59 protein-coding genes (2 of these 59 cut by a window edge) are annotated in these 55,303 nt (G+C 60.3%); 27 read left to right on the top strand and 32 right to left on the bottom strand.

The annotated features are described in order from the left end of the window. The 20 genes from tssC to ACJ8MK_RS14105 form a co-directional block, all read right to left on the bottom strand. A protein-coding gene (tssC, locus tag ACJ8MK_RS14010; RefSeq protein ID WP_016927259.1) for a type VI secretion system contractile sheath large subunit crosses the window boundary here: on the bottom strand, positions 1-88 show its 5' portion. The gene continues 1,418 nt to the left of window position 1, outside the view; the window shows 88 of its 1,506 coding nt (coding positions 1-88); it begins with the start codon at positions 86-88; its stop codon lies beyond the left edge, outside the window. A gap of 3 nt (positions 89-91) precedes the next feature. Then, positions 92-628, bottom strand: a complete 537-nt coding sequence (gene tssB / locus ACJ8MK_RS14015; RefSeq protein WP_033635026.1) for a type VI secretion system contractile sheath small subunit — start codon at positions 626-628, stop codon at positions 92-94. A 121-nt stretch (positions 629-749) separates the two neighbouring features. Then, complete coding sequence (tssA, locus tag ACJ8MK_RS14020) at positions 750-1,781, bottom strand: type VI secretion system protein TssA (protein WP_033653619.1); 1,032 nt, start codon at positions 1,779-1,781, stop codon at positions 750-752. A 23-nt stretch (positions 1,782-1,804) separates the two neighbouring features. After that, positions 1,805-2,524, bottom strand: coding sequence for a type VI secretion system-associated protein TagF (tagF, locus tag ACJ8MK_RS14025; protein WP_033647808.1), 720 nt, complete (start codon positions 2,522-2,524; stop codon positions 1,805-1,807). Between the two features lie 18 nt (positions 2,525-2,542). Next, on the bottom strand, positions 2,543-6,178 hold the full coding sequence (tssM, locus tag ACJ8MK_RS14030) for a type VI secretion system membrane subunit TssM (protein ID WP_442517837.1): 3,636 nt from the start codon (positions 6,176-6,178) through the stop codon (positions 2,543-2,545). Then, positions 6,178-7,380, bottom strand: coding sequence for a DotU family type VI secretion system protein (locus ACJ8MK_RS14035; protein ID WP_442517845.1), 1,203 nt, complete (start codon positions 7,378-7,380; stop codon positions 6,178-6,180). The genes tssM and ACJ8MK_RS14035 overlap by 1 nt, the downstream gene beginning before the upstream one ends. A gap of 21 nt (positions 7,381-7,401) precedes the next feature. Next, complete coding sequence (gene tssK / locus ACJ8MK_RS14040; protein WP_033638522.1) at positions 7,402-8,748, bottom strand: type VI secretion system baseplate subunit TssK; 1,347 nt, start codon at positions 8,746-8,748, stop codon at positions 7,402-7,404. A 40-nt stretch (positions 8,749-8,788) separates the two neighbouring features. Beyond that, on the bottom strand, positions 8,789-9,319 hold the full coding sequence (gene tssJ, locus ACJ8MK_RS14045; protein ID WP_048321733.1) for a type VI secretion system lipoprotein TssJ: 531 nt from the start codon (positions 9,317-9,319) through the stop codon (positions 8,789-8,791). A 29-nt stretch (positions 9,320-9,348) separates the two neighbouring features. Then, positions 9,349-9,849, bottom strand: a complete 501-nt coding sequence (tagV, locus tag ACJ8MK_RS14050) for a type VI secretion system accessory protein TagV (protein ID WP_033648134.1) — start codon at positions 9,847-9,849, stop codon at positions 9,349-9,351. 44 nt (positions 9,850-9,893) lie between these two features. Beyond that, positions 9,894-10,286, bottom strand: coding sequence for a DUF4150 domain-containing protein (locus tag ACJ8MK_RS14055; RefSeq protein ID WP_004934933.1), 393 nt, complete (start codon positions 10,284-10,286; stop codon positions 9,894-9,896). 16 nt (positions 10,287-10,302) lie between these two features. Further along, positions 10,303-10,938: a DUF3540 domain-containing protein gene (locus tag ACJ8MK_RS14060; protein WP_334282600.1), complete on the bottom strand. Its 636-nt coding sequence runs from the start codon at positions 10,936-10,938 to the stop codon at positions 10,303-10,305. A gap of 30 nt (positions 10,939-10,968) precedes the next feature. Continuing rightward, complete coding sequence (locus ACJ8MK_RS14065; RefSeq protein WP_033653622.1) at positions 10,969-12,036, bottom strand: pentapeptide repeat-containing protein; 1,068 nt, start codon at positions 12,034-12,036, stop codon at positions 10,969-10,971. Beyond that, positions 12,033-14,585 (bottom strand): DUF2169 domain-containing protein, encoded by a 2,553-nt coding sequence (locus ACJ8MK_RS14070; protein ID WP_442517838.1) that lies wholly within the window; start codon positions 14,583-14,585, stop codon positions 12,033-12,035. The genes ACJ8MK_RS14065 and ACJ8MK_RS14070 overlap by 4 nt, the downstream gene beginning before the upstream one ends. A 170-nt stretch (positions 14,586-14,755) precedes the next feature. Beyond that, a complete protein-coding gene (locus ACJ8MK_RS14075) occupies positions 14,756-15,256 on the bottom strand; it encodes a hypothetical protein (RefSeq protein ID WP_033635017.1) in 501 nt (166 codons plus the stop codon). 101 nt (positions 15,257-15,357) lie between these two features. After that, positions 15,358-15,747, bottom strand: a complete 390-nt coding sequence (locus ACJ8MK_RS14080) for a DUF3592 domain-containing protein (protein WP_033647801.1) — start codon at positions 15,745-15,747, stop codon at positions 15,358-15,360. Between the two features lie 10 nt (positions 15,748-15,757). Beyond that, on the bottom strand, positions 15,758-18,097 hold the full coding sequence (locus ACJ8MK_RS14085) for a type VI secretion system Vgr family protein (RefSeq protein WP_033647800.1): 2,340 nt from the start codon (positions 18,095-18,097) through the stop codon (positions 15,758-15,760). Positions 18,098-18,927: 830 nt separating this feature from the next. Then, a complete protein-coding gene (locus ACJ8MK_RS14090; protein WP_442517839.1) occupies positions 18,928-19,962 on the bottom strand; it encodes an NADP-dependent oxidoreductase in 1,035 nt (344 codons plus the stop codon). Between the two features lie 85 nt (positions 19,963-20,047). Beyond that, positions 20,048-20,467 (bottom strand): universal stress protein UspC, encoded by a 420-nt coding sequence (gene uspC / locus ACJ8MK_RS14095; protein WP_033635011.1) that lies wholly within the window; start codon positions 20,465-20,467, stop codon positions 20,048-20,050. A 197-nt stretch (positions 20,468-20,664) separates the two neighbouring features. Further along, a complete protein-coding gene (ydgT, locus tag ACJ8MK_RS14100) occupies positions 20,665-20,880 on the bottom strand; it encodes a transcription modulator YdgT (protein WP_033635010.1) in 216 nt (71 codons plus the stop codon). Between the two features lie 54 nt (positions 20,881-20,934). Next, positions 20,935-21,297 (bottom strand): hypothetical protein, encoded by a 363-nt coding sequence (locus tag ACJ8MK_RS14105; protein ID WP_074026797.1) that lies wholly within the window; start codon positions 21,295-21,297, stop codon positions 20,935-20,937. Between the two features lie 926 nt (positions 21,298-22,223). Between ACJ8MK_RS14105 and flhD the strand changes: the two genes are divergently transcribed. The 16 genes from flhD to ACJ8MK_RS14185 all read left to right on the top strand — a co-directional run bounded on the left by flhD (position 22,224) and on the right by ACJ8MK_RS14185 (position 39,411). After that, positions 22,224-22,574 (top strand): flagellar transcriptional regulator FlhD, encoded by a 351-nt coding sequence (flhD, locus tag ACJ8MK_RS14110; protein ID WP_033647796.1) that lies wholly within the window; start codon positions 22,224-22,226, stop codon positions 22,572-22,574. Beyond that, positions 22,574-23,158, top strand: coding sequence for a flagellar transcriptional regulator FlhC (flhC, locus tag ACJ8MK_RS14115; RefSeq protein ID WP_016927281.1), 585 nt, complete (start codon positions 22,574-22,576; stop codon positions 23,156-23,158). Before flhD ends, flhC begins: the two co-directional genes overlap by 1 nt. A gap of 144 nt (positions 23,159-23,302) precedes the next feature. Next, positions 23,303-24,193, top strand: a complete 891-nt coding sequence (gene motA / locus ACJ8MK_RS14120) for a flagellar motor stator protein MotA (protein ID WP_047025446.1) — start codon at positions 23,303-23,305, stop codon at positions 24,191-24,193. After that, positions 24,190-25,260: a flagellar motor protein MotB gene (gene motB, locus ACJ8MK_RS14125; RefSeq protein ID WP_103798432.1), complete on the top strand. Its 1,071-nt coding sequence runs from the start codon at positions 24,190-24,192 to the stop codon at positions 25,258-25,260. Before motA ends, motB begins: the two co-directional genes overlap by 4 nt. Then, positions 25,257-27,278, top strand: a complete 2,022-nt coding sequence (cheA, locus tag ACJ8MK_RS14130) for a chemotaxis protein CheA (RefSeq protein ID WP_101427053.1) — start codon at positions 25,257-25,259, stop codon at positions 27,276-27,278. Before motB ends, cheA begins: the two co-directional genes overlap by 4 nt. A 32-nt stretch (positions 27,279-27,310) precedes the next feature. Further along, on the top strand, positions 27,311-27,811 hold the full coding sequence (cheW, locus tag ACJ8MK_RS14135; protein ID WP_025303271.1) for a chemotaxis protein CheW: 501 nt from the start codon (positions 27,311-27,313) through the stop codon (positions 27,809-27,811). A 195-nt stretch (positions 27,812-28,006) separates the two neighbouring features. Further along, positions 28,007-29,677, top strand: a complete 1,671-nt coding sequence (tsr, locus tag ACJ8MK_RS14140) for a methyl-accepting chemotaxis protein (RefSeq protein ID WP_161764528.1) — start codon at positions 28,007-28,009, stop codon at positions 29,675-29,677. Between the two features lie 76 nt (positions 29,678-29,753). Further along, entirely contained in the window at positions 29,754-31,370 is a 1,617-nt protein-coding gene (locus ACJ8MK_RS14145; RefSeq protein WP_033653630.1) for a methyl-accepting chemotaxis protein, read from the top strand. 37 nt (positions 31,371-31,407) lie between these two features. After that, the gene (gene cheR / locus ACJ8MK_RS14150) at positions 31,408-32,280 is read left to right on the top strand and encodes a protein-glutamate O-methyltransferase CheR (RefSeq protein WP_025159837.1); all 873 of its coding nucleotides are present in this window, start codon (positions 31,408-31,410) and stop codon (positions 32,278-32,280) included. Next, positions 32,280-33,329 carry a protein-glutamate methylesterase/protein-glutamine glutaminase gene (locus ACJ8MK_RS14155; RefSeq protein WP_442517840.1) on the top strand — a complete coding sequence of 350 codons (1,050 nt, stop codon included), beginning with the start codon at positions 32,280-32,282 and terminating at the stop codon, positions 33,327-33,329. The genes cheR and ACJ8MK_RS14155 overlap by 1 nt, the downstream gene beginning before the upstream one ends. 102 nt (positions 33,330-33,431) lie before the next feature. Beyond that, positions 33,432-33,821 carry a chemotaxis response regulator CheY gene (cheY, locus tag ACJ8MK_RS14160; protein ID WP_004934862.1) on the top strand — a complete coding sequence of 130 codons (390 nt, stop codon included), beginning with the start codon at positions 33,432-33,434 and terminating at the stop codon, positions 33,819-33,821. 10 nt (positions 33,822-33,831) lie between these two features. Continuing rightward, entirely contained in the window at positions 33,832-34,476 is a 645-nt protein-coding gene (gene cheZ / locus ACJ8MK_RS14165; protein WP_004934858.1) for a protein phosphatase CheZ, read from the top strand. A gap of 165 nt (positions 34,477-34,641) precedes the next feature. Continuing rightward, complete coding sequence (gene flhB / locus ACJ8MK_RS14170) at positions 34,642-35,793, top strand: flagellar biosynthesis protein FlhB (protein ID WP_015378261.1); 1,152 nt, start codon at positions 34,642-34,644, stop codon at positions 35,791-35,793. Then, complete coding sequence (flhA, locus tag ACJ8MK_RS14175; protein ID WP_033635001.1) at positions 35,786-37,864, top strand: flagellar biosynthesis protein FlhA; 2,079 nt, start codon at positions 35,786-35,788, stop codon at positions 37,862-37,864. The genes flhB and flhA overlap by 8 nt, the downstream gene beginning before the upstream one ends. Continuing rightward, the gene (locus tag ACJ8MK_RS14180) at positions 37,864-38,268 is read left to right on the top strand and encodes a flagellar protein FlhE (protein WP_041035624.1); all 405 of its coding nucleotides are present in this window, start codon (positions 37,864-37,866) and stop codon (positions 38,266-38,268) included. Before flhA ends, ACJ8MK_RS14180 begins: the two co-directional genes overlap by 1 nt. A gap of 327 nt (positions 38,269-38,595) precedes the next feature. Next, complete coding sequence (locus ACJ8MK_RS14185) at positions 38,596-39,411, top strand: 5'-nucleotidase, lipoprotein e(P4) family (RefSeq protein ID WP_047571544.1); 816 nt, start codon at positions 38,596-38,598, stop codon at positions 39,409-39,411. Between the two features lie 244 nt (positions 39,412-39,655). Here ACJ8MK_RS14185 and ACJ8MK_RS14190 read toward each other — a convergent pair whose 3' ends face one another. From ACJ8MK_RS14190 to flgA, 5 genes are all read right to left on the bottom strand, one after another. Continuing rightward, positions 39,656-39,958, bottom strand: a complete 303-nt coding sequence (locus ACJ8MK_RS14190; protein ID WP_047571545.1) for a helix-turn-helix domain-containing protein — start codon at positions 39,956-39,958, stop codon at positions 39,656-39,658. Then, on the bottom strand, positions 39,951-40,325 hold the full coding sequence (locus tag ACJ8MK_RS14195; protein ID WP_047571546.1) for a type II toxin-antitoxin system RelE/ParE family toxin: 375 nt from the start codon (positions 40,323-40,325) through the stop codon (positions 39,951-39,953). Before ACJ8MK_RS14195 ends, ACJ8MK_RS14190 begins: the two co-directional genes overlap by 8 nt. A gap of 228 nt (positions 40,326-40,553) precedes the next feature. After that, positions 40,554-40,988: a flagella synthesis protein FlgN gene (locus tag ACJ8MK_RS14200; RefSeq protein WP_060438545.1), complete on the bottom strand. Its 435-nt coding sequence runs from the start codon at positions 40,986-40,988 to the stop codon at positions 40,554-40,556. A 40-nt stretch (positions 40,989-41,028) separates the two neighbouring features. Further along, a complete protein-coding gene (flgM, locus tag ACJ8MK_RS14205; protein ID WP_033653635.1) occupies positions 41,029-41,340 on the bottom strand; it encodes a flagellar biosynthesis anti-sigma factor FlgM in 312 nt (103 codons plus the stop codon). A gap of 129 nt (positions 41,341-41,469) precedes the next feature. Then, the gene (gene flgA, locus ACJ8MK_RS14210; protein WP_033634996.1) at positions 41,470-42,123 is read right to left on the bottom strand and encodes a flagellar basal body P-ring formation chaperone FlgA; all 654 of its coding nucleotides are present in this window, start codon (positions 42,121-42,123) and stop codon (positions 41,470-41,472) included. A 160-nt stretch (positions 42,124-42,283) separates the two neighbouring features. Between flgA and flgB the strand changes: the two genes are divergently transcribed. The 9 genes from flgB to flgJ all read left to right on the top strand — a co-directional run bounded on the left by flgB (position 42,284) and on the right by flgJ (position 49,484). Continuing rightward, positions 42,284-42,697 (top strand): flagellar basal body rod protein FlgB, encoded by a 414-nt coding sequence (flgB, locus tag ACJ8MK_RS14215; RefSeq protein ID WP_033634995.1) that lies wholly within the window; start codon positions 42,284-42,286, stop codon positions 42,695-42,697. Between the two features lie 5 nt (positions 42,698-42,702). Further along, positions 42,703-43,107 (top strand): flagellar basal body rod protein FlgC, encoded by a 405-nt coding sequence (gene flgC / locus ACJ8MK_RS14220; RefSeq protein ID WP_004934826.1) that lies wholly within the window; start codon positions 42,703-42,705, stop codon positions 43,105-43,107. Positions 43,108-43,119: 12 nt separating this feature from the next. After that, positions 43,120-43,797 carry a flagellar hook assembly protein FlgD gene (gene flgD / locus ACJ8MK_RS14225; RefSeq protein WP_033634994.1) on the top strand — a complete coding sequence of 226 codons (678 nt, stop codon included), beginning with the start codon at positions 43,120-43,122 and terminating at the stop codon, positions 43,795-43,797. 54 nt (positions 43,798-43,851) lie between these two features. Continuing rightward, on the top strand, positions 43,852-45,075 hold the full coding sequence (flgE, locus tag ACJ8MK_RS14230) for a flagellar hook protein FlgE (RefSeq protein WP_033634993.1): 1,224 nt from the start codon (positions 43,852-43,854) through the stop codon (positions 45,073-45,075). A gap of 12 nt (positions 45,076-45,087) precedes the next feature. Then, entirely contained in the window at positions 45,088-45,843 is a 756-nt protein-coding gene (locus ACJ8MK_RS14235; protein WP_033647783.1) for a flagellar basal body rod protein FlgF, read from the top strand. An 18-nt stretch (positions 45,844-45,861) separates the two neighbouring features. Then, positions 45,862-46,644 carry a flagellar basal-body rod protein FlgG gene (gene flgG / locus ACJ8MK_RS14240; RefSeq protein ID WP_004934819.1) on the top strand — a complete coding sequence of 261 codons (783 nt, stop codon included), beginning with the start codon at positions 45,862-45,864 and terminating at the stop codon, positions 46,642-46,644. Between the two features lie 83 nt (positions 46,645-46,727). Then, positions 46,728-47,429, top strand: coding sequence for a flagellar basal body L-ring protein FlgH (gene flgH, locus ACJ8MK_RS14245; protein WP_004934817.1), 702 nt, complete (start codon positions 46,728-46,730; stop codon positions 47,427-47,429). A 10-nt stretch (positions 47,430-47,439) separates the two neighbouring features. Beyond that, positions 47,440-48,540: a flagellar basal body P-ring protein FlgI gene (locus tag ACJ8MK_RS14250; RefSeq protein WP_442517841.1), complete on the top strand. Its 1,101-nt coding sequence runs from the start codon at positions 47,440-47,442 to the stop codon at positions 48,538-48,540. Beyond that, positions 48,540-49,484 (top strand): flagellar assembly peptidoglycan hydrolase FlgJ, encoded by a 945-nt coding sequence (gene flgJ, locus ACJ8MK_RS14255; RefSeq protein WP_033653638.1) that lies wholly within the window; start codon positions 48,540-48,542, stop codon positions 49,482-49,484. Before ACJ8MK_RS14250 ends, flgJ begins: the two co-directional genes overlap by 1 nt. On the opposite strand, the gene ACJ8MK_RS14260 is transcribed toward flgJ, so the two are convergent. Beyond that, positions 49,481-49,699, bottom strand: a complete 219-nt coding sequence (locus ACJ8MK_RS14260; RefSeq protein ID WP_033653639.1) for a hypothetical protein — start codon at positions 49,697-49,699, stop codon at positions 49,481-49,483. The genes flgJ and ACJ8MK_RS14260 overlap by 4 nt on opposite strands. On the opposite strand from ACJ8MK_RS14260, the gene flgK reads away from it, so the two are divergent. Next, positions 49,692-51,341: a flagellar hook-associated protein FlgK gene (flgK, locus tag ACJ8MK_RS14265; RefSeq protein ID WP_033634988.1), complete on the top strand. Its 1,650-nt coding sequence runs from the start codon at positions 49,692-49,694 to the stop codon at positions 51,339-51,341. The two genes, ACJ8MK_RS14260 and flgK, sit on opposite strands and share 8 nt — an antisense overlap. Positions 51,342-51,400: 59 nt before the next feature. Further along, a complete protein-coding gene (flgL, locus tag ACJ8MK_RS14270; RefSeq protein ID WP_041035613.1) occupies positions 51,401-52,360 on the top strand; it encodes a flagellar hook-associated protein FlgL in 960 nt (319 codons plus the stop codon). Positions 52,361-52,546: 186 nt separating this feature from the next. Here the strand turns inward: flgL and ACJ8MK_RS14275 are convergent, their stop codons facing one another. From ACJ8MK_RS14275 to fliP, 6 genes are all read right to left on the bottom strand, one after another. Next, positions 52,547-52,672, bottom strand: a complete 126-nt coding sequence (locus ACJ8MK_RS14275; RefSeq protein ID WP_265113229.1) for a hypothetical protein — start codon at positions 52,670-52,672, stop codon at positions 52,547-52,549. A 14-nt stretch (positions 52,673-52,686) separates the two neighbouring features. Then, a complete protein-coding gene (locus ACJ8MK_RS14280) occupies positions 52,687-52,953 on the bottom strand; it encodes a hypothetical protein (RefSeq protein ID WP_041038027.1) in 267 nt (88 codons plus the stop codon). 358 nt (positions 52,954-53,311) lie between these two features. Beyond that, positions 53,312-53,446, bottom strand: a complete 135-nt coding sequence (gene sra / locus ACJ8MK_RS14285; protein WP_086556932.1) for a stationary-phase-induced ribosome-associated protein — start codon at positions 53,444-53,446, stop codon at positions 53,312-53,314. A gap of 361 nt (positions 53,447-53,807) precedes the next feature. Further along, a complete protein-coding gene (fliR, locus tag ACJ8MK_RS14290) occupies positions 53,808-54,590 on the bottom strand; it encodes a flagellar biosynthetic protein FliR (RefSeq protein ID WP_033647774.1) in 783 nt (260 codons plus the stop codon). A 2-nt stretch (positions 54,591-54,592) separates the two neighbouring features. Then, positions 54,593-54,862, bottom strand: coding sequence for a flagellar biosynthesis protein FliQ (gene fliQ, locus ACJ8MK_RS14295; RefSeq protein ID WP_004934803.1), 270 nt, complete (start codon positions 54,860-54,862; stop codon positions 54,593-54,595). Between the two features lie 21 nt (positions 54,863-54,883). After that, positions 54,884-55,303, bottom strand: partial view of a flagellar type III secretion system pore protein FliP gene (gene fliP, locus ACJ8MK_RS14300; RefSeq protein ID WP_025303257.1) — the 3' portion only. It continues 342 nt past the right edge of the window; only the last 420 of its 762 coding nucleotides appear in the window; its start codon lies off the right edge, out of view; its stop codon occupies positions 54,884-54,886.

Raw genomic sequence — 55,303 nt, forward strand, 5'->3', positions numbered from 1 at the left:
ACTCTTTGTTCAGCAGCGCGCTGAATTCATCGCTGGAAAAAGTCTCGGTGGTCTGCAACGCATTTTGTTGCTGAGGCGAGTTGCTCATCGATTAATCCTCACGCTCGTTGTTTTCGTCGTTAACCGCCGGCTTCGGCGCGTCGGTCAGGGATTGCAGCAGCGCCGGGTTTTGCAGGATCTTGGAGATCAGCTCTTCGGCGCCGTTCTTGCCGTCCATGTAGGACAGCAGGTTGGAAAGCTGGGTGCGGGCGTCCAGCAGATTGTCCAGCGCGTCGACCTTGCGGGCGATGGCGGCGGGGGAGAAGTCTTCCATGCTTTCGAAGGTCAGATCGATGTTCAGCTTGCCTTCGCCGGTCAGGGTGTTGTCGACCTGATAAGCGACGCGCGGCTTCAGCGATTTCATGCGCTCGTCGAAGTTGTCGACGTCGATCTCCATGAACTTGCGCTCTTCCACGCTGGCTTGCGGATCGACCGCTTTCCCCACCAGATCCGCCATCACGCCCATCACGAACGGCAGCTGGATTTTGCGCTCTGCGCCATAAATTTCGACATCGTATTCAATCTGTACGCGCGGCGCGCGGTTGCGGGCGATGAATTTCTGCCCGCTGCGGGATTTCGAGTTTGACATGATTTACTCCATCTAATGGCGATTGGGAACGCGCCTCGTCCGGCTGGGAGAGTCAGGTTCTGATTCGGGTCTGCGCCGGGGCAGACGGTATCGGATGCGTCAAGAGAACAAAGGTCGGCGGCTAGCTGTTCTCCTCGTTGTCGGGGCGACCGAGAATGGTCTCCAGTTGGTTAAGCCCATCGGGCGCCAAATCGCGGACGATTTGCATAAAGTCCAGCGTAATCAACCGCTGGACCCGATCGATCATCAGCGGCGCCGGGTGGCTCGGCTCATGAAGACGAAAATAGTTTTTCACCTTGTCCAGCATCAGCTGGGCGTCGTCGCGCGACTGGATCTGCGCGCTGCGCCAGTTGAGCGGGGCGGTGGCGCTCTGCACGGCGGCGGGTGGCTGCACGGCGGCGGCTTCCGGCGGGGCGTCGGGTTCGGCGGCGGCCGGGGCCTCGCTCTGGCCGGCGAGCGCCACCAGGGAAAAGACCTTGGTGAGCGCGCTCATTTCCGGCAGCGCGCTTTCCCCCAGATGACGGGTCACTTCGCCGCGAATGGCGCTCAGGGTGTTGGCGATGCGCGCCACCAGGGCGCCTTCGGGGCGATCCTGTTGCGCCAGTTCATCCTGCAGCCGTGCGCGGCCGCCGGGAAAATTGGGGCACTCCTGCTTGCTGCCGTCGAGCAGGGCGCCGGCATCGCGCAGCGAGATTTCACCGGCGGCGCTTTTCAGCAGCGGCGCGGCGCGCACGCTGGCGGCCAGCGCGGCTTTGTCGCCAAGGTCGGCCAGCGCGTTGATGCGAAACAGCGGGTCGGCCTCGCCGTCGAACTCCAGCGGCGGCTGCAGGGCGTCCCAGTAACGGGCCATCGACTGGTGGATCAGCGTCAGCCCGTCGGCGTAGCCCGGCAACCCGCGCAGCTGGGTCCAGGCGCGGGTGAGATACAGCATGACGCGCAGGTCTTTGGTGCGCGTCAGCAGCGAGGTCGCGAGGCGTTCGACCTGCACCCAATCCGGCGCTTCTTCCGGGATGATGGTGCTGCCGAACTGTTGTTCGGCCTTGCCGGTGGCGGCTTGTTCCATCGCCAGAAAGTCGGCGTCGTATTCCAGGTTGTCGCCGCAGGGATTGTCCGCGTCGACCGGGGTCAGCAGGGTATCGGTGTCGATAGCCATAAAATTTCCTTCAACGAGCGATGTTAATCAAACATTTGCGGGTACTGGCCGCCGCGGCCGGGGCGCGCCCAGCCGTTGGGCTCGAACAGCAGTGAAAACAGCTGCACGGTGAGGTTGCCGCTGTGCACGTGGGTGTAGAGCGGGTGTCCGTCGGCCTGATTGGTCCACCAGAAACTGGTGTACTGCGCCGGGTCGAAACAGTCGGCGGCCTGTTGCCAGCCGAGGCCCGGTACGTCCGGATGCTGGAAACCGATAATCGACAATATCTCGGAATCCGCTTCCGCCGGCGGGCTGGGCAGCGCCGGGATCGCCTGCAACGTGCGGTCGATCTGCTCGGCGGAGAAACCGTTGCGCACGCCGTTCAGCAGGGTATAACCGAGCTGTTGGTACCAGCTCGCCGCCATGTTCAGCTGTTGCGGCCGCCAATCCTGTTGGCTGAACAGGCGCAGCGCGCAGATCGGGTAGCGTCGCCCGACGCGATCGCGCGCCGGCAACAGGCAACCCATCTGCACGTACGGGCTGCCGAGCGTGGCGGGGATCACGAAGTTCCACACCGGTGCGTTGCTGAACGGGTGGCCGTTCGGCCCCTGCGCATCGCGCTGCAAATTCACCAGCCCGTTATGGAACCAGTGGGCCCAGTTGTTGACCACCGGATCGGGCAGGCGGCGTTGCAGGAAGTCGCCGGCGGAAGGGAGTTTGCCGTACCAGCCGATGCTCGTCGGGGCGCTTGAATCAGTGCTCATGGTCATGTCCTTTCGGGGCTACGGGCACGAGAAGGCCGGCAGTTGGAACGGATTGCGAATGCTGTTGGGCGTGAACTCCAGCGTGACGCGGTGGCCGTCGAGATTGAAGGTCGCCTGGCGGCCGAGGCCGCCGGTGCCCGAAGATTGCGCCATGTCTACCAGGCGGTTCAGCGCCCACGGCCCGCTGGTCACCAGGCTGGCGGTGGTGCCGTTGGCCAGTGCCAGCTGCAGATGCACCTGGTTGGTATTGCGGGTGCCCGGCCAGCTGACCACCAGCGGCACCTGCGGGCCGTGGCTGTATTTGAACAGCTGCCCGTCGATATCCAGCGTCAGGTTGAGGATGTCGTTATCCATCCGCACCGGCCGCACGGTCACGCGGTAAGAGGGCGTCGCGGTGCCGTTGGCGAAAAAGGCGTCGCGGATGCGCTGCGCCTGCTGGAACGAACGCAGGATGCCTTCGCCGCCGGGCAGCGTTTTGCCGTCCACGCCGGGCGTGAAACGCCAGTTGGCGCGGGTGGTGTCGACCTTGCCCTGCAGGTTGTCGCGGAAGAAGCTGTCCATCAGTCCGCTGTTCGGCGCGAACATGCGCGCCAGATCGTCCGGCGTCACCTCCTGGCGCGCCCGTGCCACCAGCGGATAACGGCCGGCGATCGCCTGGCGGCAGAAACTGCCGACCTCGAAGCTGATGCGCTTTTTCACGTTCTCCATCTCTTTGCGCTGGGTGTCGCTGCTGGCGCCGATCGCCAGCGACAGCAGCATCTGTTTGAACGGCACCGGCAAGCGGCCGGATTCGGCCTGCAGACGCGGGATGATGTCGCTCGGTGGCGCCGACATGCCGCTGTTGGCCGCGCCCTGAACCGCCGTCAGATAGCTGTACAGCTCATCGACCTGCTTGAGCACGCTGTCGAAAGGGATCGCCTTATTGCCTTCGCCCTGGCTTTGCGCCAGCTCCAGCAGCGGCGCGAAGTGCGCCATCACCAGCTGTTCCGGCTGGGCGGATACGTCGCCGTCGGCGTTGGCCGGCCGGTTGGTGAACAGCGCTTCCAGCGTGCGGTTGGCGTTTTGATTCAGTCTGTCTTCGGTTTTGGCCAGCAGCGAGCGGGAGTCGGCGTCGCTTTTCTCGTCGCGCAGGGTGACGTTTTTGCTGACGTTGACCAGCAGGTTACGCATCGGCGATGGGTTGCCGGACAGCAGGCGCGCGCTGCTGATGCGCTGGGTCAGGTTGCCGATGTTGGCCAGCTGGATATCCCCCAGCAGCTCATCCCAGGCGCTGATGAAGTCCTGCATGTACAGCTGGCGGATGGTCTTGGTCAGGTCGGCGCTCTTCTGCTCCGGCGTCTGGCTGTTCAACACCCAGACGTCTTCCTTGCGCAGGGTGTCGGTCACCGGATCGATGTTGTCGTTGAACGCTTTCCAATACCCCTGCGAGGTAAACAGACCCGGCACGCCGTCGGTCACCGGTTTGCCGCTTTTGCGGCTGAATGCCAGCTCGGTCTGCGGGCCGGCCAAATCGACCAGGCTGACCGGCTTGATGTCGGTCTGCTTTAGCAGCAGGCGCTTGAGGCGGCCGTAGACGCGCTGCGACAGCGGCGCCCGGTTGATGGCAGCCTGCGCCTGCGCCACCAGTTGGTCGTCTTTGGCGTAAGGCGAGGCCTGGATCTGCGCATCCAGCAGCTGGCCCAAATGCCATTCGATCTGCTGCAGCTGTTTCTGGGTGCTGCCCTGCGGCAGGTTGCGCTGCAGGTTGAGCATCACCCAGGCGCGCAGGAATTTGCCGTCGTACTGCTTCGGCAGATACAGCATCTGGTAGGCCTTCAGCGCTTCGTAGCTGAAGTCCGCATCGCCGTGGTTGTCGTTGCGCAGCGTGGTGGCGATCTGTTGCGCCACCTGCGGCAGCAGCAGCTCTTTCAGCGCTTTTTGGTACAGCGCATTGCCGGCGTCGCTCACCTGATCGCCGCGGAACAGCCCCATGCGGTAGGTGAACGGCGGATCGTCCAGCGAAAAGTTCTGGCTGTCCGGCAGGTGCAGCAGGCTGTTGAGGAACGGCAGCAGCGAGAACATGTCGCCGTTGCCCAACTGCGTCAGGTTTTGCCCCTGGCGCTCGACGCCGGGCACCTTGGCGGCCACTTCCGCCAGATAGGCCTTGTTGTTGCCGTAGCTGGTGAACCAGAGCATCGCCAGCACCGCCAGGATCACCGCCAGCGCGATGTAACCCGCCCAGTGCAGGGCGCGGTTGCGGTATTCCCACCAGCGGTTGCGGCCCGCCAGCCCGGATTCCTGGAAGACCACCGATTCCAACGTCTCTTTCAGGAAGAAGCTTTGGCCCTTGGCCGCCGGGATTGGCGCTTCCTGGCCCACGCTGTCCCAGGCCGCGTTGGCCTGCGCCCCTGAGTTTGCCGTCGGCAGCTGCAGATAGCGGTTCAGCTCGCCCATCACCCGGTCGAACGGCAGGCCTTCCTGCGTGCCGCTGGTGAAATAGATGCCGCGCGGGGTAAAGCGGGTTTCAAAACTGGAGGTGGCGAACACCTGCTCCAGGTATTGGCCGAGCAGCGAGCGCAGCGCGGCGAACTCCTGCGGGAACAGGTAGCTTTCGGCGCGCTGGCGCGCGTCGTGCTCCATCAGCAGCGTATCAGGCAGCGCCGCGTCCAGCCGCTGTTGCAGCAGGGCGTATTGCTGTTCGAAAGCGGCGTTCAGGTTGAAGTCCGGCTGCCGCGAGCGCTCGTAAGGGAAGGTGAACCCCCAGATCTGGTCGCGCTGTGCTTTGTCGAAGCTGCCGAAGTAGGCCATAAAGCCGTTGAGCAGGTCGGTTTTGGTGACCAGCACATAGACCGGGAAGTGAATGCCCAGCTGTTCGTGCAGTTCGATCAGGCGTTTGCGCAGCGCGCTGGCCTGGGCGGCGCGCGCTTCGGCGCTGTCGCTCAGCAGATCGGCGACGCTGATGGTCACCATCACGCCGTTGATCGGCTGACGGGTGCGGTATTTTTTCAGCAGCGCGACGAAGCTTTGCCACTCGCCGGCGTCTTCTTCGCGCTGGCTTTCCTGCGTGGTGTAGCGGCCGGCGGTGTCGAGCAGCACGGCGTCGTTGGTAAACCACCAGTCGCAGTTGCGGGTGCCGCCCACGCCGCGCAGCGCGGATTTGCCGAAGCGATCCGCCAGCGGGAAGTGCAGGCCGGAGTTGACCAGCGCGGTGGTCTTGCCGGCGCCGGGCGCGCCGATGATCACATACCACGGCAGCTGGTACAGGTACTGGCGGCTAAAGCGGGTCATCCAGCGGTGTTTGCCGTCGCCCTGGCCCGGTGTGAAGCGCGCCTTTTTCAGCAGCTGCGCCGCTTCGTCGAAGCGCTGCGCCAACTGATCGTCTTGTTTGACCTCGGGCTTGCCGTCTTCCGCCGGCACCGCTTCGGCGGCGCGCAGGTTGCTCAGCAGGCGGCTGTTGAACCAGGCGCTGTAGAGGCGCGGGATCAGTCGGCACAGGAACCAGATCAGGTAGATAACGCCGATGGCGATCTGGCGGTTGAGTTCCGGCTCCAGCGGGCGATAGTCGCCGATGGCCACCAGCGGGCCGATCATCCAGATGATGAACGCCAGCGCGGTAATGCCGACAAAGCCCCACAGCAGGCGGCTGGTGATGATGGAGAATAACGTACTGAGCATTACTTTCCGGTTCCTTGCGGCAAGCCGTTGATTTCCGCCTGAGTATTTTCCGGGGCGACCAACAGCGTAATTTCTACCCGGCGGTTCAACGCGCGGTTCACTTTGTTATCGTTCGGCGCGACGGGATTGCTCTCGCCGCGGCCCTCGGCCTTGACACGCTGCGGGTTGGCGAGGTGCTTTTGCAACCGGGCGCTGACCGCTTCGGCGCGCGCCAGCGACAGCTCCCAGTTGGAGGCGAAACGGGCGCTGCGGATCGGCACGTTGTCGCTGTAGCCGGTGACCAGGATTTTGCCGCTGACGCCGTTCATGGCGGCGGCGATGCGGTCGATAACCGGAATATAGTTGGCGCGCACCGTGGTGGCGGCGGAGTCGAACAGCCCGTCGCCTTTGAGGATCACCACGCTTTGCTGCGCTTCGTCGCGCACCACCACCAGCCCTTCGGCGATCTCTTTGCGCAGGAAGCTTTTCAGGCTCAGCGTCGGCGGCGCGGCCGGCGCCGGGTTACCGATCGCCACCTGCGGCAGATTGGTTTGGTAAATCGCCGCCAGCACCGGGCTGGTGTTGTCGCCCAGCCGCCAGTTGAGGGCGATGAACAGCAGCGAAGCCAGGAAGCCGGTCAGCGCCACGCAGGCCCACAGCGGCACCAGCGGGCGCCACAGTTTCTGCTGTACCGGCAGATCCAGCGCATGGGGCGACAGCGGCGGGGCATAGCCGCCGCGCACCGACCGGATCAGCTGCAGCAGGCGCTGTTTCATGGTTTCCAGCTGCGAGCGGCCGTTTTCCATCACCCGGTAGCGGCCTTCAAAGCCCAGCAGCAGGCAATAATTGATCAGCTCCAGCAGGTTGATGTGCTCGCGCGGGCTTTGCGACAGCTTGGCCAGCAGCTGGAAGAATTTCTCGCCGCCCCAGGTTTCGTTATGGAAGGTCACCAGCAGCCCGCTGCCGGACCACACGCTGTTGCTGCCCCACGGGGTCAGCGCCGCCGCTTCATCCAGCGCGGTGCACAGGCAATAACGCGCGCCGATGATCACCTCGTACGGCAGGTTGGTGCGTTGGCCGCGGATCTCGAAGCGGCGCATTTCGTCGATCAGCTGTTGGCGCAGCTGCGCCGGGTTGGCGTGCGTGGCCGATTGGCGGATCTGCGAAATGGCGTTCAGCAGCGGGTTGGCGGCGTCCACCAGCGGGTTGGCCGCCGGCGCCATGCTATTTTCCTGAGTCATAGGTTACCGGTCCGTATGGCTGCGAATCGCCCAAAATTCCATGTCCAGCCCCGGGAATTCGCCCGCCAGGTGCAGGGCGAAGGCGCTGGATTTTTCCATCTGTTTCCACAGGTCGCCGCCTTTTTCCAGCTCGAAGTAGGTGTAGCCGGCGTGATAGGGGATCTGGCGCGGCGCGGCGGGCATGGTGCGCAAACCGATGCCCGGCAGCTGCAGCTGCACCAAATCGCGGATGCGCGTGACCGGGGCGATCTTCATCTGCGCCGGGAAATGGGTCAGCAACACCTCGGCGGCCACGTCGGCGCGCACCGCCAGCACGAAGCCGAAGTCGCGCATCATTTTGGCGTCCTGCACGGTGGCGACGTTCAGCCCGTGGGAGCGTTCGACCAGCGTCAGCTGAATGGCGTTGTCTTCCAGCACCACCGACAGCCCCTGGCGCAGCAACAGCATCAGCTTGCCGAAGCACAGCGCCAGGTTGTCGTGGTCATACACCGGCAGACGGCCTTCCGGGGTACGCTGCGCCGAGAAGCTGGCGAGCTCGGTGGCGAACTGCAGCCAATCGGCGAACAGGCGCTCCGGGTGCAGATGGTCGAGGTGGTAGGCGTGGCTCACCTGGCCGAGGTGGCGGTTGATCAGCTGCAGCAGCATGAAATCGACCATTTCGGAACTGCCGCCGCGGCCCGGCTGCAGCAGGCGCTGGCTCATCTGCTGGCTGCGCTGTTGCAGCAGGCCCTGCAGATCGTTGATGAAGGTTTTCAGTACCGGGTTGCCCTGGCAGTTCAGCATCGGCGGGATCTGCGCGGTATCGAGGCGCAGGCTGTTGTCGCCGCGTTTTTCCAGCACGCGGGTCACGCCGAGCGCCGTCCATTCGGCGTTGAGCTCGCTCTCCAGCATCAGCCGCAGGCGCAGGCGGCCAAACTGCAGCGCCGCGCTGCCCACCGAGACGGCGTTGAGATCGTCGACTTCGTTCTCGTAAGCCAGATAGCGCGCCAGCGCCTCCGGGCTTTCCTGAAAGATCACGTCTTCACGCCCCGCGCGGTAGGTCGGCAGGGCCAGCACCACGTTTTCGCCGGTCTTGTTTTCGGCGATGGTCAGCGGCGCGGGCGCCTGCTGGGCGCCGGCGAAGCGAAACGGCGTGCCGTCCGGCATGATGCCGCTGGCGGCGTTGAGGGCAATCTTGCCCTGGCGCAGCAGCGTTTGGTCCAGATCCAGGGTGAGGAAACCCCAGAAACAGCCGCTGTGGGCCTGGCCCCAGTTGCGCATATAGCCTTCGAGATAGTTTTCCGCCTGCTGGAAATGGTGGGGGCGCAAAAACATCCCCTCAGTCCAGACAACCTTATGAGCATCTTTCATCATCACACCTATAGTTACTTCGCTTCAGCGCAGCGGTAGGTCAGTCGACCTTTTTTACGGGGCGCAGGCCACTCACGCCCGCGACGATATGCGCTTCCAGCTCATCCGGCGAGAATTGCCATACCTTATAGAAATTGGTTTCGGTGGGTTCCGGCAGCGGCAGTGAAAGGCGCCAGGTTTTGCCGTCCAGATTTTGATATTCGGCGATCACGCCGATGTAGCGCGCATCCAACGCGCTTTGCCCACCGAGTTTTTTGCCGGTCTGGCCCGGCGTCAGGAAGAACTGATCGCTGTCCAGCAGGCTGTTGCCGAGCACGCTTTTGGCGTCGTTTTGCAGACTGAAGAAGTCGGCATCCATGAATTCCGCATCCGAACGCAGCAGCAGCACGCGAATTTTTATCGGCGCCGGTTGCGCGCCGGCGGCGGCGTTGACCTGGCGATCGGCATCGAACACCAGGCTGTAACGCGACGGCACGCTTTTGGCGGAAGACATGCAGCCGCCGAGCGCCAACGCGCCCAGCAGCAAAAACAGCATCCCGCACCAGCGGGAAGCGATAGGGGTCGTCATCATGGGAATCTCGTCGCCCGCAGGCGTGCTGACTACTGGAGGATCCAGGTGGCTGAGCCGGCGTTTTTACACGCCTTGCTGTCGCCGCCGACTTTGACGCAGTCCTGTTTGGCGGCGCGCGCGCGGCGCGGCAGATCTTTGCGCAGCGTCGATTTGTAGCGCGCTTCCGGTACGCCGGCGTTGGCCTGGATGTAACCCACCAGGTCGCCGCCCCGGATGGCGGAGATCGCCAGCCAGTTGTTTTCCACTTCGCCCAGCGCGTAGAACGCGGCGGCGTTGTCCAGGCTGCCGACGGCGGTGCCGGTATAATTCGGGCTGCTCATGATGCTGGCGGCGTACAGGCTGCGGTACTCCTCACCGATCGGCTTGAACTGTTTCGGCGCGCTCACCGCGGCGCGGTGCTTTAGCGTGACGCCGTTGACCTCACTGCTGACGATGGCGTCGTTATTGAGCGCCGGCGGCGGTGGCGGCGGCGTGGAACAACCGGCAAGCGTCAGGGCGGTCAGCAGCGTCAGGGTAATCCGTGTTTTCACAATGTCCTCTTCTTGTTTAATGGCTGTGTAATAGGGCGCCGTCATCAGGGCGCAAGCAGCAACACTTTTAATTGGCTCGGCACGATGCGCATGCCGAGCGCGTTGGTGGAATTCTGCAGGCTGAGGCTGGTCAGCCGGGTGGCCGGGGTGCCTTTGAGCAGCACGGTAAAGGCGCCGGTCAGGTGGCGGGACGGCCCCATCACCGTCCCGGAAGCGACGCCGGTGGCCACGCCGGGGTTGTCGCCGTTGGTCAGCGGCGTCACCGTCGCCATGTTGTGCGCCGGGGTGCCGACGAACAGAATGTTGAACGCGTTCGGGATGGCGGTCGGTGCCAGGGCGATATCCGGGTAGGGCACGGGTACCGGCGCCGGGCTTGGCGTCAGACAGACGTCGGGAAACGCCAGGTCCACGCCGATCATTTGGCTGTTGGCAAACATAAAAGGCCTCCGCAGGTTATCCGACGTGGATTTGTTCCGAATCCAGCTTGGTGATGTCTTTTGAAGTAATGAGCGTGTTGCGGGCATGAATGCGGGCGTAATCTTCCGCCTGGTAATCCAGTTGCCCGGCGCGCACGTGCTCGGTCTGGCGCACTTTGCGGAACAGCGAATGGCTGATCTGGCTGACCGAATGCCACAGCGACTCGCAGCGTTTGCCGACCAGGCGGCTGACGCTGACGAAGGCCGACAGCTCTTCGCCGCTGTATTTCATCTTGTCGACCTGGCAGTCGCCGCTGTTGGCCTGCAGCGTCATGGCGTCGCCGCTCAGTTTCAGCGCCTGCGCGCCGTGCAGCGACAGCGAGCCGCTCGGCGTTTCAATGTGCAGATCGCCTGCAACGCTCAGCCGCGCCGCGCTTTGCGGTTCCGCGCGCTCAAGGACGGCGATCGCCCACAGCTGGTGGCCGCAGCCGGCGACCAGCACGCTATCGCCGAGTGCCGGCGTCAGCAGGCAGCTCGCCGCCCGGCGGCAATGCCAGCCGCGGCCTTCGCACTCCACCACCAGACTGCCGTCCGGCAACAGGTTGACGACCTGGCCGGCGGCCTGCTGGGGCGGTGCGATGTTGACGGCGCGGGTTGTGTTGGCAACGCTCATGGTGATCCCCTCGTGAAGTGGTCAATGCATTCAGATTCGGCTCTGGCGCTGTGCGCTCCAGGTTTCGGCGGCGTACAGCTCTTCGTCGCGCTCGAGAATTCCGCTGCGATCGCCCCAGCGCGTTTGCTGCTGATGGGCGCGGTGCATGCGGGTGCGCATAAAGCGCGCGCGGCGGAAATCGGCGGCGCCGATGTCGGCATAACAGAAGTCGGCGTAGGTCAGGTCGCTGTCGCTGAAATCACAGCGCGCCGCGCGGCTGTGCTGGAATACGCATTGATACAGGCGCGCCTGGCTGAAGTTGGCGGCGTCCAACGTCGCTTCGCTGAAGATCGCCTGATCGAACTGCCCGCCGCGGCACTGCGCGTGGGTCAGATTGGCCTCCAGCCACAGTGACTGCTGCGCCTGCACGCTCGTCAGGTTGGCGCGCCGCAGCGAAGCGCCCTTAAAGTTGCTTTGACGCAGCGTCGCCTGGCTGAAATCGACGTCGTCCAGTTGGTTATCGGTAAACTGGCAGGCGATCAGGCGCTGCCCGGCGTAACTTTTGCCGCGGTGGTCACATTCGAAAAACGTGACGCGGTCGAAATCTGCCCCTTCAAACCGTGTGTCACGGAGGTTTAATCGGAAGAACGTGACAAGAGATAACCGCGCCTGATTCAACGCAGCGCCGTCGAGCGGGCTTTCGTAAAAGGTGGTGCGATCGTGCTGAGTGGCGGAAAAATTCGCGCCGGCCAATTGGCATGACATCCAGTGGCTTTGGTTGAGCGCCAGCCGGCTGAAGTCGCCCTGTTCAAGCCGGCAGTCGTTGAACATCGTCAGTTCGATATGGCTCTCGCTGAAGCGGCCGCCCGACATGGCGCACTGGTTGAAGGCCGTTTGCTTCAGGTTCGCCCGTGCAAATTGCGCCTGTTCGAGCCGGCAATTGCTGAAGACGCTGTCGCGCAGATCGCAATCGGAGAAGTTCACGCCGTTCAGGTTCAGTTCGTTGAACATGCCGCCGGCCAAATCCATACCGGCGAATGACAGGCCGTGCAAATCCTCACCGGCAATCAGCTCGCCGCGTTTCACGCGCTGGCGTATTTGCTCTGGCTTTGAGGTCATACTTCCTTCCCGTTGTGGCGAGGCAATGTTTTCACCCTGGCGGTATAGGCGCCCTCGAGCCGGGTCGCCTGATCCACTTGCGACTGCGACAGGTCGGCCCGGAACAGATTGGCGCCCTGCAGGTCGGCGCCCGACAGCACGCATTTTTGCAGGATCGCCGCAATGAAATTGGCGTCGCGCAGGTTGGCGCGAGACAGATCGCTGCGAATGAACAGGCTGCCGCTGCCGTTGGCCTGACGGAAATCAGCCTCGTTCAACCGGCTTTCCGACAGGTCGCAATTATTGAGACGCGCACGGCTGAAATTGGCCCGCTGCAACGGCATCTGGCGTAAATTGCACTGGTTTAGCGTCGCGTCGCTGAAATCCGCCTGCGGCAGCAGCGTCTTTGCCGCGAAGGCGCAGGCCGTGAGGCGTGCGGCGCGGAAACTGAGGCTTTGCGTCTCGGTATCAACCCAGGCGCAGCTTTCAAGCCGTGCCCGATCGAAGTTCACCGCCTGCAAGCGGCATTTGACGAAGCTGACTTTGTCGAGCCGGGCGTGGCTGAATGTCAGCTGCTCCAGTTGCAGCTCCATCAGCGTAATGTTGGCCAGCGTGGCGCGGCTGAAATCACACTGCCCGAGCAAGGTTTCGTATCCCAGCAAATCGCGTAATGAGGCCATCGTGAAATCGCAGCGTTGAAACAACGTTTGCTGAATGTTGGTTTCGTGCAGCTGTGCGCCGCCGAAATCCGTCGCTTCGCATTTCGCCAGGGCCAAAGAGGCGTGGCTCAGATCGGCCTGCTGCAAGACGGCGCCGCTGAGATCGGCGCGCGCCAGCATCGCCTCGCGAAGGTCGCAACCCACCAGTTGGGTTTGGCGCAGATTGGCGTTTTCCAGCAAAGCGCCGCGCAAGTTAGCCTGGCAGAGATCCATGCCGGACAGATCGGCGCCGGTGAGATCAAGACCGCTGAGATCCTTATCACGCAGCATGGCGGCGGTGACGCGTTGGCGAATGATTTGCGCCAGATCGCCGCTTAAACGCAGCGCAGGGCTTTGCGCCTGTGCCGACATTAAATACATTTGGTGCAGCGCGCGCTCGCTTTCCCCCAGCTGTTTTTCGCTGAACGCGTCGGGATGCCGGCGCGCCTCCTGGAACAGCAGATCGCGCTGCTGCTGGTAGCTTTCCGCACCGGATGGCGGCACGTGATCCCCACCGGGATTGCGCGGATCGATACCCTCGGCTTGCGCCAGCTTGAGCATGTCCTGATACTGCGCCTCGGCCTGGCTTTCGAGACGCTCGACAAATTCGGCGAGTTGGTCCAGCTTCGGCGGCGCGTCTTGCGACGGCAGCGGGAACAGTTCATCGATGTCCTGGCCTTCACGCAGCAGGCGCTGGCGGTGCTCTTCGCGCTGCCGGTGCTCGTAGGCGGCGATATTTTCCGCCATCGGGCTTTGCTGCGTCGGCGTTTCCGTATCCAGCCAGGCGCCGATGCACGCTTCCGGCAACAACTCTTGCTCACGAAATGCGTGCAGAGCACCCCGTTCCTTATCCAGCCGCTGGGTCAACACCTGCCGATAATGCGCGGTGGAGCGGGGCTCGCCTTCGATTTCCAAAGCCGGCATCAGCTGCATTACGTCGGCGGCATCGTCTTCATTGATGCGTGTGCTGCCCTGATAAATCAGCAGCATCTGTTCCCTATGCGGGAAGAACCAGACGGTGGTGTGGCGCATCGCGATTTCTTCGAAATGCGTTTCGTCGCCGCGCAGCCGGTTGATGAAACAGCGTGTGCGCCACGGCGGCAAATGACCTTGCTGCACCGGTTCTGAAGGGTGCATGTTCCAAATTCGATAGGCGGCGCGGGGCGGCAAGCTGTCGCGTTGAGGAAACTGCTGATCGCTTTCCGCCATGTTGAACAGGCGCCAGTCGATATCGTTGGCGAAGCCGGGAAAGCCGTTTTTCAACCAGTCGGCGTCGTAGTTTTTACCGATGCGGGAGAAGCGGCGCGGCCAGGTGATATCCAACGCGTCAAAGCTTGCCGGTTGCGCGCTTTGCCGAGGAGACGCGAGGCGCCCCTGCAGCGGTTCAATATTGGGTAGGCGATGGATGCGGCCCTGCGGAAATGTTTCTGGAGTGGCGCCGATGCCGTGCGGATTATCGGCGAACTGGGTGCCGCCGTAAGCCCGGCGCCAGTCCAGACGCATTTCTGCAAAAGGGAGGGGAGTGGAGGGACGATCGTTGATCCAATGGCGATCGCCGAAAACCACCAGCGTTTTTTCCAGCGAATCCAGCTGGATCTTTACGGCGCAAGCGGTTTTGTCTTGTTGATGGTGGGTGTAGGCGTTACCGGTGGCGAGAAACTCCGCGCAGGCTTTGGGGATAGCCAAATCGAGCACGCCGCCGCTCAGCGTGAGTTCTTCGGCGGCCAACTGCCACAGTTCCGGTTCGGGGCGCAGGCGCGGGGAAGCCCCCATATCGGCCAAGGCCAAAACGGAAACGCCCAGATGGTTTTGCCCTTGCCAAGAGAAGGGGCGATGAAGCGCGCTGAGGCGCAGAGGTTTTACGACTTTCATTGTGTGTGTAAAGCTTCCTGTGGATATCAGCTGGCAGCCAGGCTGCTGCTCAAAAACAATCCGTTTTTCGGTTTAATAGATATCAGGCTATGTCACAACAGATGAAGAAAACGATGCGGCGTTCAGCGCCGATCGTTAATGCGGGGAGGGCCCCGCTTCGAAAGGGATGATCAAGAGGACAGTGCGCCGTCCTTCCCGTTTATTCCGCGAGCCAACAGCACGGCGGCGACGGACAATGCCGCAGCGATCGCCTTGGCGATAAATTGGCCGGCGCTCTCCAGGTGATAGGGGGCAAAAAATTCGACGTCGGCGGTGCCCAGAATCAGCAGCGCGGCGAGCGCCGCAAAACAGGGCAGCTCTATCGCCAGCGCCAGTCTGCCGGTGGGCGCCGCACCCAGGTAACCCATCAAAAAGCCGGGCAAAATCAGGAACCCGATCAATTCTGCGGGGGCATTCACCGCAGACATCACCTGCTGGTTGTATTTCAGCAGCGCCAGCATCAGCGTGACAAAGATCAGCAACCGCGCAGGCAACGCGGCCGCTCGGCTGGCCGACAAAAAGGTTTTGCCGATCGCGGCGAGCAAGACGCAGCCAACCAGGATGCCAAAGAAGGTAAACAGGATTTGTCCCCAGAGGCTGTCCTGCGTCGAAAAGGCAATGAACGCGCCCATCGTGACACTTCCTTATGCAAGGTGAGTTAGCGAACCGATGAACGATAAGCCGTTGGCAGAGCGTTGCAATCGGATCGCGTGATTGAAAGGAGCCTTTTCGCTCAAAGCCGGGAAAGCTCTTCGATCACCGCTTTTTTGGGGTTCTTCGGGTCGTACTTGATCGCGGTGAAATGGCCCGGCTGATAACGCGGCAGATCCACGACGCTAATTGGGCCTTTCGCCACGGCCGTATGGTTTTTTCCGTCTTGGGCGATGTATTTGACTTCGACTTCGCAGACCGGCCGATTCCCGTCCCACAGGTTGGTCTGGCGAATGCTGACGATTTGCCCGGAGGCGGAAATACCGTTCTCCATCACGCTGAGGGAAGAACCGATATGTTTGAAATAACCCCAGATATCGACCGTGATGAATTTGAAAAAACCCACCAGGCTGAGGATAGGAGCCAATAAAATCAACCCGATAACGGTGAGAACATTTTTGGCCTTCGACATGGGAGTCCCTTTATAAAAAGATCGCCAGCGCCTTGGTGCTCAACCGTAAGGCGCCGTTGGTCACCAGCGCGCCAAGCTGAGTGAACGTCATGGGATCGTTACTGAGCTTGAAATTGGTTTTGCTGATCGCCAGCGGATTGTGCGAGATATCCAGCATCGTGTGTTTCAGGCTGGCTCCTGTCAACGCAAGATTGGAGCCGTAGAAGGCGAAGTTGGCCCCGGTCGCCACCCATTTCCAACCGTGGCAGTTATCTTTCCAGCTCGGTGTCTGCACCGACACGCCGTCCGCGCTGGTGATGTTGATCGTTTTCGCTTTGATGGTCAGCGTACCGGTGATCGTCGTGCTCTGATCGTTTTTGTAGGTCTCGGTGACATTCCCAGTGACGGTAGCGGTTTGGCCGCCGCCTTTAACCGTCAATTCCTGCCCGCCGGCGGTGATGGTGGTGTGCTGCCCGCCGGAGGTGATGTTGACCGTTTGCCCTTGCTTGATGGTGCTGGTTTGTTGCCCTTCGGTAATGTCGAGGGTCTGATTGCCCTTCACCGTGACGTGTTGGGTTTGCGTAATGTTTTGCGTCTGCGCGCCGTCAAGCTTGAAGGACTGATTGCCGGTGATGTCGATTTTATCGCCGCCGTCGATAATCGTCAGGTCGCGGCCGCCTTTGATGTTCACCGTCTGGTGGGCGTTCAGGTTGGCGGTTTCCAGCCCATCGACGGTGGTGGTGCGTTTCGCTTTGTACAGGAACGTGGCGTCGCCGGTGACGGTGTCGTCCTGCTTGCGGCCGATGGTGGTGGTGCGGCTGCCGTCAATATTGACGTTCTTGTCGTTTTCCACCGTCATGTTCATGTTGCGTTCGGCGTGCATGTCGAAAGATTCGTTGCCGGGCGAGTCTTCCAGGAACAGGAAGCTGGCGTTGTCGGCGCCGCCGCCTTTGCTGCGGCTCATAAAGCCCATTTTGGTGGCGTCGCCGGGCAGATCCCACGGCGGCATGCTGTCTTCGTTGTAAACGCGGCCGGTGATGATAGGGCGATCCGGATCGCCGTTGATAAAGTCGACCACCACTTCTTCGCCCACGCGCGGGATCTGGATCCCGCCGTATTTCCAGCCGGCCCAGGCGCTGGAGACGCGCACCCAGCAGGAACTGGTTTCATTGCCGCTGCCGTGGCGATCCCAGCGGAATTTGAGTTTCACCCGGCCATATTTATCGGTCCAGATGCTTTCGCCTTCCGGCCCCACCACTTCGGCAGTTTGCGGGCCGTGGGTTTTCGGCCAGGGCGTGATGCGCGCCGGGCGCCAATTGATGTCCGCCGGAACGACCTGAAATTCGGTACGCTGCTCGCCGACGTCGTTATCATTGCTGGCGTAGCTGTTTTCCTGCATGAAGTAATGCGCGCTGACCACCAGGTAGGCGCGGTTGTCCTCCATACGCGGCGCCTGGATCAGTTGAAAACGGTAGCCGGGCGCAATGCCCTGCGAACTGCCTTCGCCGCTCATCTGCTCGTGCTGCGCTTCGAACTCCTGCTGGCGAACCTTGACGTAAAACTGGCCGTGGGCGTGATCGGTATAACGCCCGGGCCAGTCGAACACCTCGGCTTTGTCCTGCGCGAACGAGGCGGGATTCTGCCGCGCCTCCAGCAACCGCGCGCGCGGCTTGCGAAAATCGTAGTCATCCAGGCTATACAGGCTGGGCGTGATGGCGTCCGAAACGCTCCAGCTGTTGATGCTGTCTTTGTTTTCCACCAGGCCGCCTTCCGCGAGCTGATAGGGAATGCTGGCGTAGCCGGCGAGTTCCTGATGCGCCGACGGCGCGTCAGCCAGCACCAGCGTATGGCCGTCTTGCTGGTGCGTGAAATAGTAATAGATGCCTTCGTGCTCCATCAGGCGACTGATGAAATCGAAATCGCTCTCCTGGTACTGCACGCAGTACCCCCAGATGCGGTAGTCGTAACTCAGGCGGTTATCGATTTTCACCTGATACTGCCCCAGCACCTGGGTCAGGATGTCGGGAACGGTCTTTTCCTGGTAGATGCGAAAATCGCGGTTTTGCGTCAGATACCACAGCGTGGGGCGCAGCACGGCGCGGTAGATATAGTAACGGTTGCCGCCGGCTTCCCTTCCGGAGAGGGTCATGCGCGTGATATTGCCGTTGAGATAGCGCGGCGCCAGCGGATTGCCCCGCAGCTCCAACGTGATTTTTTGTCCCAGCAGCGCTTTCAGATCGAGCCGATTGTCGGGGCTGAGCAGCTCGACGTCGAACTCGAACAATCCGGCCAGTTTTTCCTCACCGGAAAGGCTTCTGAACAACAGCTGATGGGAGGGCAAAGGCGTGTGCGCAATGATAAGGCGATCCATACTATTCCCCGCTTTAGGCATAGCTACCGCACGAGAATTGACGCGCGATCCCGATGGCGTATCTGTCACGAATGGAGACAGGAACTGACGAAAGATTTAACAAAGTTTACACAAAGGCACGATTTGTGCAGTCTACAATAGAGCTCTGCATTTGCAAAATAGCCTTGTGGATCAATGCTCAATTCGTTAACTTGCTCACGATCTTGGTTTTAATCATCTAAAACATATACATGCGAGCAGATCATTTTTTATCTCAAATTATTGGGTAATTGGTAATACCAAAGAATAAATCTGTAACACTTAAGTCAACGTGCTTATAAAACAACTCTTTTTTTACGTAAAAAAAGTCACTGACTGTTTTTTATCCTTACCATTTGCCACTTAAAGATGATCAAATATATAAATTTTCCGAATGTTAATTCGGATGATTCCTATTTGGTGGGCGTGGAAAGCCCCCTCTGCAGGCCGTTGGTCGAGGGGGTGAACGGTTGATAATGCAGCAATTATTAATGTGGACAGGGAGCGAAGGCGATTTGGCTTATCAGGCCGCAGAGCCAGATTAAGACCGGGTCGCGCTGCGCCTGCCGGCCGGCGATCGGCTCAATGGGGAAAGACGTGATGGCCAATTCGTCAGGCAGCGGGAGAATGCGTACGCGTTGCGCGTTTGCCGGCGGCGGCGCATCCGGGCAAGCCGAGCAGGGCGCTGGCGGCGAGGGTGGGAGCGGTGCGCACTATCGTGCAGGTGACGCTGACGGTCGAGGAGGATGTGCGATTCGGCGACGGTGCCGTGCATTAAAAGCAGGGCGTGGTGTACCACGCCCTGTTACCGGTTACTCGTCGGCGACGCGGATCACCAACTTGCCGAAGTTCTTGCCCTGCAGCAGGCCGATAAACGCCTGCGGCGCCTGCTCCAGCCCGTCGACGATGTCCTCGCGGAACTTGATTTTTCCCTGTTCGACCCAACTGCTCATTTGTTGCAGGAACTCGTCAAAGCGTGAGCCGTAGTCGTCGAAGATGATAAAGCCCTGCATACGGATGCGCTTGCGCAGGATCAGCCCCTCCAGCAGCGGCAAGCGGTCCGGCCCCGCAGGCAACCCGGTGGCATTGTAATGGGCGATGATGCCGCACACCGGAATGCGCGCTTTGGTGTTCAACAGCGGCAGTACGGCGTCGAACACCGCCCCGCCGACGTTTTCGTAATAGATGTCGATGCCTTTAGGGCAGGCGGCCGCCAGCTGTTCGGCAAAGTCAGGTGCGCGGAGATCGATGCAGGCGTCGAAACCCAACTCTTCCACCACATAGCGGCATTTTTCCGCCCCGCCGGCGATGCCGACGACGCGGCAGCCTTTCAGCTTACCGATTTGGCCGACCACCGAACCGACCGCACCGCTGGCGGCGGCCACCACCAGCGTTTCCCCCGCCTGCGGTTGGCCGATGTCGAGCAGCCCCATGTACGCGGTAAATCCCGGCATGCCCAGCACGCCCAGCAGGCGGGAAGGATGCGGCAGGTGCGGGCCGAGGTTGCGCAGGCCGCTGCCGTCAGACAGGGCGTAATCCTGCCAGCCGTCATAACCCAACACCCAATCGCCGACGTTGAAATCGGGATGCTGTGAAGCCGCTACGCGCGATACCGTGCCGCCCACCATCACCTGACCGATCTCCACCGGCGGCGCGTAGGAGGGGGCATCGCTCATGCGCCCGCGCATATAAGGATCCAGCGACAGATAAACGGTGCGCAGCACCAGCTGTCCGGCGCCGGGCTGCGGTGCGGGGACGGTATCGAGACGGAAGTTGGCCGCCGTCGGTTCACCGTGCGGACGCGAGGCCAGCAGGAAGCGGCGGTTCTGTTGAGAAGAAGGGGACATCGAAAGCTCCTTTGCGTTGCGACAAACAAGATGCGTTAAGCCTAGTCCAGGGGCAGCAAGGCAACGTTACCGAATGTGCTTAGCCTTAGAGCGGAACGATCAGCACGTCGATGTGGCTGATATTGATAAAGCGGGCGGCGGAACAGGAGACCTTATTCATCATGCCGTCGCGATGATTGCCGCAGATCAGCAGGTCGAACGGCTGACGGCGGCTGGCGTATTCCAGGCTGTCACCCAGCTCGCCGTGCACGATCAGCGCATCGGCGATCGGGTAACCGGCGCGTTGACGCAGTTCCTCCATAAACAGCCGGGTTTCCTCCTCCATCAACGAGCGCAAATCCCCCAGCATCGGCCCGGCGAAATTATTGTACATTTCCGGGTTGGCGAGGGTGCTTAACAAGGTGATGCTGCCGCCGTAAGGGCGGACGATGGAGACGGCTTTTTCCACCAGGCGGTGGCTGTCAGGGGCAACGGCGACGGTGACCAGAACGTTTTGATACCCCATATCCCACTCCTTGTTGTATCCATCGCATTTCAGGCTGCCGCATCGGCGGCCTTGGCGGAGGTACTGCGTCGGATAAAGGGTAGAGCCTGGCGGGGGGAATAAATGTGTTTCGCATCACGCGCGGCAATAAAAGCCGAATTTACCCCGGTTATATAGCAATAAAAGATAAAACCGTTGCCGCACGTAATTTCACTGAATTAAAGCACCTGCGCCCACAGCGTTTTCGGCACCTTGCCCAGATCGAACAATTTACCGGCAACCAGCTCGGCGCGACGGTGGTCGGCGGCGCGGTACATGTTGCTCATTTCTTTATCATTTTCAATGGAGTAGTTCAGTTTGTCGTACACCTTCTCCAGGCTGTCCAAAGAGGAGCATTTACGGAATGTCAGCAGATATTCGAGCGTATCGGTCATGATTAAAATATAGCCTGTTAATAGTTAAAGCCGGGTGAATAACACATCGGCGGCTCACGGCGACGCCGTCGAGGCAGCGATGTACGACCTGACAAAAATCATTTCAAGTAGATAAATTGCACCGGGTAATGATGTCACGCCGCACGTAGCGGCGCTTTGATAAATCATAATATGCCAGTGCGCCGTCAGCAATCTCATCCTGCTGATAAACGGATAAATAGGGAAAGTCTCAGGGCGGCTGACGGCCGACGCGTCGTCGTTCTTGCCGTGCACAAGCTCGCGGCACCGCGCCAGGCCATCTTTTGCGGTGATTTTTTCACCGTCCGTGGTGCCGCTGCGGCATTGGGCGGTGTTTGTCGTCGTCGCTTGCGCTGAAAAGCCGTTTTTCTCGATGGGGAAATATGAAGAGTAAAACAAAACTGCGTTTTATTTTATGACAATGAAGTGATGAAAACGTAAGCCATGTAAATAATCTCTGGGGGAGAGAATTATCACGGCGACAGAAAAAGAAATAAAAGGCATTAAAGTTTTATGGATTGCTGCCGATATGTCGTTTTGGGGAACTCTAATGTAGAAAAAGCATTCTTGCATCGCGCTAATACGGAAACATATCGTTACGTCTGTTAGCTTGTTCACTACGCCTGCGAATCATTGATAAGCCATAATCACCTGATGCGGAAAATTAGAACAGCTTCAGGCTGAGGGCTTAAGTCAAATCCGATAGCTAATAACCTTATAGTTTACACGGGTTATTTTTCAGCTTGGATATTTTTTAGTAACTCAAATGGTTATTTATACTGAGTTTGTTGCCTATATACAGATTTTTGTTCTGTTATTTTGGTTTGGTGATGCTTTTGTTCGAATTGATCTAAAAAAGATAATTTTTTGGCGGATAAACATTGTTTTTAAGACGTTTTTTTACCTATGGCTGTTTTGTGAACAAAATGGCGGTCAATAAGTGAGCGTATTTGGGTGTATTTGGCTTAATTATTTTTTATTTTTGTGATCTATGTCACATTGTATTTAAAATTGCCTCTCACTTACATTGTGTGTGCTAATGGTTCGGGGGTAGAGTTGCGCTGCTTTAGGAATAATCTTATTAAATTTGTAAAAATAGTTTCATGGTGACTAAACACTATCGAAGCAGAATGCTGTACATCCATACACGTTGGTTTACGCTCGTAGCAAATACTGAACAGTGGTCAAATTTAGCGATTGTTGAAAATTATAGCAGTCGTTTTTGAGAGATTAATTTGCCAGCTTTGGGAAACAACCCAGGTCACGGGCGATAAAATTTATCACCCAGCGTATGTTTTTAAACATAGTCTGTCGGGATGGGGAATATGGGTACGTCTGAATTACTTAAGCATATTTATGACATCAATCTGTCATATTTACTTTTAGCACAGCGTTTGATCAACGATGAAAAAGCCTCCGCGATGTTCCGTCTTGGTATTGATGAAGCCATGGCCGATGCGCTGGCGCAGCTGACTTTGCCGCAAATGGTGAAACTGGCCGAGACCAACCAGCTGGTTTGCCACTTCCGCTTTAACGAAAGCCAGACCATCGAACGCCTGACCAAAGAGTCGCGCGTCGACGATCTGCAACAAATCCATACCGGCATTTTGCTATCAAGCCATTTACTGCAAGAGCTATCGAGTAAAGACGCTAGCCCGACGAAGAAAAGAGCCTGATGATGGTTGAGAAAAGTATCGTTCAAGAAGCCAAGGACATTCAGCTCGCCATGGAGCTGATTTCGCTGGGAGCCCGATTGCAGATGCTGGAGAGCGAAACCCAGCTTAGCCGCGGGCGCTTGATTAAACTTTACAAGGAGTTACGCGGCAGCCCGCCGCCAAAAGGAATGTTACCGTTCTCAACCGACTGGTTTATGACCTGGGAACAAAATATTCACTCGTCGATGTTTTACAACGCCTACCTGTTTCTGATGAAAAGCGGGCAGTGCAGCGGAGTGGAGGCGGTGATCAAAGCCTATCGCCTCTACCTGGAGCAGTGTCCTCAGCAGGCCGGTGAGGCGCCGTTGCTGGCGCTGACCCGTGCCTGGACGCTGGTGCGTTTCGTCGACAGCGGCATGCTGCAGCTCTCTGCCTGCAGCTGCTGCGGCGGCGCATTTATCACCCACGCGCACCAGCCGCTGAACGGTTTCATCTGCAGTTTATGCCAACCCCCATCCCGCGCCGTAAAAAGACGTAAACTTTCGCCGCAACTGGCCGATATTATTCCTCAACTGCTGGACGAGCAGGTCAAACGCGCCATTTGAGCCGCCACATTGCCGGCTCTCGGCAATGAATACCGACGTGTGATACGCAGGGGCGGCATGCCGCCCCCAGACACGCAGCCTGGTCTGTGCGCCAGGGCGCGTTTGCCCCACCTTCCATCCACATTGTTAATTTAAGGAATGCGTGTGCTAGTTATTTTGGGTTATCTGGTGGTATTGGGTGCGGTGTTTGGCGGCTACCTGATCGTGGGCGGCCATCTCGGTGCGTTGTATCAGCCGGCGGAGTTTCTGATTATCGGCGGGGCGGGGGTCGGCGCTTTCATCGTCGGCAACAACGGCAAGGCAATCAAAGCCACGCTGCGCGCGCTGCCGCGGCTGATGCGCCGTTCCAAATACAACAAAGATCTGTACATGGATCTGATGGCGCTGCTGTTCCGCCTGCTGGCCAAATCGCGCCAGCAGGGCATGCTGTCGCTCGAGTTCGATATCGATAATCCGCAAGAAAGTGAAATTTTTTCTAATTATCCGCGCATCCTTGCCGATAACACCCTGGTGGAGTTCATTACCGACTATTTACGGCTGATGGTGAGCGGCAATATGAATGCGTTCGAGATCGAAGCGCTGATGGACGAAGAGATCGAAACCTACGAGCAGGAAAGCGAAGTGCCCGCCGGCAGCCTGGCGATGGTGGGCGACTCCTTGCCGGCGTTCGGTATCGTCGCGGCGGTGATGGGGGTGGTGCACGCCCTGGCTTCGGCCGATCGGCCGGCCGCGGAACTGGGCGCGCTGATCGCCAACGCCATGGTCGGTACTTTCCTCGGCATTCTGCTGGCCTACGGCTTCATCTCGCCGCTGGCCACGTTGCTGCGCCAGAAGAGCGCCGAAAACGTCAAGATGATGCAGTGCATCAAGGTTACGCTGCTGTCGAGCCTGAACGGCTACGCGCCGCAGATCGCCGTCGAGTTTGGCCGCAAAACGCTGTATACCACCGAACGTCCTTCTTTCGTTGAGCTGGAAGAACACGTGCGCCGCGTGAAAGCGCCGGCGCAGCAGGTGACGGAAGAAGAAGAAGCATGAAACAGAATCATCCGGTCGTTCTGGTCAGAAAGCGCAAGTCGCATCATGCCGCCCATCACGGCGGCTCCTGGAAGATCGCCTATGCCGACTTTATGACGGCGATGATGGCGTTCTTCCTGGTGATGTGGCTGCTGGCGATCGCCAGCCCGCAGGAGCTGACGCAAATCGCCGAATATTTCCGCACGCCGCTCAAGGTGGCCCTGACCAGCGGTGACAAGAGCAGCTCCGAAAGCAGCCCGATCCCGGGCGGCGGCGACGATCCTACGCAGCAGCACGGCCTGGTGAGAAAGCAGGTCGATTCGCCGGACAAGCGCGCCGAAGAGCTGCGCCTGAACAAGCTGCGCGAAAAGCTGGATGAGTTGATTGAGTCCGATCCGCGCCTGAAGGCGCTGCGCCCGCATCTGCTGATCAACATGATGGACGAAGGGCTGCGCATCCAGATTATCGATAGCCAAAACCGGCCGATGTTCAAAACCGGCAGCGCGCAGGTCGAGAGCTACATGCGCGATATTCTGCGGGCGATAGCGCCGATCCTCAACGATTTGCCGAATAAGATCAGCCTGTCCGGCCACACCGATGATATCCCTTACGCCAGCGGCGAGCGCGGCTACAGCAACTGGGAACTGTCGGCCGATCGCGCCAACGCCTCCCGACGCGAGCTGATCGCCGGCGGCCTGGCGGAAGGTAAGGTGCTGCGGGTGGTGGGCATGGCGGCCACCATGAGCCTGAAACAGCACGGCGCCGATGACGCGATTAACCGTCGCATCACCGTGCTGGTGCTGAATAAGCAAACGCAAGAAGGCATCGAACATGAAAATGCCGAAAGCAACGCGATGGATATCGCCCAGCCGGGCAGCCTGAAACAGCTGGCGCCGTCGGCAACTGCGCCGGCCAGCCAAACGCCGGAGCACTCGGCGGCAGCCCCGGAGCCGGCGGCGTCAACGCCAGCGCCGAGCGTCCCAGCGCAGGCATCCCCGGCGATAGCCCCGGCCGATCAGGCGCCGGAACAACCGGCGGCCGCACCCGCACCGACTAACCGCGACTCACAGCCAGAGGTGACCCCGTGAGCATGGACATTAGCGATTTTTATCAGACCTTCTTTGATGAGGCGGACGAGTTGCTGGCCGACATGGAGCAACATCTGCTGGAGCTGGATCCGCTGGCCCCCGATATCGAGCCGTTGAACGCCATCTTCCGCGCGGCGCACTCGATCAAGGGCGGCGCGGCGACCTTTGGCTTTTCGGTGCTGCAGGAAACCACCCACCTGCTGGAGAACCTGCTGGACGGTGCAAGACGCCAGGAAATGAGCCTGAGCACCGAGATTATCAACCTGTTTCTGGAAACCAAAGACATTATGCAGGAGCAACTGGACGCCTATAAAACCTCGCAACAGCCTGACGCCGAAAGCTTTGAATACATTTGCCAGGCGCTGCGCCAGCTGGCGTTGGAAGCGCAACAGCAGCAGGCGGCGCCCGCGGCTCAACCGGCCGTTCAGCAGCCTGTCGTGAAGCCGACGGCCGCGCCGGCGGCGATCGAAGGCGGCATGCGCATCAGCCTGAACGGGCTGAAAGCCAGTGAAATCCCCTTGATGTTGGAAGAGCTGGGCAACCTCGGTGAGGTTAAAGACCCTCATCAGACGGAACACAGTCTGGACGTGACGTTGCTCACCTCCGCCAGCGAAGACGACATCAGCGCCGTGCTGTGCTTCGTGCTGGAACCGGAACAAATCAGCTTCTCGACGCCGACGCCGAGCGAACCGGCCGTCGCAGAAGCGAACTTGCCGGCAGCGGTCGCCGTGCCGGAACCTGCGCCGGCGCCGGTCGCCAGCGCCGCGCCGCCTGCCGCTAAACCGGCCGCCGCAACGGCGGAAGCGCCGAAAGCGCGCGCCAAGGCGAGCGAATCCACCAGCATTCGCGTGGCGGTGGAAAAGGTGGATCAGCTGATCAACCTGGTGGGCGAGCTGGTGATCACCCAGTCGATGCTGGCGCAGCGCTCCGGCACGCTCGATCCGGTCAACCACGGCGATCTGCTGAACAGCATGAGCCAGTTGGAGCGTAACGCGCGCGATCTGCAGGAGTCGGTGATGTCGATCCGCATGATGCCGATGGAATACGTCTTCAGCCGCTACCCGCGCCTGGTGCGCGATCTGGCCGGCAAGCTGAACAAGCAGGTGGAGCTGACGCTGCAGGGCAGCTCGACCGAACTGGACAAGAGCCTGATCGAACGCATCATCGATCCGTTGACGCACCTGGTGCGCAACAGCCTCGATCACGGTATCGAAGAGCCGGCCACCCGCATCGCCGCCGGCAAATCGGCGGTGGGCAATCTGGTGCTGTCGGCCGAACATCAGGGCGGCAACATCTGTATTGAGGTTATCGACGATGGCGCCGGCCTGAACCGCGAAAAAATTCTCGCCAAGGCCGCGTCGCAAGGGCTGGCGGTGAGCGACAGCATGAGCGACGAAGAGGTCGGCATGCTGATCTTCGCGCCGGGCTTCTCCACCGCCGAGCAGGTGACCGACGTTTCCGGCCGCGGTGTCGGCATGGACGTGGTGAAACGGAACATTCAGGAAATGGGCGGCCACGTCGAGATCCGTTCGCAGGCCGGCAAAGGCACCACCATCCGCATCCTGCTGCCGTTGACGCTGGCGATCCTCGACGGCATGTCGGTCAAGGTGAACGACGAAGTCTTTATCCTGCCGCTGAACGCGGTGATGGAGTCGCTGCAGCCGCAGGCGGAAGACTTGCACCCGCTGGCCGGGGGCGAACGGGTGCTGCAGGTGCGCGGCGAATATCTGCCGCTGGTGGAACTGTATCGGGTATTTGAAGTGGACGGCGCCAAAACCGACGCCACGCAGGGCATCGTCGTTATCCTGCAAAGCGCCGGCCGCCGCTATGCGTTGCTGGTGGATCAGCTGATCGGCCAGCACCAGGTGGTGGTGAAGAATCTGGAAAGCAACTACCGCAAAGTGCCGGGCATCTCCGCCGCGACCATTTTGGGCGACGGCAGCGTGGCCTTGATCGTCGATGTCTCGGCGTTGCAAACCTTGAACCGTGAAAAGCGTCTGACGGACGCCGCCGCATAATAATGAGTTTATTGATTTAAAAGGTGAATGATATGGCAGGATTGGCAGCCGTCAGCAAATTGGCTGGCGAAACGGTAGGGCAAGAGTTTCTGATTTTCACCCTGGGCAATGAGGAGTACGGCATCGATATCCTCAAGGTGCAGGAAATTCGCGGCTACGATCAGGTGACCCGCATCGCCAACACGCCGGCGTTCATCAAGGGCGTCACCAACCTGCGCGGCGTGATTGTCCCGATCATCGATCTGCGGGTGAAATTCTCGCAGCAAAGCGTGTCTTACGATGAAAACACCGTGGTGATCGTGCTGAACTTTGGTCAGCGCGTGGTGGGCATCGTGGTCGACGGCGTTTCCGACGTGCTGTCGCTGACCGCCGAGCAGATCCGCCCGGCGCCGGAGTTCGCGGTGACGCTGGCGACCGAATACCTCACCGGTCTCGGTTCGCTGGGCGAGCGCATGCTGATCCTGGTGGATATCGAAAAGCTGCTGAGCAGCGAAGAGATGTCGCTGGTCGACAGCGTGGCGAAAAGCGTCTGATTCATGACGCCAGGGGGCAGGGCGCTGCCCCCTTCATCCATCACTCTTCCTGACCTGTCGCGGCGCCGCAGACCGCGCCCGGTACCCCCACTAAAAATAGTTACTTTCCCGCATAAAGTTTTGCCGCACGGCGCCGATAACTCTCACATTCAACGTCATCAGAGCCTGTCTGCGCGGGCTTCAACAAGGGAAATCATGTTAAATCGTATGAAGGTGGTCACCAGCCTGTTGCTGGTGTTGGTGCTGTTTGGCGCCTTGCAGTTGATTTCGGGCGGACTCTTTTTCTCCTCGCTCAAGAATGATAAAGAGAACTTTGCCGTACTGCAGACGATTCGTCAGCAGCAGTCTGAATTGAACGAAAGCTGGGTCAACCTGCTGCAGACTCGTAATACCCTGAACCGAGCGGGTATTCGTTACATGATGGATACCAACAAAATCGGCAGCGGTGCCACCGTCACCGATCTGTTGACTTCGGCGAAGAGCATGCTGACGGTCGCGGAACAGCATTACGCCGCCTATGAAAAAATCCCTCTCGATCCGCGTCAGGACGTGCAGTCCGCGGAAAAACTCAAGCAACAGTATGACATCTTGCACGGTGCTTTGACCGAACTGATTCAGCTGTTGGGCGAAGGCAAAATCAATGCCTTCTTCGATCAACCGACACAAAGCTATCAGGATGGCTTCGAGCAGATCTACAACACCTACCTGGCACAAAACGACAAGCTGTACCAAGGCGCGGTAGAAGACAGCAACAAGTCGTTCTCCTCGGCCATTTGGACGCTGGTGATCGTGTTGCTGGTCGTGTTGGCCGTGATCGTGCTCGTTTGGACCGGCATCCATCATATCCTGGTGCGCCCGCTGAACCGCATGATTGACCACATCAAACAGATCGCCGCCGGCGACCTGACTCAGCAGATCGTCGTCACCAGCCGCAACGAAATGGGCGTGCTGGCGGCCAGCCTGAAACACATGCAAAGCGAACTGATCGAAACCGTCAGCGGCGTGCGTCAGGGCGCAGATGCCATCTACAGCGGCGCGTCTGAAATCGCCGCGGGCAACAACGATCTCTCCTCCCGCACCGAGCAGCAGGCCGCTTCGCTGGAAGAGACCGCCGCCAGCATGGAACAGCTGACCGCGACGGTGAAACAGAACGCCGAAAACGCCCGTCAGGCTTCACAGCTGGCGCTGAGCGCCTCCGAAACCGCGCAGAAGGGCGGCAAGGTGGTGGCCAACGTGGTGCAGACCATGCACGACATCGCCGGCAGCTCGCAGAAAATCGCCGATATCACCGGCGTGATCGACGGCATCGCCTTCCAGACCAACATCCTGGCGTTGAACGCCGCGGTGGAAGCGGCGCGCGCCGGTGAGCAGGGCCGCGGCTTCGCGGTGGTGGCCGGTGAAGTGCGCAACCTGGCGCAGCGCAGCGCACAGGCGGCCAAAGAGATCAAAGGCCTGATCGAAGACTCGGTCAGCCGCGTCGATATGGGTTCCGTATTGGTCGAGAGCGCCGGCGAAACCATGGGCGACATCGTCAACGCCGTTACCCGCGTGACCGACATCATGGGCGAAATCGCCTCGGCGTCGGACGAACAGAGCCGCGGTATCGATCAGGTTGGCCAGGCGGTAGCGGAAATGGACCGCGTGACCCAGCAGAACGCCTCGTTGGTGGAAGAATCCGCCTCGGCGGCGGCGGCGCTGGAAGAACAGGCCAGCATGCTGACCCAGTCGGTGGCGGTATTCCGCCTGAGGGCGGAGGGCCAGGAAGAGTTTAAAGCGCCTGTCACCAGCAAGGCGACGGTAACACCGGTAATCAATCATAAGAAAATGAACACCAGCGATCTGCAGGATAACTGGGAAACGTTCTGACCGGTATCGGGCCTCTCTCGCAGCGGCCCTTTCCCCTACGTAGGCCGGTCGCCGGCCGGCTGCAAGGAGGTTCACAGTGTTTAACCGAATCCGTATCTCTACCAGCTTGTTCCTGTTGTTGATGACCTTCTGCGTTCTGCAGTTGGCCAGCAGCGGCCTGTCGTATTCCGCGTTTCGTTCCGATAACCACAACCTCGACATCATCACCCTCGGCAGCCAGCAGCGCGATTCGCTCAGCCTGAGCTGGGTGTCGCTGTTGCAGGCGCGCAATACGCTTAACCGCGCCGGCACCCGTGCGGCGCTGAAACTGCCGCAGGAGCAGGTGAACGAATTGATGAGCAGCGCCCGCAGTTCGCTGCAGAAGGCCGATCTCTATTTCAATCAGTTCATGGCGGTTGAGCGCAGCAGTGAGCAACAGAGTCAGCAGACGGCAACCACCAAGGCCAGCTACGAGCGGCTGCGCGGCGCGCTGCGCGAGCTGATCGGCTTCCTGGAGAAAGGGGAGCTGCAGGCGTTTATGGATCAGCCGACGCAGAAAACCCAGGACCTGTTCGAAGCCGACTTCGTGCAGTACCTGCAGTTGGTCAACGGCGACATCAGCGAAGCCAGAGACGCCAACCAGTTCTCCTTCACGCTGGCGGGCCTGATGCTGGCGGGGGCGGTCTTGATGCTGATCGTGGTGACCGGCAGCGCCATGTGGTGGTTACGCACCATGCTGGTACAGCCGCTGAACCAGATCCGCAGCCACTTTGAACGCATCGCCGCCGGCGATTTGGCGACGCCGATTCAGGTGTATGGCCGCAATGAAATCAGCATGCTGTTCGCCAGCCTGCAACGCACGCAGCAGTCGCTGATCGGCACCGTCGGCGCGGTGCGCGACGGGGCGGAGTCGATTCTGATCGGCCTGCAGGAGATCGCCGAAGGCAACAACGATCTCTCTTCCCGCACCGAGCAGCAGGCCGCGTCGCTGGAAGAAACCGCCGCCAGCATGGAACAGCTGACCGCCACGGTGAAACAGAACGCCGATAATGCGCGGCAGGCTTCTCAGCTGGCGCGCGATGCCTCGGCCACCGCGGCCAAGGGCGGCGAACTGGCCGGCGACGTGGTGACCACCATGCACGATATCGCCAACAGTTCGCAGAAAATCGGCGCCATCACCAGCGTGATTGACGGCATCGCCTTCCAGACCAACATTCTGGCGCTCAATGCGGCGGTGGAAGCGGCGCGCGCCGGTGAACAGGGGCGCGGTTTCGCCGTGGTCGCCGGCGAAGTGCGCAACCTGGCGAGCCGCAGCGCGCAGGCGGCGAAAGAGATCAAGGTGCTGATCGATGAATCGGTCAGCCGCGTCAAACACGGCTCGGTGCTGGTGGAAAACTCCGGCGCCACCATGCAGGACATCGTGCGTTCGGTGACCCGCGTGACCGACATCATGGGCGAGATCGCGTCGGCTTCGGATGAACAGAGCCGCGGCATCGAGCAGGTGACGCAGGCGGTGACCCAGATGGATCAGGTCACCCAGCAGAACGCCGCGCTGGTGGAAGAGTCCGCTTCTGCCGCCACCGCGCTGGAAGAGCAGGCCATTACCCTGGCTGACGCGGTCGCGGTATTCCGTCTGGCGGACGATAACTTCGTCGCGCCAGGTAACAGCAACAACGCAGTTTCACCCGTGGTAAAGGAAGCCCAAGATTGTTAAACCGCATAAGCAGCACGTGTTTCCCCGGTGAGGTGGCATGAAACAGGCGCCGTCAACTTCTAACCGGGATACTGCGTCGATGTTGACGCAAATGGTGCAGCGCCTGCCGCTGTCGGACGTGCATTTTCGCCGTATCAGCCAGTTGATTTATCAACGCGCCGGCATCGTGCTGGCGGAGCATAAGCGCGAGATGGTTTACAACCGTCTGGTGCGCCGGCTGCGGCTGTTGGGATTGCACGATTTCGGCGACTACCTGGCGCTGCTGGAAAGCGATCCGAACAGCGCGGAGTGGCAGGCGTTTATCAACGCGCTGACCACCAACCTGACGGCCTTTTTCCGCGAGGCGCATCACTTCCCGATCCTGGCGGAACACGCGCGCTCGCGGCCGAACGGCTACAGCGTGTGGAGCACCGCGGCCTCGACCGGCGAAGAGCCGTATTCGATCGCCATCACGCTGAGCGATGCATTGGGCCAGCGGGCCGGCAGTTGCCAGGTCTGGGCCAGCGACATCGATACGCAGGTGCTGGAAAAAGCGGAAGCGGGCGTTTACCGCCAGGAAGATCTGCGCACCCTGACGCCGACCCAAATGCAGCGCTATTTCCTGCGCGGCACCGGGCCGCATCAGGGGCTGGTGCGCGTGCGGCCGGAGCTGGCGGCGCGGGTGAACTTTCAGCCGCTGAATCTGCTGGCGCCGGAGTGGGCGCTGCCGGGGCAGTTCGACGCCATTTTTTGCCGCAACGTCATGATCTATTTCGATAAGGCGACGCAGGAGCGCATCCTGCGCCGCTTCGTTCCCTTGCTTAAGCCGGGGGGGCTGATGTTCGCCGGCCACTCCGAGAATTTCAGCCAAATCAGCCGGGATTTCTACTTGCGTGGGCAGACCGTGTATGGGCTGACCAAGGAGAGGTAATGAGTAAAATCAGAGTGTTATGCGTAGACGATTCGGCACTGATGCGTCAGCTGATGACGGAAATCGTGAACGGCCACGCCGACATGGAAATGGTGGCGACCGCGCCGGATCCACTGGTGGCGCGCGATATGATCAAAAAATTTAATCCCCAGGTGCTGACGCTGGACGTCGAGATGCCGCGCATGGACGGGCTGGATTTCCTCGAGAAGCTGATGCGCCTGCGGCCGATGCCGGTGGTGATGGTCTCTTCGCTGACCGGCAAAGGCTCGGAAATCACGCTGCGCGCGCTGGAGCTGGGCGCGGTGGACTTCGTGACCAAACCGCAGCTCGGCATTCGCGAAGGCATGTTGGCTTACAGCGAGCTGATTGCCGAGAAGATCCGCACCGCCGCCAGGGCGCGCCTGCCGCAGCGTTCCAACAGCCCGGCGCCGGCGATCCTCAGCCACGCGCCGCTGCTGAGCAGTGAAAAACTGATCGCCATCGGCGCTTCCACCGGCGGCACCGAAGCGATCCGCCAGGTGCTGCAGCCGCTGCCTGCCACCAGTCCGGCGCTGCTGATCACCCAGCACATGCCGCCCGGTTTCACCCGTTCGTTCGCCGAGCGGCTGAACAAGCTGTGCCAGATCACGGTGAAAGAAGCGGAGGACGGCGAGCGCGTGCTGCCGGGCCATGCCTACATCGCGCCAGGGGATCGCCACCTGGAGCTGGCGCGCAGCGGCGCCAACTATCAGGTGAAGCTGCATGACGGCCCGGCGGTTAACCGCCATCGTCCGTCTGTCGACGTGCTGTTCCGCTCGGTGGCGCAATATGCCGGCCGCAATGCGGTGGGCGTGATCCTCACCGGCATGGGCAACGACGGGGCGGCGGGGATGCTGGAGATGCACCGCGCCGGGGCCTATACCCTGGCGCAAAACGAGGCGAGCTGTGTGGTGTTCGGCATGCCGCGCGAGGCGATCGCCGGCGGCGGCGTCAGCGAAGTGGTCGAGCTGGACAGGATGAGCCAGCGCATGTTGGCGCAGATCGCCGGCGGCCAGGCATTGCGCATTTGATTTTAGTCCGCAGGGTCTACTCGGCGGCGATATGACCCAGGTTCGCCGCGCGGCTGCCTGCGGTTTTGCATCATTAAACGGTTAACTATTTCAGGAGTAACAATGGCAGACAAGAACCTCAGATTTCTGGTTGTGGACGATTTTTCCACCATGCGTCGCATCGTCAGAAATCTGCTCAAAGAGCTGGGCTTCAACAACGTCGAAGAAGCTGAAGACGGCGCGGATGCGCTGAACAAGCTGCGCGCCGGCGGTTTCGACTTCGTGGTGTCCGACTGGAACATGCCGAACATGGACGGGCTGGAGCTGCTGCAAACCATCCGCGCCGATAGCGCGCTGGCCGCGATGCCGGTATTGATGGTGACGGCGGAAGCCAAGAAAGAAAATATCATCGCGGCGGCGCAGGCCGGCGCCAGCGGTTATGTAGTGAAACCATTTACGGCGGCGACGCTGGAAGAAAAGCTCAACAAGATTTTTGAAAAATTGGGCATGTAAGGAGAGGGCGATGAGAGACATTCCAATGCCTGCCAGCGATGCAGCGACCGCGGGAGAGATCATCTCCCGCATCGGCCAACTGACCCGAATGCTGCGCGACAGCATGCGCGAACTGGGGCTCGATCAGGCGATCGCCCAGGCGGCAGAGGCGATCCCGGATGCGCGCGACCGTCTTGACTATGTCGTAACCATGACGGCGCAGGCGGCGGAACGGGCGTTGAACTGCGTGGAGGCGGCGCAACCGCGCCAGGCGGAGCTGGAATCCGGCGCGAACGCGTTGAAGGGGCGCTGGGACGAGTGGTTCGCCAATCCTATCGAACTGGACGACGCGCGTTCTCTGGTCAACGACACGCGCCAGTATCTGGATCAGGTGCCGGGCCATACGGCCTTCACCAACGCCCAACTGCTGGAGATCATGATGGCGCAGGACTTCCAGGATCTGACCGGTCAGGTGATCAAGCGCATGATGGACGTGGTGCAGGAGATCGAAAAGCAGCTGCTGATGGTGCTGATGGAAAACATGCCGGAGCAGCCGGTGAAGGAAAAACGGCCGAACGACAGCCTGCTGAACGGCCCGCAGCTCGACCAGAACGGCGTCGGCGTGATCGCCAACCAGGCGCAGGTCGACGATCTGCTCGACAGCCTCGGTTTCTGAGGCTTATCGGGGCGCGCAGCGGCGCGCCCCGACAACATTCCGCGCAGTTTTCGTCTCATCCCTTAAATAACCCGCCTTTTCCCCCGTTGTTCCTTCAATGACATCGCCAATTTTTTGGCATGCTGACCGCCATTCTTTACCCTCCCGACACAGGAACGGCGTTTCGTGGCTGAAGACAGCGATCTGGAAAAAAGCGAGGCCCCCACGCCCCACAGGCTGGAGAAGGCGCGTGAAGACGGCCAGATCCCGCGTTCCCGCGAACTGACCTCGGTACTGATGCTGCTCTCGGGCCTGGCGATCATCCTGATGTCCGGCAGCAACATGGCGCAACAGTTGGCGGCGATGCTCACGCAGGGCTTGAACTTCGACCACGGCATGGTCAGCAATGATAAACAAATGCTGCGCCAGCTGGGCATGTTGCTGCGCCAGGCGGTGCTGGCGCTGTTGCCAATCATGGCGGGGCTGGTGCTGGTGGCGCTCGCCGCGCCGATGCTGTTGGGGGGCATCCTGTTCAGCGGCAAGTCGATCAAATTCGACTTGAAACGGCTGAACCCGTTGTCCGGGTTGAAGCGCATCTTTTCCAGCCAGGTGCTGGCCGAGCTGCTGAAAGGGATCCTGAAAGCGACGCTGGTCGGCTGGGTGACCGGCCTCTATCTGTGGCACAACTGGGCGGCGATGCTGCATCTGATGACCCAGCAGCCGCTCGATGCGCTGGGCAATGCGCTGCAGATGATTCTGTTCTGCGGTTTTCTGGTGGTGCTGGGGCTGACGCCGATGGTGGCGTTCGACGTGTTCTATCAGCTGTGGAGCCACTTCAAAAAGCTGAAGATGACCAAGCAGGATATTCGCGACGAATTCAAGGATCAGGAAGGGGACCCGCACGTCAAGGGGCGCATTCGTCAGCAGCAGCGGGCGATCGCCCGGCGCCGCATGATGGCCGATGTGCCCAAGGCGGACGTGATCGTCACCAACCCGACGCACTACGCCGTCGCGTTGCAGTACAACGATAAAAAAATGAGTGCGCCGAAAGTGCTGGCCAAGGGTGCCGGTGAAATCGCCTTGCGCATCCGCGAGCTCGGCGCGGAACACCGCATCCCGATGCTGGAAGCGCCGCCGCTGGCGCGTGCGCTGTATCGACACAGCGAGATTGGGCAACATATTCCGGCCACCCTGTATGCCGCGGTCGCCGAAGTGCTGGCCTGGGTGTACCAGCTACGCCGCTGGCGGCGCGAGGGCGGCCTGATCCCGAAAAAACCTGAACGTTTACCGGTGCCGGAAGCACTGGATTTTGCAAAAGAGAGTGACTCTGATGGCTAATTTGGCCTCCCTGCTTCGTTTGCCGGGCAATTTTAAAGATACGCAGTGGCAGGTGTTGGCCGGCCCGGTGTTGATCCTGCTGATCCTGTCGATGATGGTGCTGCCGTTGCCGGCGTTTATCCTCGACCTGCTGTTTACCTTCAACATCGCGCTGTCGATTATGGTGCTGCTGGTGGCGATGTTCACCCAGCGCACGCTCGAATTCGCCGCCTTCCCGACCATTCTGCTGTTCTCAACGTTGCTGCGTTTGTCGCTCAACGTCGCGTCGACGCGCATCATCTTGCTGGAAGGGCACACCGGTTCCGCCGCCGCCGGCCGCGTGGTGGAGGCCTTCGGCCATTTCCTGGTGGGCGGCAACTTCGCCATCGGTATCGTGGTGTTCATCATCCTGGTGTTGATCAACTTTATGGTGATCACCAAGGGGGCGGGGCGTATCGCCGAAGTGGGCGCGCGCTTTGTGCTGGACGGCATGCCGGGTAAGCAGATGGCGATCGACGCAGACCTGAACGCCGGGTTGATCGGCGAGGACGAAGCGAAGAAACGCCGCGCCGAAGTCACCCAGGAGGCCGATTTCTACGGCTCGATGGACGGCGCCAGTAAATTCGTGCGCGGCGACGCCATCGCCGGCCTGATGATCATGGTGCTGAACGTGGTCGGCGGCCTGTTGGTCGGCGTGGTGCAACACGGCATGGAGCTGGGGGCGGCGGCGGAAAGCTATACGCTGCTGACCATCGGCGACGGCCTGGTGGCGCAGATCCCGGCACTGGTGATCTCCACCGCCGCTGGCGTTATTGTCACCCGCGTCGCGACCGATCAGGACGTCGGCGAGCAGATGGTGGGCCAGCTGTTCAACAATCCGCGCGTGATGCTGTTGAGCGCCGGGGTTCTCGGGCTGTTGGGCCTGGTGCCGGGCATGCCGAACCTGGTGTTCCTGCTGTTTACCGCGGCTTTGCTGGGCCTGGCCTGGTGGCTGCGCGGCCGTGAACAACAGGCGCCGAGAGCGGTTGAAGAGCCAGTGATGCCGGACAACCCGCAGGCCGCCGAGGCCAGCTGGGCCGACGTGCAGTTGGAAGATCCGCTGGGGATGGAGGTGGGCTACCGGTTGATTCCGATGGTCGATTTTCAACAAAACGGCGAGCTGCTGGGCCGTATTCGCGGTATCCGCAAGAAATTCGCGCAGGACATGGGTTATCTGCCGCCGGTGGTACACATTCGCGACAACCTGGAACTGCCGCCTGCCAGCTACCGCATCCTGATGAAAGGCGTCGAAATCGGCAGCGGTGAAGCGCAGCCGGGCCGCTGGCTGGCGATCAACCCCGGCAATGCCGTGGGCGAGTTGGCGGGAGACAAAACCGTCGATCCGGCCTTTGGGCTCGAGGCGGTGTGGATCGACAGCGCATTGCGCGAGCAGGCGCAGATCCAGGGCTTTACCGTGGTGGAAGCCAGCACCGTGGTGGCGACACACCTCAACCACCTGATCGGCCAGTTCGCCAGCGAGCTGTTTGGCCGCCAGGAAACCCAACAGTTGCTGGATCGCGTGTCGCAGGAGATGCCGAAGCTGACCGAAGACTTCGTGCCGGGCGTGGTATCACTGACCACGCTGCACAAGGTGCTGCAAAACCTGCTGGCCGAGCGCGTCTCCATCCGCGATATGCGCACCATCGTCGAAACGTTGGCGGAGCACGCTCCGGCGCAGAGCGATCCTTATGAACTGACCACCGTGGTGCGGGTGGCGCTGGGCCGGGCGATCACGCAGCAGTGGTTCCCGGGCAACGGCGAGATTCAGGTCATCGGTCTGGATACCCAACTGGAGCGTCTGTTGCTGCAGGCGTTGCAGGGAGGCGGTGGTCTGGAGCCGGGGCTGGCCGATCGCCTGCTGGAACAGGCGCGCCAGGCGCTGCAGCGGCAAGAGATGCTCAGCGCGCCGCCGGTGCTGTTGGTTAACCATGCGCTGCGGCCTTTACTGGCGCGCTTCCTGCGTCGCAGCCTGCCGCAGCTCGTGGTGCTATCCAACCTCGAGATCAACGACGATCGCCAGATTCGCATGACCTCGACCATCGGAGCCGCCTGATGAAACGCTGTCTGTTCGTGCTGTGTTTGCTGGCCCCGTTGACTGCCGGCGCGGTGTCCGGCTCTTGGGTGGCCGAAGGGGCGGGCGTGACGTTGGAACAGGGCGGCATGCGCGATGAGTCCGCCGGTTTGCGGCCGCCGAACGCGCTGCCGGACGCCAATGCGCGCATCACCCGCGTCAGCTGGCGCTACCGTTTGCTGGGGCCGGAGCCGGCCGGGCTGCAGGCCCAGCTCTGCACGGTAAACCGCTGCATTCCGCTCGGCGGCGGCAGTGGCAGCAGCAACGGTCTGCAGGGCGAACCGGCCAATGCGGAATTGCGCTTTGTCTATTACGTGCAGTCGCAAGGCGGGTTGAATCCGCCGCTGCGGGTGATTGGCAATCAGGTGATCGTCAATTACGAATAGATCGCCGCCCGGTTCGGTGGGGTAGTTTGGCGCCGACCGGCGTTATGCTTAAGCGATAAAATGAGCCTGGAATTCAAGACTCACGGCCGCCTTTGTCGCGCGGCACAATCTGGAGCCTGTTTGTGTGACAACAGTCATAATCCTATTTTTATACGTTGTTTCTCTCTTTGTTTTATTGTAATTTCCGCTTAATCTTCAAATTTATGAAGATTAAATGTGCGTGAAGGGCGTTAATTTACCCGTCCCTCAGTAAATTATGCGCAATGTATTAACTATATAAATAATCCTCGCCGTACTCTCATAAAATTAAACTTATATGGAGTATCTATGAAAATTTTAAAATCATACATGCCATTATTACTTTTATGCGTGGCTTTCACCGCTTCGTCAAATAATCACTGCGATCCTTCCCGGACTGAACTGCCCGCCAGTTGCCTCACGGAACAATTCGCCATGTCGGTATTGTGGTATCAGAATGCGGCAGAGGCACGGGCGGCTTTTTATCAAGGGTATCAGTTGGGCAAGCTCCGACTTGAGCAGGAATTAAAGAATAAATCGGAGAAGCCGCGTGCCGTCGTGCTGGATCTTGATGAGACCGTGCTGGATGACAGCCCGCACCAGGCCTGGTTGATAAAGAACCAGTCGTTTTTGCTTGACGGTTGGGATGAATGGGTCGACATGGCTGCGGCGGAAGCCGTGCCCGGCGCTATCGATTTCCTGAGGTTTGCCGATGAAAACGGCGTTACCATTTTCTACTTGAGTGACAGAAAGCAGTCGCAGATTGACGTGACGCTAAAAAATTTACGCCGCATTAATTTGCCTCAGGCGAAAAAAGAAAATCTGTTGTTAAAAACACCGGAGATGCAGGGTAAACAGAGTCGTCGCGACGCGTTGGAAAGCCAGTATGACGTCGTGCTGTATTTTGGCGACAATCTGGCTGACTTTATTGATTCAAAAGGTAAAAGCCAGGCTGAAAGGAATAAAATGATGGAGGATGTGCAGCAAGAATTTGGCCAGCGTTTTATTATCTTCCCGAATCCGATGTATGGCGATTGGTATGGCGGTATTATCGATGGGCAGTTTAAAGCGAAAAACAATGAGCTTTATAAGCTGCGAGCGTCTAAATTGACGCCGTTTAAGTAACAAAAACAGGTAAGGTAAATGTAAGCTACGGGCATTTATGGTATGAATATAAATACCCTGAAGCGTTTTATTCAATAGGCCGATTCGCTGGCTCTCGATATGAAGCAATTAATAGAATCGATAATATACATCGGATAGTTCCTTGTTGTATCGAGGGCTGTTGAATGTGTTCTGATTTCAACATCGATTGTCTGTCCGACGGCTGCCGACCTCATCCGATGAGCGAAGTGGCGGGAGGGGCGCCTCAGGCCAGGATCGCCAGGCCGTTGCGTTCCACCAGCGTCAACAGCTTCATCGCGGCGGAGTTCGGTTGCGCTTCGCCGCGCTCCCATTTCTGCACCGCCTTTTTGCTGACGTTGAGATACAGTGCAAACACCGGCTGACTGACGTTTTCGCGTTCGCGCAATGCGCGGATCTCGGCCGGCCCGAACTGTTTTACCGGCCGCAGGCACAGCATGTCGAAGGTGCGCATGGTCACGTCGTCGACGAAACCGGCGCGGTGCAGGCCCTGAACTTCCTGGTGGATCTCGGCAAGAATTTTACTCATCGCTTAGCCTCCGTAATTCCTTGTTGTTGACCAGCTGGTAAAGTCTGAATGGCGAATAATCCAGATACAGCGCAGCCAGATGTTTCAATCCTTGTAACTCGTCCGTACTGATGTTTTCTCTCTCGCTTTTGGCAAAGCCGCGCATAAAAAACAGGCGTTCTTCATCGCGAAAAACGATCAGTACCCGATAGCCGCCGCGTTTGCCCGCACCCGTCCGAGCGATGCGCTTTTTGTATACGCAACCGCCAAGATTGGCGTCGTACAGCTGACGTTGCATCTCTCGCGCCGCTTTCACTATCGTGGCGTCGCTGATGCGCTCGCGCGCGGCAAAACCCAGAAAGGTTTTGGTGAGATAAATATCGGCCATTCGCTCTCCCTGCGAATCTATACCCGTTAAGGGTATATTTCAAGTGGTTTAAAAACAACCACAGGGTGACAAGCGGCCAAAGGGAAAGAAACAGCTAATTTCACCGCATGCGCAGCCTGGCGCATAACGTTAAGGTAATTCAGAAAGCGGTAAGAAGAAAATGCGAGAGGGCGCGCATAGCCGGGTAAACCCGCGCCCGGCGGTGCGCACACCGGGCGAAATCAGGGCTTAGACGCCGATTTTTCTGCCGAGCAGGCTGCCAGCGTGCGACTGGCCGTCCGGGCCATACAGCGATTTGTTGTTCTTGCTGAGGATCGCCAGCGCCTGCGCGTTATGGTCGATCTGCTGATTGAGCAGCAGGCCATTGTGCTGATTCTTTTCGCGCAGCGTTTGGCTCAGCAGTTGAATGCGCTGCCAGCGATCGGCCAGAGACGCATGGCTGGAATAGGGCGCGCGTTGCCCGCAGGCTTTTTCCTGCCCCAGGCGCTGTTGCTCGAGGTAGGCGACCGTCGCCAGCAGCTGGCTTTTGGCATCGGTGACGCGCTGCAGCGCCACGCCGGGCAACTGGCCGGAACACAGCAAGTCGTGCTCTTCTTCCAGCACCCCATTGAGCGCCTGCAGCGTTTCCAACAGTTTATCCAGCAATTGTGCCAGGTTTTCCATAGTGATGACTTATCCTTTACCGCTACTCGCCGCCGCGCCGTCAGTCGCGCCCGGCGATCCATTGAATGTCGCTCTGCGCGTCTTGCAGCAGCGCGTCGGCGATTTTGCCGGCGTCCATCTTCAGTTCGCCGCTGCGGATCGCCTGCTTGATGGCCTCGACCCGGCCCATATCAATATCCTGGGTGCCCGGCTGCATCAGGCGCGCCTGCGCCTCGCTCAGCTTGACCTGCGTGCCGCTGACGGCCGTTTCGGCCACGGCGGCCTTACGCGGTTGGAGCGGGTTGTCGGCCGGGGTTTCACGCGGTTGCACAGTGGAAACCGGCTGTAATCGCTGGGTGCGATCGATACTCATGGTCCATCTCCGTTTACGCCGTGACCGCTCTCGGGCGACGACGCTGCAATGAAAGTGTTGCGGCCCTGGTGGCCGATAAAATGCTGCTTGATTTGTCTTATCGGCAAGGTTTGCGGAACCTTTACTTTTTTATAACGTAATGCGGATCGCGCCGTCGTCCCCGACCACGCCGCTGACGATCTGCCCGGACGCCATGCGCACCCGCACGCTGTCTTCGGCGGCGGCGTTGTTCATCGCCTTACCCGAACCGCTGATGTTGAATCCTTCGCCCTGCGCGTTGACCTGTACCGATTGCCCGGCCTTGATAATCCAGGCTCGGCGCAGCATGGCGAGGGTCAGCGGTTGGCCGGGGCTGATGTTGCGCAGGCTGACGGCGCCCAACGCCTTGCCCGCTTCGGTCAGCGCGCGCGGCGGCAGGGTATCGAGCCGGCCTTCTTTCAACGTCAGATCCGCCGCGGTCAACCGGCTGCCGGCGCTGATGCCGCGCGCCGAAACCAGATAGCGGCCGAACACTTGCACCTGCGTCTGGATAAAACGCCGCTCCTGGCCACAGCGCGCCGAAATGCTGACGTTGCCGCCGATCCGCGCGTTGGGCGGCAGCGATAGCTGCGGCAGTTCGCAGGCGGGCCACTGGGCCGGCGGCGTGCGCACCCGCACTTTCACCTGCACCGGCTCGCCGCTGAACTTGCCTTGGATGAAGCTTTCGATTTGCGTCGCCAGATCGTCGGCGCGCGCGTTCAGACTGCACAGCAGGCCGATAAGCAGCAGCATTTTACCTTTCATCGTCATCTTCTCAAGCCTCATCGGGATACGCGTAAGTGTACCCGCAGCGCGCGCAGGCTAAGCAGATAAATAGCGCCCCATTTTGCGTTTATTCCCGCGATAGGGTGGCGCAGGGGGCGTTTATGCTGTCGACTCCAAATTCTAACCTCGCGGAGGGAGCATGCTCGACAAACTGGACGCGGCTCTGCGCTTTGGCCAAGAGGCGCTGAACTTGCGCGCCCAGCGGCAGGAAATTCTGGCCGCCAATATCGCCAACGCAGATACGCCGGGTTATCAGGCGCGGGATATCGATTTCGCCAGCCAATTGAACAAAGTGCTGGAACAAGGGCGCGTCAACGGCAACGGCATGTCGCTGAACCTGACGGCGGCGCGCCACATCCCGGCGCAGACCCTGCAGCCGCCGCAGCTCGATCTGTTGTACCGGGTGCCGGACCAGCCATCGATGGACGGCAACACGGTGGACATGGATCGCGAACGCACCAACTTTGCCGATAACAGCCTGAAATATCAGACCGACCTGACGCTGCTCAACGGGCAGATCAAAGGGATGATGTCCGTGCTGCAACAAGGATAAGGCGCATGTCTTTACTGAACATTTTTGATATCTCCGGCTCGGCGCTATCGGCGCAATCCCAGCGCATGAACGTTAGCGCCAGCAACATGGCCAACGCCGACAGCGTGACCGGCCCGGACGGCGAGCCTTACCGCGCCAAGCAGGTGGTGTTCCAGGTCGCGGCGGCGCCCGGGCAGCCGACCGGCGGCGTGCGCGTCGCCCAGGTGGTGGACGATCCGGCGCCCGAACGTCTGGTGTATCAGCCGGGCAACCCGCTGGCGGACGCCAAGGGCTACGTGCGCATGCCGAACGTCGACGTGGTGGGGGAAATGGTCAACACCATCTCCGCTTCTCGCAGCTACCAGGCCAACGTCGAGGTGCTCAACACCACCAAGTCGATGATGATGAAAACCCTGACGCTGGGTCAGTAACCGGAGGTTCCCATGGCTATCGCCGCAACCACCAACGAGTCGTTGGACAACACCGTCATCGGTAACAACAGCAAAAATACCAACAGCCAGGATCTGCACAACAGCTTCCTGACGCTGCTGGTGGCGCAGTTGAAAAACCAGGATCCGACCAATCCGATGCAGAACAACGAACTGACTTCGCAGCTGGCGCAGATCAACACCGTTCAGGGCATCGAAAAGCTCAACACCACGCTGGGGTCGATCTCCGGCCAGATCAACAGCAATCAGTCACTGCAGGCGACTGCGCTGATCGGTCACGGCGTAATGGTGCCGGGCAACAACATTCTGGTCGGCAGCAAGGACGGCAAGGTCAGCACCACGCCGTTCGGCGTGGAACTGGAGCGCGCCGCCGATCAGGTGACCGCCACCATCACCAACGCCAGCGGGCAGGTGGTGCGCACCATCGAAATCGGCGGCCTGACCGCCGGCGTACACGCCTTCACCTGGGACGGTTCGCTGGATGACGGCACCACCGCGCCTGACGGCGCCTACAAAGTGGCGGTTAACGCCAAAGGCAACGGCGAGCAGCTGGTGGCGCGCAGCCTGCACTTCGGGCTGGTCAACGGCGTGATCCGCGACGGCAACGGCGCCAAATTGGATCTCGGCCTGGCGGGCAACGCCACCCTGGAAGACGTGCGACAGATCTTATAACCCTAAGCATCAGGCTCAATCGGACGATAGCCTGACCACTATTCGGAGAGTAACATGGCCTTTTCTCAGGCAGTCAGCGGCTTGAACGCGGCAGCAACCAATCTGGACGTGATCGGTAACAACATCGCCAACTCCGCGACCGCGGGCTTCAAATCCGGCAGCGTCTCCTTCGCCGACATGTTCGCCGGTTCGCAGGTTGGGCTGGGCGTCAAGGTGTCCGGCATCACCCAGAACTTCAAGGGCGGCACCACCACCGGCACCAGCCGTGCGCTGGATATCGCCATCAACGGCAACGGCTTCTTCCGCATGCAGGATAAAGACGGCGGTATCTTCTATACCCGCAACGGCCAGTTCAAGCTGGACGAGAACCGTAACCTGACCAACATGCAGGGCCTGCAGTTGACCGGTTATCCGGCGGCCGGTTCCCCGCCGACCATCCAGCAGGGCGCCAACCCGGTGCCGCTGAGCATTCCTGAAGGCATGATGAACGCCAAGGCGTCCACTTCCGGCGAGATGGTGACCAACCTGAAGTCCACCCATAAGGTGCCGGAGAACAAGACCTTCGATCCGACCAAACAGGACAGCTACAACTACGTCAACACCATCACCGCTTACGACTCGCTGGGCAACGCGCACAACATCAACGCCTACTTCGTCAAGACCGACGACAACAAGTGGCAGGTCTATACCCAGGATGGCAGCGCCGCGCCAGTGAACGCCGGCACCATGGAGTTCAGCACCAGCGGCAACCTGGTGAAAACCACCAGCACCAACGGCGCGCCGGGCGAGTTCAGCATGGTGATCCCGATGACTGCCAAAGACGGCGCACCGGCGCAAAACTTCACCCTGAGCTTCGCCGGCAGCATGCAGCAGAACGTGGGCAGCGACTCGGTGAGCAAAGTGGCGCAGGACGGCTATGCCGCCGGTGAATACACCAACTTCCAAATCAACAACGACGGTACCGTCGTGGGCATCTACTCCAACCAGCAGACCCAGGTGCTGGGCCAGATAGTCATGGCCAACTTCTCCAACCCGGAAGGGCTGGCGTCGCAGGGCGATAACGTTTGGCAGGAAACCGGCGCGTCCGGTCAGCCGCGCGTCGGTCTGTCGGGCGGTGGCGGCTTCGGTAAGCTGACCAGCGGCGCGCTGGAATCTTCCAACGTCGATCTGAGCCAGGAACTGGTGAACATGATCGTCGCGCAGCGTAACTACCAGTCCAACGCCCAGACCATCAAGACGCAGGACTCCATCCTGCAGACGCTGGTTAGCCTGCGCTAATAGGGCCGAGTTATGGATCACGCGATTTATACCGCGATGGGCGCGGCGCGCCAAACGCTGGAGCAGCAGTCCATCACCGCCAACAACCTGGCCAACGCGTCGACGCCGGGCTTTCGCGCCCAGCTCGCCGCATTGCGCGCGGTGCCGGTCGACGGGCCGAGCCTGGCGACGCGCACGTTGGTGACCGCGTCGACGCCGGGCGCCGACATGAGCCAGGGGGCGCTGAACTACACCGCGCGTCCGCTGGACGTGGCGCTGCAGCAGGACGGTTTCCTGGCGGTGAGCCTGCCGGGCGGCGGTGAGGCCTATACCCGCAACGGCAACATTCAGATCTCCTCCACCGGGCAGTTGACGGTGCAGGGGCTGCCGGTGATGGGCGACGGCGGCCCGATCGAGGTGCCGCCGTCGGCGGAGATCACCATCGCGGCCGACGGCACCATTTCGGCGCTGAACGCCGGCGATCCGCCGAATACCATCGCGCAGATCGGCCGCCTGAAGCTGGTGAAGGCCGATGCGCGCGAAGTGATGCGCGGTGACGACGGGCTGTTCCGCCTGACGCCGGAAACCCAACAGCAGCGCGGCAATCAGTTGCAAAACGATCCGCAGGTGCGGGTGATGCCGGGCGTGCTGGAGGGCAGCAACGTCAAGCCGATGGAGACCATGGTCGACATGATCGCCAACGCCCGCCGTTTTGAAATGCAAATGAAGGTCATCCACAGCGTGGATGAAAACGAACAGCGTGCCAACTCACTGCTCTCATTGAGTTAAGCAGCAAGGAAATAACCGATGATTCCATCCTTATGGATTGCCAAAACCGGTCTGGACGCGCAGCAGACCAACATGGACGTGATCGCCAACAACCTGGCGAACGTCAGCACCAACGGCTTCAAACGCCAGCGTGCGGTATTTGAAGATCTGCTGTACCAGACCATGCGTCAGCCGGGGGCGCAGTCCTCCGAGCAGACCACGCTGCCTTCCGGCCTGCAGATCGGCACCGGCGTGCGTCCGGTGGCGACCGAGCGTCTGCACAGCCAGGGCAACCTGTCGCAGACCAACAACAGTAAAGACGTCGCCATCAAGGGGCAGGGTTTCTTCCAGGTGATGCTGCCGGACGGCACCCAGGCCTATACCCGCGACGGGTCGTTCCAGATCGATCAGAACGGCCAACTGGTGACCTCCAGCGGTTTCCAGGTGCAGCCGGCGATCACCATTCCGGCTAACGCGCTGTCCATCACCGTCGGCCGCGACGGCATCGTCAGCGTCACCCAGCAGGGGCAAACCGCCGCCCAGCAGGTGGGCCAACTGACGCTGACCACGTTCGTCAACGACAGCGGTCTGGAGAGCGTGGGCGAGAATCTGTACCAGGAAACCGAAAGCTCGGGTGCGCCGAACGAGAGCACCCCGGGGCTGAACGGCGCCGGTTTGCTGTATCAGGGTTACGTGGAAACCTCCAACGTCAACGTGGCGGAAGAGCTGGTCAACATGATCCAGACTCAGCGCGCGTACGAGATCAACAGCAAAGCGGTATCGACCTCCGATCAGATGCTGCAAAAGCTGACGCAACTGTAATCCGTCATTGACGGGTCCGGCTTGCCGCGCCCGTCATTCTCTTTCGTGAAACAAAGGCGATACCCGTGGTAACCACATATTCGATGGCAATCCTGCCGCGGCAGGGACAACGCTGGCTGGCGGGCATGGTGATGCTGACGCTGAGCGGCTGCGCCTATATCCCGCACAAACCGCTGGTGGACGGCGCGACCACGGCGCAACCGGCGCCGGCCAGCGCGCCGATGCCGAACGGCTCGATCTTCCAGACGGTGCAGCCGATGAACTACGGCTACCAGCCGCTGTTCGAAGACCGCCGTCCGCGCAACGTCGGCGACACCCTGACCATCGTGCTGCAGGAAAACGTCAGCGCCAGCAAAAGCTCCTCCGCCAACGCCAGCCGCAACGGCGCCAGCAAGTTCGGCGTCGCCACCTCGCCGCGTTACCTTGACGGCCTGCTGGGCAATGCGCGCGCCGATATGGACATTTCCGGCGACAGCACCTTCGGCGGCAAGGGCGGTGCCAACGCCAACAACACCTTCAACGGCACCATTACGGTGACGGTCAACCAGGTGCTGGCCAACGGCAACCTGCACGTGGTGGGGGAAAAGCAGATCGCCATCAACCAGGGCACGGAATTCATCCGCTTCTCCGGCGTCGTCAACCCGCGCACCATCAGCGGCAACAACTCGGTGACCTCGACGCAGGTGGCGGACGCGCGTATCGAATACGTCGGCAATGGCTATATCAACGAAGCGCAGACCATGGGCTGGCTGCAGCGCTTCTTCTTAAATGTTTCACCGTTCTAAGGATTGACTGATGCTGAAAAAATGGTTTATCGCGCTGTGCGTCGGGCTGGTGTGCTTGCCGGCGGCGGCGGAGCGCATCCGCGATCTGGTGACGGTGCAGGGCGTGCGAGACAACGCCCTGATCGGCTACGGCCTGGTGGTGGGGCTGGACGGCTCCGGCGACCAGACCATGCAGACGCCGTTCACCACCCAAAGCCTGAGCAACATGCTGTCGCAGCTGGGCATCACCGTGCCGCCGGGCACCAACATGCAGCTGAAAAACGTGGCGGCGGTGATGGTGACCGCCAAACTGCCGCCGTTCTCGCGCGCCGGGCAGAACATCGACGTGGTGGTTTCTTCGATGGGCAACGCCAAGAGCCTGCGTGGCGGCACCCTGCTGATGACGCCGCTCAAAGGCGTGGATAACCAGGTTTATGCGCTGGCGCAGGGCAACGTGCTGGTCGGCGGCGCGGGCGCGGCGGCCGGCGGCAGCAGCGTGCAGGTCAACCAGCTGGCGGGCGGGCGCATCAGCAACGGCGCCACCATCGAGCGTGAGCTGCCGACCACTTTCGGCAGCGGCGGCGTTCTCAACCTGCAGCTGAACGACGAAGATTTCACGTTGGCGCAGCAGATCAGCGACGCCATCAACCGCCAACGCGGCGGCGGCACCGCGACGCCGCTCGACGCCCGCACGATCCAGGTGCTGGTGCCGCAGGGCAACAGCTCTCAGGTGCGCTTCCTGGCGGAGATTCAAAACATTACCGTCAACGTCGGGACGATGGATGCCAAAGTGATCATCAACTCGCGCACCGGTTCGGTGGTGATGAATCGCGATGTGATCCTCGACTCTTGCGCCGTCGCCCAGGGCAACCTGTCAGTGGTGGTCGATCGGCAGAACACCGTCAGCCAGCCGACGACGCCGTTCGGCGGCGGCCAGACGGTGGTGACGCCAAACACCCAGATCTCGGTGCAACAGCAGGGCGGATCGCTGCAGAAAGTGAACGCCAGCGCCAACCTGAACAACGTGATCCGCGCGCTGAACGCGCTGGGTGCCACGCCTATCGATCTTATGTCGATCCTGCAGGCGATGCAGAGCGCCGGCTGCCTGCGCGCCAAGCTGGAAATCATCTGATGGCCGGCGATCTGATGGCGATGTCGGGCGCGGCCTATGACGCCCAGGCGCTGAATGGCCTCAAGCGCGATGCGGCGGCCGACCCGCAGGGCAACCTCAAACAGGTGGCCCAGCAGGTGGAAGGCATGTTCGTGCAGATGATGCTGAAAAGCATGCGTTCCGCCTTGCCGCAGGACGGGGTATTGAGCAGCGATCAAACGCGGCTCTATACCTCGATGTACGACCAGCAAATCGCCCAGCAGATGTCGCAAAAAGGGCTGGGGCTGGCGGACATGATGGTCAAGCAGATGAGCAACGCCAACACGGTGCCGAGCGAAACGGCGGGCCTGTCGCCGATGGCGTTGGACAACGAGGTGCTGCAAACGCTGCCGAACCAGGCGCTGGAGCAGATGGTGCGCCGCGCGATGCCGAAAGCCCCGCCGGCCGCCGCGCCGCTGTCGCTCAACAACGGCAACTTCGTCGCTCGCCTGTCGATACCGGCGAAGGTGGCCAGCCAGCAGAGCGGCATTCCGCATCAGCTGATCGTCGCGCAGGCGGCGCTGGAGTCCGGCTGGGGGCAGCGCGAGATCCCGACCTCAGACGGCACGCCGAGCTACAACCTGTTCGGCATCAAGGCCGGCGGCAGCTGGAACGGGCCGGTGACGGAGATCACCACCACCGAGTTCGAACAGGGCGCGGCGAAGAAGGTGAAGGCGAAGTTCCGCGTTTACGGTTCGTATGTCGAAGCGATCGCCGATTACGTCAAACTGCTGACCAACAACCCGCGCTACGCCGACGTGGCCGCCGCGCGCAGCCCGGAGCAGGCGGCGCATGCGTTGCAGCGCGCCGGATACGCCACCGACCCGCAGTACGCCAGCAAACTGGTCAGCGTGATCCAGCAGATGAAGAGCGCGGGGGAACAGGCGATCAAAGCCTATACCCACGATCTGAACGAGTTGTTCTAAATCCCCGTCATGCTTGTCGCCTTGCTGCGGCGCCAATTATTGAGGGGATAGGCGGTAATGAAGGCTGGCCGGAGGCTGACCGCATTGCCGCTTTTTTTCCTCAAGTTCTTCTCATTTTTGCCGATAACCGAGACAGGCTGAGCGAACAGGCTCAGCAGCTCAATTTGAACCCTGTGGGCCACCGGCGCCGCAGCATAAGGAATTCCGATGTCCAATAGCTTAATCAATACCGCGATGAGCGGGCTGAATGCGGCTCAGGTGGCGCTCAGTACCGTCAGCAACAACATCTCCAACTACAACGTGGCGGGCTACAACCGCCAGACCGCGATCCTGGCGCAGAACGGCGGCATGGCCACCATGAGCGGCTTTATCGGCAACGGCGTCACCGTCACCAGCGTCAACCGCGAGTACAACCAGTTCATCACCAACCAGCTGCGCGGCGCACAGAGTTCGTTCGGGGCGCAAAACGCCTATTACGAGAAGATTTCGCAGATCGACAACCTGTTGGCGAGCAAAACCAACCCGCTGTCGACCAACATGCAGGATTTCTTCACCAACCTGCAGAACCTGGTGAGCAACGCCGGTGACGACGCCGCGCGCCAGACGGTGCTGGGCAAGGCCAACGGCCTGGTGAACCAGTTCAACAACACCGACAAATTCCTGCGCGACATGGACAGCGGCGTCAATCAGCAGATCAGCGATACGGCGCAGCAGATCAACAGCTACAGCCAACAGATTGCCAAGCTGAACGACGAGATCACCCGTTTGCGCGGCAGCGCCGGCGGCGAGCCGAATGCGTTGCTGGATCAGCGCGATCAGCTGGTTACCGAGCTGAATCAGCTGGTGGGCGTACAGGTCACGCAGCAGGACGGCGACGCCTATACCGTCTCCTTCGCCAACGGTTTGACCCTGGTACAGGGCAGCAACACCTATCAGGTGGAAGCCGTGCCCTCCAGCAGCGATCCTTCCCGTCTGACCATCGGTTATAACCGCGGCAACGGCGCCAGCGAAGTGCCGGAAGGCCAGATCACCAGCGGCACGCTGAGCGGCGTGCTGAAATTCCGCAGCGAGACGCTGGACGGCGTGCGCAATCAGCTGGGCCAGTTGGCGTTGGCGATGGCGGACAGCTTCAACCAGCAGCATCGCGCCGGTTTCGACCTGAACGGCGACGCGGGCGGCGACTTCTTCAGCTTCAGCGGCGGCCGGGTGGTGGATAACACCCGCAACACCGGCGATGCGTCGCTGTCGGTCGCTTACACCGACACCGGCAAGGTGAAGGCCAACGATTATCGCGTCGAGTTCGACGGCAGCAACTGGCAGGTCAGCCGCTTGCCGGACAACGTGAAAGTCAACGCCACGCCGGGCACCAGCGCCGACGGCAAACCGACGCTGAACTTCGACGGGCTGGAAGTGAGCATCGACGGCAATGCGCAGGCCAAAGACAGCTTCACCGTGAAGCCGGTCAGCGACGTGGCGGGCAATCTGAAAGTGGCCATCACCGATTCATCCAAGATCGCCGCCGCCGGTAAAGACGACAGCGGCCGCGGCGATAACGAAAACGCCAAGAAGCTGCTGGATCTGCAAACCAAAAACCTGGTGGACGGTAAGGCGACCCTGAGCGGCGCTTACGCCGGCATCGTCAGCGGCGTCGGCAACCAGACCGCTGCCGCCAAGGCCATCGCCACGTCGCAGGCCAAGATCGTGACGCAGCTGGGCGCGCAACAGCAGTCGATGTCCGGCGTCAACCTCGACGAAGAGTACGGTGAGCTGCTGCGTTTCCAGCAGTACTACATGGCCAACGCGCAGGTGATCCAGACCGCCAGCTCGCTGTTCGACGCGCTGCTGAATATTCGTTGATTTTATTGTTAACCGGCGCCGATAACGGCGCCGGCCGCTCAGAGTAAGGAACCCACAGCATGCGCATGAGCACCAGCATGATGTACCAACAGAACATGAACGGCATCACGGGCAACCAGTCGCTGTTCATGAAGGCCGCCGAGCAGCTTTCCTCGGGCAAGCGGGTGATCAACCCGTCCGACGATCCGCTGGCGGCGTCGCGCGCGGTGATGTTGTCGCAGTCGCAGGCGGAAAACAGCCAATACACGCTGGCGCGCACTTTCGCTCGCCAAAGTGTGTCGATGGAAGAAACGGTCTTGGCCGGCGCAACGTCCACCATCGCGGACATGAAGGCGCTGATCGTCAGCGCCGGCGGCACCGAAAGCGATAACGACCGTCAGTCGCTGGCCACCCAACTGCAGGGGCTGAAAGATCAGCTGCTGAACCAGGCCAATAGCACCGACGGCAACGGCCGCTATATGTTCGGCGGATACGTGAACGACAAGGCGCCGTTCGTCGACAACGGTGGCACCGTCAGCTATCAGGGCGGCGACAAGACGGTTCAGCAGAAAGTGGACGCCAACCGCACCATGACCATCGGCCATACCGGCAACGCGGTGTTCATGTCATTGACCAGCAACCCGAAGCCTGAGCCGGACGGCAGTGCGCCGGTCAGCAACGTGTTCGAGAGTATCGATATCGCGCTGAACGCGCTGAAAACCCCGCTGCAGGGCGCCGATGAGGCCACCAGGCAGCAGGTGAACGATGCGCTGGCGAAAGCCAACCGCGGCCTGGACAACTCTTACAACAACGTGCTGAGCGTGCGCGCCGAGCTGGGCAGCCAGCTGCAGGAAATGGATCAGCTGGACAGCATCGGCAAAGAGCGCGATATGACCAACCAGGTCCAGATGAGCGCGTTGACGGATGCCGATCTGGCCGAGTCTATTTCGTCTTACTTTATGCAGCAGGCGGCGCTGCAGGCGTCGTATAAAACCTTCAGCGATATGCAGGGCATGTCGCTGTTCCAGATGAATCGTTAAGAGCAATACCCCGTTGCCTGACCGCGACGGGTTTCCCTTTAGTGCGCTTAGAAAATACCCTCTCCGCCCCGCGGGGAGGGAGGCTTCTTGAAACCGGGCGCACTCGTTTGGCGCGTCGCTTGTTCTCCCACTACTGACTGAGCGACGCGCCTTTTTTTGTCTGCGTGTTCCCATTCACCTTAAGCGTCAGCGGAAAGGCACGCCGCGATCGTTGCCGGACCCTTTAGTGCATTGACTGCCTATGTTGACAAAGGCTGAGGCCGCCGCCGTGCCAATCGCACTGCCGTTACGGCTGGTCAGTTCTCTCAACATAGGTCGATCTCCTGTTAACGCGACTTCGCGTTATTTTTAGGGGTGTTGTTTTTGATTTGAGGCTTGCGGCTTGCATTGAGCAGCCACCGTATGGGTTTGCAGATATACTCGGCCAGTTTTAATGACCCGAACAAAGTAAACAGGATGATGACAAACCTATCGACGCCAGGCGGCAGAACAAACAAACCCCATGAAAAGCCCAACGTGTTTAAAATGGTGCTCATGATCAAGAGGGCAATGCCGGAGATAAATAAATCACTCAGCTGAAATTTTATCTTCATATTTACACCGATTATATTTTGGTGAGGTTTGCAGCGTGCTGTCTGCAAGGCTGTTCTCAATATAACGCTGGGGGAATAAGGGGCGAAATCGATTTTTCTTGTCAGCGGATAAATAAGAGGTGTGAGTAAATCAAATTATTAATGCATTATCTCTAAATTTAGCGTGGCAGCGAGGGCGACGTGCTGCATTATTTCATTCCTGACAATGAAATGCACAGGATGTCGACATGGCTTGCCGACGGGTGATCAATGCCGGTTACGGCAGGAGCCGGGTTGCCGTCCCGGTGCAGCGTCGAATGGCGCAGCAGAGGCCGGATACGGGCGCAACCCGGAGTGTTTTGCTAAAAACCGTACGGTATTATTTCTTTTTCTTCACCACTTTCCATTTCCCGCCGTCGGCCGTCTCGGTAAAAGAAACTCTAAACTTGTTGCTTTTCCAGTGGGTCAAACCGAATAACCGGCGTGCCTTGCGGTTGCTTTTCGCTTTAATCATGATCTCGCTCCTGTGGTTAGCAAAGGTCGATGCTGCGCCCTGCAGCCGGCAGGCGCCGGACGCATTTATTCAGGGTGTCAGTTATCTGCCGCGCATTTAACAATGCGTGACGGGGTTGTTTTTATTTTTTTACTCGAGATAAACGTATTTTATCGCCGCGGAAAATTAAGGAGGTGCAAGGCGATATTTTTTTGTTACCGGGTCTATTCTAGGTCGGGGTTTTATTTATTCAAGCCGCCGGAGACATTTGAACCTTAATCCGGATAAAAGACGTTTCTCAGGCTTTTGTTCCAGGAAAGCGTTTTTATTGCCATTTTGTCTCAGAGGGAAGCGGGAGGGAAAGAAGGAGCTGAGCAGGGATTCAGAAGGTCATGCCGCCGATCACCGCCGCCAGCCGATCGAAGATTTCACCGAACAGATGTTCGCAGAACGGCGCCAGCATCGGCATCATCATGCCCAGCGTCATGATGCCGAAGGTCATGGTGACCGGGAAACCGATCACGAAGACCGACAGCTGCGGCGTCATGCGGTTGAGCAAGCCGAGCGCCATGTTCAGCGTCAATAGCAGGCAGATCAGCGGCAGCGCCAGCATCATGCCGTTGATGAAGATCAGCGAGCCGACCTGGGTCAGCACCAGGAAGCCGTTGCCGTTCAGCGGCTGCGTTTGGACAGGCAGGGTGTGGAAGCTGTCCGCCAGCAGCGAAATCAGCCACAGATGGCCGTCGAAGCTGAGGAACAGCAGCATCGCCAGCAGGTTGAGCAGGCGCGCCAGCACCGGCATGTTCGGGCCGCCGCTGGGATCGAAGAAGGTGGCGAACGACAGGCCCATCTGCATGCCGATCACTTCGCCCGCCAGGCGCACCGCCGCGAAGGCGAACTGCATGGTCAATCCCAGCGCCACGCCGATCAGAATCTGTTGAATCGCCAGCCACAGGCCGGCGGCGGAGAAGATCGGGATATTGCTGGCGGGCAGCGTCGGCGCGATCAGGATGACGATCAGCCCGCCAAGGCCGATTTTGACCTTTTTGCTGATTTGCTTTTCGCTGAATACCGGTGCGGTGCTTATCAGCGCCAGAATGCGCAGCAGCGGCCAAAAATAGTGGCTGAGCCAGACGGTGAGCTGGGCGCTGTCGAAGGTGAGCACGGTTAGCCGATCAGGGTGGGCAGGTTGCTGAACAGGGTGCGCATGTAGTCCAGCAGCAGGTTCAACATCCAGGGGCCGGCGATGATGATGGTGGCCACCACCGCCAGAATTTTGGGGATGAACGACAGCGTCATTTCGTTGATTTGGGTGGCGGCCTGCAGCAGGCTGACCACCAGGCCGCTGATCAGCGCCGCCAGCAGCAGCGGGGCGGCCAGCGCAAGCGCCACTTTCATCGCTTCGGTGCCGAGCGCCATAACCGATTCAGGTGTCATCTCGCGTTCTCCGGTCGGGGGTTACGAATAGAAACTCTGCGCCAGCGAGCCGAGCAGCAGCTGCCAGCCATCGACCAGCACGAACAGCATCAGCTTGAACGGCAGCGAGATGGTGGCCGGCGGCACCATCATCATCCCCAGCGCCATCAGCACGCTGGCGACCACCAGGTCGATAATCAGGAACGGAATGAACACCGTAAAGCCGATCTGGAAGGCGGTTTTCAGTTCGCTGGTGACGTAGGCGGGCAGCAGGATGCGCATCGGCACCGCTTCCGGGCCGGCCAGCGGCGGCTGATTGGCCAGCCTGGCGTACAGCGCCAGATCGGTTTCGCGCGTTTGGCGCAGCATGAATTCGCGCAGCGGCTGCGCGCCTTTATCCAGCGCGACCTCCAACCCGATCTTGTCCTGGCTGAACGGCAGGTAGGCGTCCTGATAGACCTT

Source organism: Serratia sp. CY38905 (genome assembly GCF_052168875.1).
GTDB lineage: Bacteria > Pseudomonadota > Gammaproteobacteria > Enterobacterales > Enterobacteriaceae > Serratia > Serratia sarumanii.

What these genes read in the sequence shown, in the direction of transcription:
- uspC (WP_033635011.1), bottom strand. Translation starts at nt 20,467, where the DNA reads ATGGGGTATCAAAACGTTCTGGTCACCGTCGCCGTTGCCCCTGACAGC.
- flhA (WP_033635001.1), top strand. Translation starts at nt 35,786, where the DNA reads ATGGCTAATTTGGCCTCCCTGCTTCGTTTGCCGGGCAATTTTAAAGAT.
- cheW (WP_025303271.1), top strand. Translation starts at nt 27,311, where the DNA reads ATGGCAGGATTGGCAGCCGTCAGCAAATTGGCTGGCGAAACGGTAGGG.
- ACJ8MK_RS14080 (WP_033647801.1), bottom strand. Translation starts at nt 15,747, where the DNA reads ATGTCGAAGGCCAAAAATGTTCTCACCGTTATCGGGTTGATTTTATTG.
- flgJ (WP_033653638.1), top strand. Translation starts at nt 48,540, where the DNA reads ATGGCCGGCGATCTGATGGCGATGTCGGGCGCGGCCTATGACGCCCAG.
- flgG (WP_004934819.1), top strand. Translation starts at nt 45,862, where the DNA reads ATGATTCCATCCTTATGGATTGCCAAAACCGGTCTGGACGCGCAGCAG.
- ACJ8MK_RS14075 (WP_033635017.1), bottom strand. Translation starts at nt 15,256, where the DNA reads ATGGGCGCGTTCATTGCCTTTTCGACGCAGGACAGCCTCTGGGGACAA.
- ACJ8MK_RS14085 (WP_033647800.1), bottom strand. Translation starts at nt 18,097, where the DNA reads ATGGATCGCCTTATCATTGCGCACACGCCTTTGCCCTCCCATCAGCTG.
- tsr (WP_161764528.1), top strand. Translation starts at nt 28,007, where the DNA reads ATGTTAAATCGTATGAAGGTGGTCACCAGCCTGTTGCTGGTGTTGGTG.
- ACJ8MK_RS14250 (WP_442517841.1), top strand. Translation starts at nt 47,440, where the DNA reads ATGCTGAAAAAATGGTTTATCGCGCTGTGCGTCGGGCTGGTGTGCTTG.
- flgL (WP_041035613.1), top strand. Translation starts at nt 51,401, where the DNA reads ATGCGCATGAGCACCAGCATGATGTACCAACAGAACATGAACGGCATC.
- sra (WP_086556932.1), bottom strand. Translation starts at nt 53,446, where the DNA reads ATGATTAAAGCGAAAAGCAACCGCAAGGCACGCCGGTTATTCGGTTTG.
- motB (WP_103798432.1), top strand. Translation starts at nt 24,190, where the DNA reads ATGAAACAGAATCATCCGGTCGTTCTGGTCAGAAAGCGCAAGTCGCAT.
- flgD (WP_033634994.1), top strand. Translation starts at nt 43,120, where the DNA reads ATGGCTATCGCCGCAACCACCAACGAGTCGTTGGACAACACCGTCATC.
- ACJ8MK_RS14155 (WP_442517840.1), top strand. Translation starts at nt 32,280, where the DNA reads ATGAGTAAAATCAGAGTGTTATGCGTAGACGATTCGGCACTGATGCGT.
- flhC (WP_016927281.1), top strand. Translation starts at nt 22,574, where the DNA reads ATGATGGTTGAGAAAAGTATCGTTCAAGAAGCCAAGGACATTCAGCTC.
- flgE (WP_033634993.1), top strand. Translation starts at nt 43,852, where the DNA reads ATGGCCTTTTCTCAGGCAGTCAGCGGCTTGAACGCGGCAGCAACCAAT.
- ACJ8MK_RS14195 (WP_047571546.1), bottom strand. Translation starts at nt 40,325, where the DNA reads ATGGCCGATATTTATCTCACCAAAACCTTTCTGGGTTTTGCCGCGCGC.
- tssB (WP_033635026.1), bottom strand. Translation starts at nt 628, where the DNA reads ATGTCAAACTCGAAATCCCGCAGCGGGCAGAAATTCATCGCCCGCAAC.
- ydgT (WP_033635010.1), bottom strand. Translation starts at nt 20,880, where the DNA reads ATGACCGATACGCTCGAATATCTGCTGACATTCCGTAAATGCTCCTCT.
- ACJ8MK_RS14055 (WP_004934933.1), bottom strand. Translation starts at nt 10,286, where the DNA reads ATGTTTGCCAACAGCCAAATGATCGGCGTGGACCTGGCGTTTCCCGAC.
- cheZ (WP_004934858.1), top strand. Translation starts at nt 33,832, where the DNA reads ATGAGAGACATTCCAATGCCTGCCAGCGATGCAGCGACCGCGGGAGAG.
- flgC (WP_004934826.1), top strand. Translation starts at nt 42,703, where the DNA reads ATGTCTTTACTGAACATTTTTGATATCTCCGGCTCGGCGCTATCGGCG.
- ACJ8MK_RS14275 (WP_265113229.1), bottom strand. Translation starts at nt 52,672, where the DNA reads ATGTTGAGAGAACTGACCAGCCGTAACGGCAGTGCGATTGGCACGGCG.
- fliQ (WP_004934803.1), bottom strand. Translation starts at nt 54,862, where the DNA reads ATGACACCTGAATCGGTTATGGCGCTCGGCACCGAAGCGATGAAAGTG.
- ACJ8MK_RS14065 (WP_033653622.1), bottom strand. Translation starts at nt 12,036, where the DNA reads ATGACCTCAAAGCCAGAGCAAATACGCCAGCGCGTGAAACGCGGCGAG.
- cheR (WP_025159837.1), top strand. Translation starts at nt 31,408, where the DNA reads ATGAAACAGGCGCCGTCAACTTCTAACCGGGATACTGCGTCGATGTTG.
- flgK (WP_033634988.1), top strand. Translation starts at nt 49,692, where the DNA reads ATGTCCAATAGCTTAATCAATACCGCGATGAGCGGGCTGAATGCGGCT.
- tssK (WP_033638522.1), bottom strand. Translation starts at nt 8,748, where the DNA reads ATGAAAGATGCTCATAAGGTTGTCTGGACTGAGGGGATGTTTTTGCGC.
- ACJ8MK_RS14035 (WP_442517845.1), bottom strand. Translation starts at nt 7,380, where the DNA reads ATGGCGCCGGCGGCCAACCCGCTGGTGGACGCCGCCAACCCGCTGCTG.
- flgB (WP_033634995.1), top strand. Translation starts at nt 42,284, where the DNA reads ATGCTCGACAAACTGGACGCGGCTCTGCGCTTTGGCCAAGAGGCGCTG.
- flgH (WP_004934817.1), top strand. Translation starts at nt 46,728, where the DNA reads ATGGCAATCCTGCCGCGGCAGGGACAACGCTGGCTGGCGGGCATGGTG.
- ACJ8MK_RS14200 (WP_060438545.1), bottom strand. Translation starts at nt 40,988, where the DNA reads ATGGAAAACCTGGCACAATTGCTGGATAAACTGTTGGAAACGCTGCAG.
- ACJ8MK_RS14180 (WP_041035624.1), top strand. Translation starts at nt 37,864, where the DNA reads ATGAAACGCTGTCTGTTCGTGCTGTGTTTGCTGGCCCCGTTGACTGCC.
- tssM (WP_442517837.1), bottom strand. Translation starts at nt 6,178, where the DNA reads ATGCTCAGTACGTTATTCTCCATCATCACCAGCCGCCTGCTGTGGGGC.
- tagF (WP_033647808.1), bottom strand. Translation starts at nt 2,524, where the DNA reads ATGAGCACTGATTCAAGCGCCCCGACGAGCATCGGCTGGTACGGCAAA.
- flgM (WP_033653635.1), bottom strand. Translation starts at nt 41,340, where the DNA reads ATGAGTATCGATCGCACCCAGCGATTACAGCCGGTTTCCACTGTGCAA.
- cheY (WP_004934862.1), top strand. Translation starts at nt 33,432, where the DNA reads ATGGCAGACAAGAACCTCAGATTTCTGGTTGTGGACGATTTTTCCACC.
- tssA (WP_033653619.1), bottom strand. Translation starts at nt 1,781, where the DNA reads ATGGCTATCGACACCGATACCCTGCTGACCCCGGTCGACGCGGACAAT.
- flgA (WP_033634996.1), bottom strand. Translation starts at nt 42,123, where the DNA reads ATGAAAGGTAAAATGCTGCTGCTTATCGGCCTGCTGTGCAGTCTGAAC.
- ACJ8MK_RS14060 (WP_334282600.1), bottom strand. Translation starts at nt 10,938, where the DNA reads ATGAGCGTTGCCAACACAACCCGCGCCGTCAACATCGCACCGCCCCAG.
- ACJ8MK_RS14280 (WP_041038027.1), bottom strand. Translation starts at nt 52,953, where the DNA reads ATGAAGATAAAATTTCAGCTGAGTGATTTATTTATCTCCGGCATTGCC.
- tssJ (WP_048321733.1), bottom strand. Translation starts at nt 9,319, where the DNA reads ATGATGACGACCCCTATCGCTTCCCGCTGGTGCGGGATGCTGTTTTTG.
- ACJ8MK_RS14070 (WP_442517838.1), bottom strand. Translation starts at nt 14,585, where the DNA reads ATGAAAGTCGTAAAACCTCTGCGCCTCAGCGCGCTTCATCGCCCCTTC.
- ACJ8MK_RS14185 (WP_047571544.1), top strand. Translation starts at nt 38,596, where the DNA reads ATGAAAATTTTAAAATCATACATGCCATTATTACTTTTATGCGTGGCT.
- ACJ8MK_RS14190 (WP_047571545.1), bottom strand. Translation starts at nt 39,958, where the DNA reads ATGAGTAAAATTCTTGCCGAGATCCACCAGGAAGTTCAGGGCCTGCAC.
- flhD (WP_033647796.1), top strand. Translation starts at nt 22,224, where the DNA reads ATGGGTACGTCTGAATTACTTAAGCATATTTATGACATCAATCTGTCA.
- ACJ8MK_RS14090 (WP_442517839.1), bottom strand. Translation starts at nt 19,962, where the DNA reads ATGTCCCCTTCTTCTCAACAGAACCGCCGCTTCCTGCTGGCCTCGCGT.
- ACJ8MK_RS14235 (WP_033647783.1), top strand. Translation starts at nt 45,088, where the DNA reads ATGGATCACGCGATTTATACCGCGATGGGCGCGGCGCGCCAAACGCTG.